The organism is Rhodococcoides fascians A44A, assembly GCF_000760735.1.
GTDB lineage: Bacteria > Actinomycetota > Actinomycetes > Mycobacteriales > Mycobacteriaceae > Rhodococcoides > Rhodococcoides fascians_E.
In genome coordinates this window covers 201258-258928 of the sequence record NZ_JMEX01000005.1, presented here as the reverse complement: position 1 = coordinate 258928, position 57671 = coordinate 201258, and the positions used below count along the sequence as shown (strand labels likewise).

Annotated in this window: 49 protein-coding genes (1 of these 49 only partly in view); 31 read left to right on the top strand and 18 right to left on the bottom strand. The window is 65.3% G+C overall.

Annotation, left to right across the window (positions count from 1 at the left end; genetic code table 11):
* From nirB to BH95_RS05005, 4 genes are all read right to left on the bottom strand, one after another.
* Window positions 1–805, bottom strand: the 5' portion of a protein-coding gene (gene nirB / locus BH95_RS05020) for a nitrite reductase large subunit NirB (protein WP_037181292.1). It extends 1691 nt beyond the left edge of the window; the window shows 805 of its 2496 coding nt (coding positions 1–805); the start codon lies at window positions 803–805; the stop codon falls past the left edge of the window.
* Window positions 805–1152 (bottom strand): hypothetical protein, encoded by a 348-nt coding sequence (locus BH95_RS05015; protein WP_019666282.1) that lies wholly within the window; start codon window positions 1150–1152, stop codon window positions 805–807. Before BH95_RS05015 ends, nirB begins: the two co-directional genes overlap by 1 nt.
* A gap of 90 nt (window positions 1153–1242) precedes the next feature.
* Window positions 1243–2379 carry an MFS transporter gene (locus BH95_RS05010; RefSeq protein ID WP_019666281.1) on the bottom strand — a complete coding sequence of 379 codons (1137 nt, stop codon included), beginning with the start codon at window positions 2377–2379 and terminating at the stop codon, window positions 1243–1245.
* Window positions 2376–3287 carry a PAC2 family protein gene (locus BH95_RS05005; protein ID WP_051104939.1) on the bottom strand — a complete coding sequence of 304 codons (912 nt, stop codon included), beginning with the start codon at window positions 3285–3287 and terminating at the stop codon, window positions 2376–2378. Before BH95_RS05005 ends, BH95_RS05010 begins: the two co-directional genes overlap by 4 nt.
* A 172-nt stretch (window positions 3288–3459) precedes the next feature.
* Here BH95_RS05005 and metH point away from each other — a divergent pair, with 172 nt between their 5' ends.
* From metH to hisG, 4 genes are read left to right on the top strand one after another with little or no spacing between them, the layout of a single operon-like run.
* Window positions 3460–7029: a methionine synthase gene (gene metH, locus BH95_RS05000; RefSeq protein ID WP_033189708.1), complete on the top strand. Its 3570-nt coding sequence runs from the start codon at window positions 3460–3462 to the stop codon at window positions 7027–7029.
* A complete protein-coding gene (locus BH95_RS04995) occupies window positions 7022–7714 on the top strand; it encodes an HAD family hydrolase (protein ID WP_019666278.1) in 693 nt (230 codons plus the stop codon). Before metH ends, BH95_RS04995 begins: the two co-directional genes overlap by 8 nt.
* Window positions 7711–7992 (top strand): phosphoribosyl-ATP diphosphatase, encoded by a 282-nt coding sequence (locus BH95_RS04990; RefSeq protein ID WP_094732747.1) that lies wholly within the window; start codon window positions 7711–7713, stop codon window positions 7990–7992. The genes BH95_RS04995 and BH95_RS04990 overlap by 4 nt, the downstream gene beginning before the upstream one ends.
* A 50-nt stretch (window positions 7993–8042) precedes the next feature.
* A complete protein-coding gene (gene hisG, locus BH95_RS04985; protein WP_020110075.1) occupies window positions 8043–8894 on the top strand; it encodes an ATP phosphoribosyltransferase in 852 nt (283 codons plus the stop codon).
* A 9-nt stretch (window positions 8895–8903) separates the two neighbouring features.
* Here hisG and BH95_RS04980 read toward each other — a convergent pair whose 3' ends face one another.
* Window positions 8904–9755 (bottom strand): thioesterase family protein, encoded by an 852-nt coding sequence (locus BH95_RS04980; RefSeq protein ID WP_099052197.1) that lies wholly within the window; start codon window positions 9753–9755, stop codon window positions 8904–8906.
* Entirely contained in the window at window positions 9734–10594 is an 861-nt protein-coding gene (locus tag BH95_RS04975) for a RecB family exonuclease (protein WP_019666274.1), read from the bottom strand. The genes BH95_RS04980 and BH95_RS04975 overlap by 22 nt, the downstream gene beginning before the upstream one ends.
* 260 nt (window positions 10595–10854) lie before the next feature.
* Here BH95_RS04975 and BH95_RS04970 point away from each other — a divergent pair, with 260 nt between their 5' ends.
* Complete coding sequence (locus tag BH95_RS04970; protein WP_026347982.1) at window positions 10855–11706, top strand: tRNA (adenine-N1)-methyltransferase; 852 nt, start codon at window positions 10855–10857, stop codon at window positions 11704–11706.
* 4 nt (window positions 11707–11710) lie between these two features.
* Here BH95_RS04970 and BH95_RS04965 read toward each other — a convergent pair whose 3' ends face one another.
* Window positions 11711–12211: a hypothetical protein gene (locus BH95_RS04965; protein WP_020110071.1), complete on the bottom strand. Its 501-nt coding sequence runs from the start codon at window positions 12209–12211 to the stop codon at window positions 11711–11713.
* 180 nt (window positions 12212–12391) lie between these two features.
* Between BH95_RS04965 and arc the strand changes: the two genes are divergently transcribed.
* The 5 genes from arc to prcA all read left to right on the top strand — a co-directional run bounded on the left by arc (window position 12392) and on the right by prcA (window position 17736).
* The gene (gene arc / locus BH95_RS04960) at window positions 12392–14164 is read left to right on the top strand and encodes a proteasome ATPase (protein ID WP_026347981.1); all 1773 of its coding nucleotides are present in this window, start codon (window positions 12392–12394) and stop codon (window positions 14162–14164) included.
* 96 nt (window positions 14165–14260) lie between these two features.
* Window positions 14261–15760, top strand: a complete 1500-nt coding sequence (dop, locus tag BH95_RS04955; protein WP_019666270.1) for a depupylase/deamidase Dop — start codon at window positions 14261–14263, stop codon at window positions 15758–15760.
* Window positions 15761–15857: 97 nt separating this feature from the next.
* Window positions 15858–16052 (top strand): ubiquitin-like protein Pup, encoded by a 195-nt coding sequence (locus BH95_RS04950; protein WP_019666269.1) that lies wholly within the window; start codon window positions 15858–15860, stop codon window positions 16050–16052.
* On the top strand, window positions 16049–16948 hold the full coding sequence (gene prcB, locus BH95_RS04945; protein ID WP_019666268.1) for a proteasome subunit beta: 900 nt from the start codon (window positions 16049–16051) through the stop codon (window positions 16946–16948). Before BH95_RS04950 ends, prcB begins: the two co-directional genes overlap by 4 nt.
* Window positions 16945–17736, top strand: a complete 792-nt coding sequence (gene prcA, locus BH95_RS04940; protein ID WP_037181289.1) for a proteasome subunit alpha — start codon at window positions 16945–16947, stop codon at window positions 17734–17736. Before prcB ends, prcA begins: the two co-directional genes overlap by 4 nt.
* A 153-nt stretch (window positions 17737–17889) precedes the next feature.
* Here the strand turns inward: prcA and BH95_RS04935 are convergent, their stop codons facing one another.
* Window positions 17890–19359 carry a bifunctional phosphatase PAP2/diacylglycerol kinase family protein gene (locus tag BH95_RS04935; protein ID WP_230595691.1) on the bottom strand — a complete coding sequence of 490 codons (1470 nt, stop codon included), beginning with the start codon at window positions 19357–19359 and terminating at the stop codon, window positions 17890–17892.
* A gap of 229 nt (window positions 19360–19588) precedes the next feature.
* On the opposite strand from BH95_RS04935, the gene pafA reads away from it, so the two are divergent.
* From pafA to BH95_RS04895, 7 genes are all read left to right on the top strand, one after another.
* The gene (gene pafA / locus BH95_RS04925) at window positions 19589–20947 is read left to right on the top strand and encodes a Pup--protein ligase (RefSeq protein WP_026347980.1); all 1359 of its coding nucleotides are present in this window, start codon (window positions 19589–19591) and stop codon (window positions 20945–20947) included.
* 54 nt (window positions 20948–21001) lie between these two features.
* The gene (locus tag BH95_RS04920) at window positions 21002–21991 is read left to right on the top strand and encodes a helix-turn-helix transcriptional regulator (RefSeq protein WP_033189713.1); all 990 of its coding nucleotides are present in this window, start codon (window positions 21002–21004) and stop codon (window positions 21989–21991) included.
* Window positions 21988–22983, top strand: a complete 996-nt coding sequence (locus BH95_RS04915) for a helix-turn-helix transcriptional regulator (protein ID WP_037181287.1) — start codon at window positions 21988–21990, stop codon at window positions 22981–22983. The genes BH95_RS04920 and BH95_RS04915 overlap by 4 nt, the downstream gene beginning before the upstream one ends.
* Window positions 22984–23057: 74 nt before the next feature.
* Complete coding sequence (tatA, locus tag BH95_RS04910; protein ID WP_020110066.1) at window positions 23058–23315, top strand: Sec-independent protein translocase subunit TatA; 258 nt, start codon at window positions 23058–23060, stop codon at window positions 23313–23315.
* A gap of 65 nt (window positions 23316–23380) precedes the next feature.
* Window positions 23381–24337 carry a twin-arginine translocase subunit TatC gene (tatC, locus tag BH95_RS04905; protein ID WP_019666260.1) on the top strand — a complete coding sequence of 319 codons (957 nt, stop codon included), beginning with the start codon at window positions 23381–23383 and terminating at the stop codon, window positions 24335–24337.
* 9 nt (window positions 24338–24346) lie between these two features.
* A complete protein-coding gene (locus BH95_RS04900) occupies window positions 24347–27076 on the top strand; it encodes a DEAD/DEAH box helicase (RefSeq protein WP_037181285.1) in 2730 nt (909 codons plus the stop codon).
* Between the two features lie 50 nt (window positions 27077–27126).
* On the top strand, window positions 27127–27999 hold the full coding sequence (locus BH95_RS04895) for a DUF4333 domain-containing protein (RefSeq protein WP_037181283.1): 873 nt from the start codon (window positions 27127–27129) through the stop codon (window positions 27997–27999).
* A 40-nt stretch (window positions 28000–28039) separates the two neighbouring features.
* Here BH95_RS04895 and BH95_RS04890 read toward each other — a convergent pair whose 3' ends face one another.
* Window positions 28040–29011 (bottom strand): 5'-3' exonuclease, encoded by a 972-nt coding sequence (locus tag BH95_RS04890; RefSeq protein WP_019666257.1) that lies wholly within the window; start codon window positions 29009–29011, stop codon window positions 28040–28042.
* 29 nt (window positions 29012–29040) lie between these two features.
* On the opposite strand from BH95_RS04890, the gene BH95_RS04885 reads away from it, so the two are divergent.
* The gene (locus BH95_RS04885) at window positions 29041–30186 is read left to right on the top strand and encodes a M24 family metallopeptidase (protein WP_020110063.1); all 1146 of its coding nucleotides are present in this window, start codon (window positions 29041–29043) and stop codon (window positions 30184–30186) included.
* Here BH95_RS04885 and BH95_RS04880 read toward each other — a convergent pair.
* Complete coding sequence (locus BH95_RS04880; protein ID WP_020110062.1) at window positions 30164–30580, bottom strand: PPOX class F420-dependent oxidoreductase; 417 nt, start codon at window positions 30578–30580, stop codon at window positions 30164–30166. The two genes, BH95_RS04885 and BH95_RS04880, sit on opposite strands and share 23 nt — an antisense overlap.
* Before the next feature lie 23 nt (window positions 30581–30603).
* Here BH95_RS04880 and BH95_RS04875 point away from each other — a divergent pair, with 23 nt between their 5' ends.
* Genes BH95_RS04875 through BH95_RS04865 form a run of 3 tightly spaced genes read left to right on the top strand, consistent with a single transcriptional unit; the run spans window position 30604 to window position 33331 of the window.
* Window positions 30604–31365: an SDR family NAD(P)-dependent oxidoreductase gene (locus BH95_RS04875; RefSeq protein ID WP_037142256.1), complete on the top strand. Its 762-nt coding sequence runs from the start codon at window positions 30604–30606 to the stop codon at window positions 31363–31365.
* Window positions 31362–32585 (top strand): precorrin-6y C5,15-methyltransferase (decarboxylating) subunit CbiE, encoded by a 1224-nt coding sequence (gene cbiE, locus BH95_RS04870; protein ID WP_176458835.1) that lies wholly within the window; start codon window positions 31362–31364, stop codon window positions 32583–32585. Before BH95_RS04875 ends, cbiE begins: the two co-directional genes overlap by 4 nt.
* Entirely contained in the window at window positions 32564–33331 is a 768-nt protein-coding gene (locus BH95_RS04865; protein WP_037181279.1) for a cobalt-precorrin-6A reductase, read from the top strand. Before cbiE ends, BH95_RS04865 begins: the two co-directional genes overlap by 22 nt.
* Here BH95_RS04865 and cobJ read toward each other — a convergent pair.
* Genes cobJ through BH95_RS04845 form a run of 4 tightly spaced genes read right to left on the bottom strand, consistent with a single transcriptional unit; the run spans window position 33322 to window position 38070 of the window.
* Window positions 33322–34836 (bottom strand): precorrin-3B C(17)-methyltransferase, encoded by a 1515-nt coding sequence (cobJ, locus tag BH95_RS04860; protein WP_037181277.1) that lies wholly within the window; start codon window positions 34834–34836, stop codon window positions 33322–33324. The two genes, BH95_RS04865 and cobJ, sit on opposite strands and share 10 nt — an antisense overlap.
* Window positions 34833–35459: a precorrin-8X methylmutase gene (locus BH95_RS04855; protein ID WP_037181274.1), complete on the bottom strand. Its 627-nt coding sequence runs from the start codon at window positions 35457–35459 to the stop codon at window positions 34833–34835. The genes cobJ and BH95_RS04855 overlap by 4 nt, the downstream gene beginning before the upstream one ends.
* 31 nt (window positions 35460–35490) lie before the next feature.
* The gene (gene cobG / locus BH95_RS04850; RefSeq protein WP_279615034.1) at window positions 35491–36663 is read right to left on the bottom strand and encodes a precorrin-3B synthase; all 1173 of its coding nucleotides are present in this window, start codon (window positions 36661–36663) and stop codon (window positions 35491–35493) included.
* A 9-nt stretch (window positions 36664–36672) separates the two neighbouring features.
* A complete protein-coding gene (locus tag BH95_RS04845; protein WP_037142245.1) occupies window positions 36673–38070 on the bottom strand; it encodes an alanine--tRNA ligase-related protein in 1398 nt (465 codons plus the stop codon).
* A gap of 192 nt (window positions 38071–38262) precedes the next feature.
* Here BH95_RS04845 and cobN point away from each other — a divergent pair, with 192 nt between their 5' ends.
* From cobN to BH95_RS04825, 4 genes are all read left to right on the top strand, one after another.
* Entirely contained in the window at window positions 38263–41937 is a 3675-nt protein-coding gene (gene cobN, locus BH95_RS04840; protein WP_037181271.1) for a cobaltochelatase subunit CobN, read from the top strand.
* A 16-nt stretch (window positions 41938–41953) separates the two neighbouring features.
* A complete protein-coding gene (locus tag BH95_RS04835; RefSeq protein WP_020110055.1) occupies window positions 41954–42331 on the top strand; it encodes a PPOX class F420-dependent oxidoreductase in 378 nt (125 codons plus the stop codon).
* Between the two features lie 82 nt (window positions 42332–42413).
* Window positions 42414–44039, top strand: coding sequence for an amidohydrolase (locus BH95_RS04830; protein ID WP_037181891.1), 1626 nt, complete (start codon window positions 42414–42416; stop codon window positions 44037–44039).
* Window positions 44040–44184: 145 nt separating this feature from the next.
* Window positions 44185–44610: a VOC family protein gene (locus BH95_RS04825; protein ID WP_019666244.1), complete on the top strand. Its 426-nt coding sequence runs from the start codon at window positions 44185–44187 to the stop codon at window positions 44608–44610.
* Between the two features lie 10 nt (window positions 44611–44620).
* Here BH95_RS04825 and BH95_RS04820 read toward each other — a convergent pair whose 3' ends face one another.
* Genes BH95_RS04820 through BH95_RS04810 form a run of 3 tightly spaced genes read right to left on the bottom strand, consistent with a single transcriptional unit; the run spans window position 44621 to window position 48290 of the window.
* Window positions 44621–45979 (bottom strand): metallopeptidase TldD-related protein, encoded by a 1359-nt coding sequence (locus BH95_RS04820; RefSeq protein ID WP_037181269.1) that lies wholly within the window; start codon window positions 45977–45979, stop codon window positions 44621–44623.
* Window positions 45976–47541, bottom strand: a complete 1566-nt coding sequence (locus tag BH95_RS04815; protein ID WP_052059970.1) for a TldD/PmbA family protein — start codon at window positions 47539–47541, stop codon at window positions 45976–45978. The genes BH95_RS04820 and BH95_RS04815 overlap by 4 nt, the downstream gene beginning before the upstream one ends.
* A complete protein-coding gene (locus tag BH95_RS04810) occupies window positions 47523–48290 on the bottom strand; it encodes a TSUP family transporter (RefSeq protein WP_020110051.1) in 768 nt (255 codons plus the stop codon). The genes BH95_RS04815 and BH95_RS04810 overlap by 19 nt, the downstream gene beginning before the upstream one ends.
* A 17-nt stretch (window positions 48291–48307) precedes the next feature.
* Here BH95_RS04810 and BH95_RS04805 point away from each other — a divergent pair, with 17 nt between their 5' ends.
* The 5 genes from BH95_RS04805 to lnt all read left to right on the top strand — a co-directional run bounded on the left by BH95_RS04805 (window position 48308) and on the right by lnt (window position 53932).
* Window positions 48308–49468 carry a sensor histidine kinase gene (locus BH95_RS04805; protein WP_037163216.1) on the top strand — a complete coding sequence of 387 codons (1161 nt, stop codon included), beginning with the start codon at window positions 48308–48310 and terminating at the stop codon, window positions 49466–49468.
* A gap of 15 nt (window positions 49469–49483) precedes the next feature.
* Window positions 49484–50143: a response regulator gene (locus tag BH95_RS04800; RefSeq protein ID WP_027498505.1), complete on the top strand. Its 660-nt coding sequence runs from the start codon at window positions 49484–49486 to the stop codon at window positions 50141–50143.
* 99 nt (window positions 50144–50242) lie between these two features.
* A complete protein-coding gene (locus tag BH95_RS04795) occupies window positions 50243–50728 on the top strand; it encodes an FxsA family protein (protein ID WP_179275334.1) in 486 nt (161 codons plus the stop codon).
* A gap of 17 nt (window positions 50729–50745) precedes the next feature.
* Window positions 50746–52341: an amidohydrolase gene (locus tag BH95_RS04790; protein ID WP_033189724.1), complete on the top strand. Its 1596-nt coding sequence runs from the start codon at window positions 50746–50748 to the stop codon at window positions 52339–52341.
* On the top strand, window positions 52331–53932 hold the full coding sequence (gene lnt / locus BH95_RS04785; RefSeq protein ID WP_037163219.1) for an apolipoprotein N-acyltransferase: 1602 nt from the start codon (window positions 52331–52333) through the stop codon (window positions 53930–53932). The genes BH95_RS04790 and lnt overlap by 11 nt, the downstream gene beginning before the upstream one ends.
* A 273-nt stretch (window positions 53933–54205) precedes the next feature.
* Here lnt and BH95_RS28700 read toward each other — a convergent pair whose 3' ends face one another.
* The gene (locus tag BH95_RS28700; protein ID WP_155291688.1) at window positions 54206–54394 is read right to left on the bottom strand and encodes a hypothetical protein; all 189 of its coding nucleotides are present in this window, start codon (window positions 54392–54394) and stop codon (window positions 54206–54208) included.
* Between the two features lie 107 nt (window positions 54395–54501).
* Between BH95_RS28700 and BH95_RS29410 the strand changes: the two genes are divergently transcribed.
* A partial coding sequence (locus tag BH95_RS29410) for an AMP-binding protein (protein ID WP_244164827.1) occupies window positions 54502–57671 on the top strand: 3170 nt, incomplete at its 3' end.

The window sequence follows — 57671 nt, the reverse complement described above, 5'->3', positions numbered from 1 at the left end:
CGCCCCCTCGTGCGAACTCGACATTCGGGCGGATTCCCGCGGTGACGACGATCATGTCCGCGGGCAGCGACGTGCCGTCGCCGAAACCGACACCGGCAACTGCGCCGGTCTCGGTGCGCAGAACGGAGGTCGTGCGTTTGGACGTGTGCACTCCCACGCCCAGCGATTCGATCTTGTTCCGCAGCAGCTTGCCGCCGCGTTCGTCGAGCTGCTGGTTCATGAGATGACCGGGGGAGTGCACGACGTCCACATCGAGGCCCTGCGTGCGTAGACCGTACGCTGCTTCGAGTCCCAGCAGGCCACCGCCGATGACCACTGCGCGCAGGTCGTCCTGCGACGCCGCCATCTGCAGCATCCCGTTGGTGTCCTCGATGGTCCGAAACCCGAACACGCCGCGGGCAAGTCGGCCGTCGGGTTCACGGAGTCCGTCCATGTTGGGGAAGAAGGTGTTGCTTCCCGTCGCGATGATCAAGATGTCGTAGGGCACGTCGCGACCGCTCTCGCATCGCACCGATTTCGCGAACCGATCGAGGGACACTGCTCGGTCGCCCGCGTACAGAGTCACGCCGTTCTCCCGGTACCAACTCATCGGGTTCAGGAGGAGATCCTCGTCGTCGACGCCGGTCTCCCCGGCAAGCACGTGCGAGAGCATGATGCGGTTGTAGTTGCCGTACGGTTCGTCGCCGATCATCGTGACGTCGAACCGATCGGCGCTCCGTTTCAGAATTTCCTCGACCGTTCTGGCGCCTGCCATTCCGTTGCCGACCACGAGCAGGCGGGTCCTGTTCGATTCGGACCCCGACATCAGATCAACACCAGACCGAAGTCGACGACGACCTCGCCCGTCGTTCCCTCGGGAGCTGCGACGACCAGCTCCAGGACCGAGTCCGGGTCGACGTCCTCGACCACACGCAACGGGATGTTGACCCCGCTCTTGGCTCCCATGGGGAACAGACGCATCGGCTGCCCGTCCCGGAGCAACGAAACCACCACGAGTTCGTCGCTGGAGTTTCCGCCCCTGAAGTACAGCGGCTGCGCGATCGATCCCGACGGTACGACGAAGGTGGTGGACGGGTCGACGTTCTCCGGCTTGTCGAGTCCGTGTCCGGTGAACGGGAAGACGCCCTGCAGAAACCGCGGTGTGCTTGCCATGCCACGACTGTCGCGCCGAACGGTGACGCGGTGGAGGCGTGCGGGTTACGGCAGGGTCAGAATGTGCTCACACGACGCCGTGCTCGGATGTCAGGGCGCGGAGGTTCGGGGCATGGCGAGGGGCGCGACCACGGCGAGAAGCACTGCGGGTACGAGGAATCCCGCCGACGGATGTGCGAGATACAACGGAGTGAGAGCGAGCGGCGCAACTGCCGCGCCGGAAAATCTGAACGCCTGCACCACCGACACTGCGCCGCCTCGGCTGGACCCGCCTGCCAGTACCGCGGCGTTGACGCCGACGAGAACGAACTGTGACGCGATTCCGGCGACCGCCCAGGCAGCTGCGACCGCCCACAGCACGGGCACGGTGCCCGCAACCGCCACGAGCGCCGCACCGGCGATGGCACCGATCAACACGGTCCGCTGTGCGCCGAGGCGATCGATGAGGCGTCCGACGCTGCGCGCGGTCAGGATGCCGGTGAGCCCGAACACGGTCAGGAGCAGTCCGCGTTGGGACGCCGTCAGTCCGAACTGATCTTCCGCGCGATACGCGAGGAGGAAGTTCACCCCGCCGAGTGCTCCCCATCCCAGGAGCGCCACCACGCCGACTCTCAGAACGTAGGGCCGCAGGGCGTCGCGCAGACGTTCGCGGGGAGGTGCTGTCTGTTCTGCAGTGGTGGTTCTCGGGAGGCCGACGACGCCGAGAACCGCGGACACACAGGCGAGAACGACGAACGCGTATCGCCAGTCGAACTCGGCCGAGAGACCCCCGACGAGCGGGGCGCTCGTCTGTCCGGCCGCCTGCAGGGCACCGAACGTTCCGAGCACCCTGCCCAGCCGCGCTCGTGGGGTGGCCTCGGCGAGAGTCACGAGCAACAGTGGGGTCGTGAACGCGTTGCCGCATCCCTGCACTGCGCGAGCAGCGAGCAACACCTCGAGGCTCGGTGCGAACACGCACACGATCGACGCGGCCGTGTACACCGCATAGGCGATGCGGACGGTGCGAAGACGTCCCCAGCGAGCGCCGAGCGTTCCGGACACCAGCATCACCGCGGCGAACGGAAGCAGGTACGCAGTCAGGGATGCCGACGCCGATCCTGTCGACACGCCGAGCGAGGCACCCATCTCGGGAAGCATCGAGGCCACGAGGGCGCCGCCGAACGGACCGAGAAATCCCCCGAAATAGAGCGCCGCAACACGCAGGCGCCCGGGGTCGGAACCGATCACAGCCCGAAGTTGCCCGGCCCTCGTCGACGCAGGTAGCGCTCGAACTCGGCAGCGATGGCGTCCCCGTCGATCTTGGAGATGGCCTCGGAGATGTCGACCTCGGCGTCGCCGCGCTCCTCCAGGGTGCGGACGTATTCGCTGATCTCCTCGTCTTCCTTCGTCATGTCGGTGACGGCTTCCTCCCATTCCTCGGCCTGAGTGGGGAGTTCGCCGAGCGGAACCTCGATGTCGAGAACGTCCTCGACACGCTGAAGCAGCGCAACGGTTGCCTTCGGATTCGGCGGTTGCGAGACGTAGTGGGGCACGGCCGCCCAGAACGAGACCGCCGGAACACCTGCTTTGACGCACTCGTCCTGCAACACGCCGGTAATGCCCGTCGGACCCTCGTAGCGTGTCTGTTCCAGGTTGAAGCGTTCCGCCGCTTCCACGCTGTACGCACTGCCCGTCACCGGAACAGGACGGGTGTGCGGGGTGTCCGCGAGCAAGGCACCCAGGATCACGACGGTGTCGACACCGAGTTGGTCGACGAACTCCAGCAGATCGTCGCAGAAACTTCTCCACCGCATGTTCGGTTCGATACCCCGAAGCAACACCACATCCCTGGCGCTTCCCGGCGGTGAGCACACCGACAATCTCGTCGACGGCCACTGAATCTCTCTGGTCACACCGTCCACCTGCCGAATGGTCGGCCTGTTGACCTGATAGTCGTAGTAGTCCTCCGAGTCGAGCTCGGCGAGAGGCGTCGCATCCCAGATCAACTCCAGATGCTCGACGGCTCCGCTCGCGGCGTCGCCTGCGTCGTTCCACCCCTCGAACGCGGCGACGAGTATCGGGTCGCGGAGGGTCGGGAGCGGAAGATCGTCGTCGTCGAGTTCGGAGGCCGTCGGCACCGGTGTTGCGTTCGACACAGCCGAGGACACCGCTTCCAGCAGTGCTTCGGCCGCACTGTCCGGATTGTCGTGTTCTGTATCGTCGTTGTCGGCGGGTTGGTTGCCGTCGAGGTTTCGGGGACTCACCACGACAGCCTACGACCAGGCTGCGCCGTGAGGGGCACAGCCACGCGCCCATTACTCTGTAGGGATGCCTGCGCTACACAGAACCAGCCTGCTCGATGCGATTCGCAGTCGCGTTGTCATCGGTGACGGGGCAATGGGCACGATGCTGCAGGATGCGAACCTGACGCTGGACGATTTCCTCGGACTCGAGGGCTGCAACGAAATCCTCAACGACACGCGCCCGGATGTCCTACGGGAGATACACCGCGCGTACTTCGATGCCGGTGCAGACGCGGTCGAGACCAACACGTTCGGGTGCAACCTCCCCAATCTCGCCGACTACGACATCTCGGATCGGATCCGCGAGTTGGCCGAGAAGGGAACGCGCCTCGCCCGCGAAACGGCCGACGAGATGGGACCCGGACGCGACGGGATGGAGCGGTTCGTCCTGGGATCGATGGGTCCGGGAACGAAGCTTCCGACGTTGGGGCATGCGCCGTTCGCAGTGTTGCGGGACGCGTACGTCGAGGCAGCGCTCGGCATGATCGACGGCGGCGCCGACGCCATCCTGGTCGAGACGTGCCAGGACCTGCTTCAGGTCAAAGCCGCGATCATCGGCAGTCAGCACGCGATGGACAAACTCGGCGTGCGTATTCCGATCATCACGCACGTGACCGTCGAGACGACCGGGGCGATGCTTCTCGGTAGCGAAATCGGTGCTGCGTTGACGGCGCTGGAGCCACTGGGGATCGACATGATCGGTCTGAACTGCGCGACGGGTCCTGCCGAGATGAGCGAGCATCTGCGCCACCTGTCGAAGCATTCGACGCTCCCGGTGTCGGTCATGCCGAATGCCGGTTTGCCGACGCTCGGTCCTCGCGGAGCCGAGTATCCGTTGACGGCGCCGGAACTCGCCGACGCGCTCGGTGGTTTCGTGTCCGAGTACGGCCTGTCTCTCGTCGGTGGGTGCTGCGGAACCACGCCGGAGCACATCCGTCAGGTCGCGGACCTCGTCCACGGTGTCGCGAAGGCCGACCGGGCGCCTGCACCCGAGCCCGGCGTGGCATCGCTCTACTCGGCTGTGCCGTTCGAGCAGGACGCCAGCATCCTGATGATCGGTGAGCGGACGAACTCCAACGGGTCCAAGGCATTTCGCGATGCGATGATCGCCGAGGACTACGAGAAGTGCCTCGACATCGCCAAGGATCAGACGCGCGACGGTGCACACATGCTCGACCTCAACGTCGACTACGTCGGACGCGACGGTGCGGCCGACATGTCCGCGCTCGCATCACGATTGGCGACGGCGTCGACACTTCCGATCATGCTGGACTCCACCGAACCTGCAGTTCTGGAGGCAGGTCTCGAACACCTCGGCGGCCGCAGCGCCGTCAACTCCGTCAACTACGAGGACGGCGACGGACCGGATTCGCGCTTCCAGAAGATCATGAAGCTCGTCAAGGAGCACGGCGCGGCAGTCGTCGCATTGACGATCGACGAGGAAGGTCAGGCCCGCACGGCCGAGTGGAAGGTGCGCGTCGCCGATCGGTTGATCGAGGACATCACCACCAACTGGGGCCTGTCCCACGAGGACATCATCGTCGACACGTTGACGTTCCCCATCTCCACCGGTCAGGAGGAGGTCCGGCGAGACGGCATCGAGACCATCGAGGCAATTCGGCAGCTCAAGGCCAAGTACCCCAAGGTGCACACCACACTCGGTCTGTCCAACATCTCGTTCGGTCTCAACCCGGCAGCGCGTCAGGTCCTGAATTCGGTGTTCCTGCACGAGTGCACCGAGGCCGGACTGGACACTGCGATCGTCCACGCGTCGAAGATCCTGCCGATGAACAAGATTCCGGACGAGCAACGCGAAACCGCGCTCGATCTCGTGTACGACCGCAGGTCCGAGGGGTACGACCCGCTGCAGAAGCTGATGCAGCTGTTCGAGGGGGTCTCGGCGGCGTCTGCGCGCGAGTCCCGGGCCGAGGAGCTGGCGCGGCTGCCACTGTTCGAGCGACTCGAGCGCCGCATCGTCGACGGTGAGAGAAACGGCCTCGACGTCGATCTCGATGCCGCGATGGGCGAGAAGCCACCGCTCGAGATCATCAACGAGACGCTGCTGTCCGGCATGAAGACCGTGGGTGAGCTGTTCGGATCGGGTCAGATGCAGTTGCCGTTCGTCCTCGCCTCCGCCGAGGTGATGAAAGCCGCTGTGGCATACCTGGAACCACACATGGAGGCCACCGACGACGACGGCAAGGGGCGCATCGTGCTCGGAACCGTCAAGGGCGACGTCCACGACATCGGCAAGAACCTGGTCGACATCATCCTGAGCAACAACGGATACGAGGTCGTCAATCTCGGTATCAAACAACCGATTGCCACCATTCTGGAAGCGGCGATCGACAAGCGCGCCGACGTCATCGGCATGTCCGGGTTGCTCGTGAAGTCCACGGTCGTCATGAAGGACAACCTGATCGAGCTCAACAACAAGGGTGTTGCCGAGCAGTTCCCGGTTCTGCTCGGTGGGGCCGCGTTGACGCGGTCCTACGTCGAGAACGATCTTCAGGACGTCTATCAGGGCGATGTCCACTACGCCCGCGACGCGTTCGAGGGTCTACGGCTGATGGACACCATCATGACCACCAAACGAGGCGGGGGACCGGCCCCGGACAGTCCGGAGGCGCTCGAAGCCAAGGCGAAGGCCGAGGAACGGAAGGCGCGTCACGAGCGCTCGCGCCGAATCGCCGAGCAGCGGAAGGCGGCCGAGGTTCCCGTCGTCGTTCCGGAACGGTCCGACGTGGCGATCGATGTCGAGACTCCTGTGCCGCCGTTCTGGGGCACCCGCATCGTCAAGGGCGTGTCGTTGTCGGAGTACTCGGGTCTGCTCGACGAGCGCGCGCTCTTCCTCGGGCAGTGGGGTCTGCGCGGCGCTCGCAAGGGTGAGGGAGCGACGTACGAGGATCTCGTCGAGTCGGAGGGCAAGCCGCGGCTGCGGTACTGGCTGGACCGCCTCAGTACGGACGGCATTCTCGCCCACGCGGCGCTGGTGTACGGCTACTTTCCTGCGGTGTCCGAGGGCGACGACGTGATCGTCCTCACCGAGCCGAATCCTGATGCGCCCGAACGCTTCCGATTCACCTTCCCGAGGCAGCAGCGGGACCGTTTCCTGTGCATCGCGGACTTCGTTCGGTCGCGAGAGCGTGCTCGCGACACCGGTCAGGTCGACGTGTTGCCGATGAACCTGGTGACGATGGGCCAGCCCATCGCGGACTTCGCCAACGAACTGTTCGCGGCGGATTCCTACCGCGACTACCTCGAGGTGCACGGTATCGGTGTGCAGCTGACCGAGGCGCTCGCCGAGTACTGGCATCGCCGCGTCCGCGAGGAGCTGAAACTCACGGGTGGTCGAAGCGTCGCCGAGGACGATCCCGAGGACGCGGAAGGCTTCTTCAAGCTCGAATATCGCGGCGCTCGTTACTCGTTCGGCTACGGTGCGTGCCCGGACCTCGAGGATCGCGTCAAGCTCGCGGCACTGCTCGAACCGGAACGTATCGGCGTGAAGCTGTCGGAAGAACTGCAGCTGCATCCCGAGCAATCCACCGACGCATTCGTTCTTCACCACCCGGAGGCCAAGTACTTCAATGTCTGACAACTCGTCTCTGCAGGGCGTCCTGTGGGACATGGACGGCACACTGCTCGACTCGGAGAAGATCTGGGACGTTGCAGTTGCGGAACTGTCCGTGACCCACGGGCGTGAGCTCACCCCCGAGGTTCGCGAGAGCACGCTCGGCAACTCCATGCGCGGCGCGCTGACCAAGGTCTTCGTGCACACCGGCACCGACGTCACCGAGGAATCGCTCGCCGCTGGACGCGACTGGCTGACCGCCCGTGTGTCCGAACTGTTCGCCGAAGGCATCCCGTGGCGTCCCGGCGCCAAGGACGCGCTGGCGCTCGCCCGCGACATCGGGCTGAGGACCGCACTGGTCACCAACACCGAACGCGGACTCGTCGAGAACGCGTTGGACACCATCGGGCGTGAGTACTTCGACTTCACCGTCAGTGGCGACGAAGTCGACGAAGGCAAGCCGCATCCGGCGCCCTATCTGAAGGGCGCTGCTCTGCTCGGCCTCGACCCGTCGCAGTGCCTCGCGGTCGAGGACTCTCCGACCGGGTCGCTGTCGGCTCACCGAGCAGGATGCTCCGTACTCCTCGTGCCGTCGGAGGTTGCTGTGGCGGCGTCTCCGGGCTACGTCGTACGCGAATCGCTCGTCGGTCTCACGGCCGACGACCTCCGCTCGGCATGGTGCGATGCACGGCGTCCCGCGTCGTCATGAAAGAATCTTTCATCGTGAAGACCTTCGATTCCCTGTTCGCCGAGCTGACCGACCGCGCTGCCACCCGCCCCGAGGGCTCCGGCACCGTCGCTGCGTTGGATGCAGGCGTGCATGCGCAGGGCAAGAAGATCATCGAAGAAGCGGGTGAGGTCTGGATCGCCGCCGAGCACGAAGGCGACGAAGCGCTCGCCGAGGAGATCTCGCAGCTGCTGTACTGGGTCCAGGTGCTGATGGTGGGTCGGGGCCTGACGCTCGACGATGTCTACCGACATCTGTGAACAGTGTGCACACGTTCACCGTCTGACTTTCCCGATCTAAGGACCTCGCAATGTTGCGTGTAGCAGTTCCCAACAAGGGCGCCCTCTCCGAGTCCGCAGCCGAAATTCTCAAGGAGGCCGGCTATCGTCGCCGCAGCGACTCGAAGGACCTGACCGTCCTCGACAACGCGAACGGCGTCGAATTCTTCTTTCTCCGTCCCAAGGACATCGCGATCTACGTCGGTTCGGGTCAACTCGACCTGGGCATCACCGGCCGCGACCTCGCACTCGATTCCGGGGCGCCGGTGGAGGAGTTGCTCGGTCTCGGCTTCGGTCGCTCCACCTTTCGGTACGCGGGACCTCAGGGCAAGGAGTGGTCGACGGCAGACCTGAACGGGCTGCGAATCGCCACGTCCTATCCGAACCTCGTCAAGGCCGACCTGGCGGCTCGAGGGTTGGAAGCAACGGTCATCCGTCTCGACGGTGCTGTGGAGATCTCCATCCAACTCGGTGTCGCCGACGCCATCGCCGATGTCGTGGAATCCGGCCGCTCACTACGTCAGAACAACCTGGTGGCATTCGGCGAGTCGCTGTGCGATTCCGAGGGAGTGCTCATCGAACGTGAGGGCAGCGATCGCTCCGACAGGACTCGCAAGCAGCTCATCGCTCGCGTCCAGGGCGTCGTGTTCGCGCAGCAGTATCTGATGCTGGACTACGACTGCCCCAAGGCCATTCTCGACGAGGCCGTCAAGATCACGCCCGGAATCGAGTCCCCGACGCTGTCGCCGATGGCCGACGAGAACTGGATCGCCGTGCGTGCCATGGTCTCTCGCAAGGTTCACAACACCGTCATGGACGATCTCGCCGACCTCGGCGCGAAAGCTATTCTCGCGTCGGACATTCGGTCCTGCCGGGCGTTCTGACCGGTTCGGTCAGGAACGGGGACGGACCAGCACGGTCTGGGCGATACGCCCGACCGGTCCGTGCTCGTCGTGGAGTACGCCGGCGGACATGGCCACTCCGTCCGGACCCACGGAGGTCTCGGCCGCGACACCTACCCACTCGCCGTCCGGGATCCGGAACACATGCACGGTGAGGTCCGTGTTCAGGAACGTCCAATGGTCGAGGTCCAGAGATGCACCGACCCCGTTGGCGATGTCGGCGATGGAGAACAGACGCTCGAGCGGGGTCATGGTTTCACCGAGGACCAGAGCGGTCTTCGGGCGCGCCCAGACGAGGCCCGGTCCGTCGGCGTCGATGCTTCCGAGTGCCTGGACCTCGATGTTGTCGAGGTACCCGGACTTCCACCGCCCTCCCCACGAATGCAACGACGCGTCCGTCAGCGGCGCGAGTTGCCGATCCGCGGCATGGGCAACGGCCGCGGTGTCTTCCGTCGTCATCCGCCACGCGGTTCCGCGAGCGACAGCACGGTCCACCCCGGTCGCAGTGGTTGCCCACAACTCGGCCGCGACGAGTTCGATGTTCTTGCCCGGACGCTCCACCCAGGACCTCACCACGATGTCCGCGATGGGAACCGGTCCGAGCAGTTCGACGACGACCCGCGTCACCCGAACGTCGGATCGGGCTTCCACACGTTCGAGAGCACGGAGCAGCAGTGCCGACGGCGGAGCGCCGTGCTGCATGGTCGGCGCCCAGAGGCTCGTCGTCCGCTCTGTACTCGAGAACTGCTCTGTACTCGAGAACCGTTCGGTACCCGGTTCCGCTCGTCCGAGCGGTACGAAGAAAGCGTCGGGAATGCCGGTCACGACCGCGCCTCCGGCCAACCCGGATACGCCGGGGGAGTGCCGCCGAACTCGGGACACAGCGCCTGGTGATCGCACCAACCGCAAAGCTTTCCACGTTTGGGCTGAAAATCGCCCGACTTGCCTGCGGCGACGATGGCTTTCCAGATCGCCGAGAGCATCCGCTCGAATCTGATCAACTCACCCTCGTCCGGGGTGTAGGTGAGTGATTGCTTGTCCGCCAGATACATCAGCTTCAGTTGTGCCGGAACGATTCCGCGTAGACGCATGACCACGAGCGCATAGAACTTCATCTGGAACAGCGCCTTCGCCTCGGTGAACTCCCGCGGGGCCTTACCTGTTTTGTAGTCCACGACGCGAACCATTCCGTTGGGCGCGACGTCGATTCGGTCGATGAAACCTCGAAGCGGAGTACCGTCCTCCAGGTCGATCTCGACCCGTTGCTCGCAGGACTCCGGATCGAATCGAGTGGGATCCTCCATCTCGTAATACCCGGCGACCAGGTCCCGAGCCTGGTCCAGCAGAGCGGTGCGCTCGTCACCGACGAGCGTGTCCGCGACTTCAGGAGATTCGGCGCACACCCGATCCCACGCGGCATCGACGAGACCGACAGCCGTCTCCGAATGTCTGCTCTCGCTGGGCATTCCGTAGAGCGCCTCCAGTGCGGCGTGCACCACCGTCCCCTTGACCTGCGCCTTCGTCGATTTCTCCGGTATCCGATCTATCGCACGGAAGCGGTACAGCAGCGGGCACTGCTTGTAGTCACCCGCGCGGGACGGAGAAAGGGCCGGTGCGCTCCGTCGGGTCGAGCTGGTGGAGCCGGTTCGGACGGGTGGTGCAGGCACATCGGTGATACTCACGCTCTGCAGACTAAGCCCGTGGACCGACAGATTCACGCAAGGCCGTAGTCTTAGGCGGCCGAGTGTCGGCCCGCCGGGCCCACCGGATCTGTTCTGCAAAGCGAAAGAGGTAGTCGGCTGTGTCTTCCGGGTTTTCGGAGTCTTCGGACGAAACCGTGTTCGGGACTGTTGAACCGTCGGCACAGGCTCCCGAGACGCAGTCGGAGACAGAGACGCAGTCGGAGACAGAGGCGCAGTCGGAGACGGACGACACCCAGGCGCTGTCCACGGGGCCGGCGCGCAGTGGTCCGTTCCGCGTCGGCGACCGCGTCCAGCTCACCGACGGCAAGGGCAGGCACTACACCGTCGTTCTCGACGCGGGCAAGGAGTTCCACACGCACCGCGGTGGAATCACCCACGACGCGCTCATCGGTGCGGACGAGGGAAGCGTCGTCACCTCGGTCAACGGCACCCCGTACCTGGCGCTGCGACCGCTGCTCACCGATTACGTCCTGTCGATGCCACGCGGCGCGCAGGTGATCTATCCGAAGGACGCCGCGCAGATAGTGCACGAGGGAGACGTGTTCCCCGGTGCACGAGTGCTCGAGGCGGGGGCCGGTTCCGGTGCGCTGACGTGCTCGCTGCTGCGCGCCGTCGGTTCGGAGGGCAAGGTCATCTCCTACGAGATCCGTCAGGACCACGCCGACTACGCGGTGAAGAACGTCGAGACCTTCTTCGGTGAGCGTCCGCCCAACTGGGAACTGACCGTCGCGGACATCGACCGTTTCGGGGCGGACCACCCCGGGGAGACGGTCGACCGGGTCGTTCTGGACATGCTCGCGCCATGGGATGCGCTCCCTGCCGTCGCCGAGGCGCTCGTGCCCGGGGGAGTACTGATCGTGTACGTCGCGACAGTCACGCAGTTGTCGAAGGTCGTCGAGACCCTCCGCGGGCAGGAATGCTGGACCGAGCCCAGATCGTGGGAGTCGATCGTGCGCGGGTGGCACGTCGTCGGCTTGGCGGTGCGCCCCGAACATCGGATGCAGGGGCACACCGCGTTTCTCGTCAGTGCACGCAAACTTGCGGCGGGCACAGTGACTCCGAAGCCTCAGCGTCGCTCCGGCAAGGGCTGACGAGCTAGACGCAGGGCGCCTGTCCCATGGCGAGCAACGCGCACGCGGACGCGTCGGAAACCTTCCACTTGCCGTCGATCAGAACCCAGGTGTTGGGCGAGGGTGCCGCTGTTCCTCGCGGCGTCGCGATGGCAACGTCCGCGGTGGCAGTTTCGCCCTCCACCGTCGGCTCGGACACGTCGAACGTGATCTCGCCGTAGTTCGCGAGCGCAGCCGTCATCTGTTCCAGGTTCGCGATCCGCGCCTGGCCGTTCTCGATCTCCGCGGCCTTGGTGGCGGCGTCGACATCGGGAGCGACGATGAGGGTCAACGAGTCGGTGAGTTCCGCCGTCGTCGGTGCAGCAACCGCGGCGTCGGCCGTCGTCGTTGCCGCTTCGGTGGTCGACGCAGCGGCGGATTCCGAACTGTGATCGGCGTGATCGGAATCATCGCTTCCACCGCAGCCGGTGACGAGCAGCGCGGTGGCAGCAGCAGCCGCGAACGCCGAGGTGATGCGCTTGTTCACTGGTGAAGCCCCATTTCGAGATAGCGTCGGACCGTATTGGTCAGGTGAGGCTAACATGGCCGATCCGCCCGTCCGGGGTGCAACCGATCGGTCACAAGTGCGCGGTGCTCGAACGTGTCCACACGCACATTCGTGAAACTGCCGGTAGCGTTGACTGATCTTCACTGGGAGGAGTCGCTCATGAGCTCAACAGACAATCCGGATTCGGCTGCGGCCCGGGCGGAACTCGAGGAGCTACGTGCCGAGGCGGCGTCGCTGAGGCGTCAGCTCGGTGGGCTCGGAGAATCGCCGGAGCGTGTCCGTGAACTGGAGTCCCGCATCGACTCGCTGTCGTTGCGCAACTCCAAATTGATGGACACGCTCAAGGAAGCTCGTCAGCAGTTGATCGCACTGCGCGAGGAAGTGGACCGGCTGGGTCAACCGCCCAGCGGCTACGGCATTCTCATGGCCGTCCACGAAGACGACACCGTCGACGTCTTCACGTCCGGTCGCAAGATGCGCCTCGCGTGCTCACCCAACGTCGAGTCCTCGTCGTTGGCTGCGGGTCAGACGGTACGGCTCAACGAGGCACTCACCATCGTCGAGGCCGGTTCCTTCGAACAGGTCGGCGAGATCAGCACGCTCCGTGAACTTCTCGGAGACGGTTCGCGGGCACTGGTCGTCGGCCATGCCGACGAGGAACGCGTGGTGTGGCTCGCCAAGCCGCTCGTCGACATGGCGAACGACGAGGGCATCGACGACCCGGACGAGCCGTCGCGCAAGCTGCGTCCCGGTGACTCGCTGCTCGTCGACACGAAGGCCGGCTACGCCTTCGAGCGGGTCCCCAAGGCCGAGGTCGAGGACTTGGTGCTCGAGGAAGTTCCGGACGTCGGCTACGAGGACATCGGCGGTCTCGGTCGCCAGATCGAGCAGATCCGAGACGCCGTCGAATTGCCGTTTCTGCACAAGGACCTCTTCCGCGAGTACTCGCTCAGGCCTCCGAAAGGTGTTCTGCTGTACGGGCCGCCCGGCTGCGGCAAGACTCTGATCGCCAAGGCCGTCGCCAACTCGCTCGCCAAGAAGATCGCCGAGGCGCGCGGCCAGGATGCCAAGGAAGCCAAGTCGTTCTTCCTCAACATCAAGGGCCCCGAGCTGCTCAACAAGTTCGTCGGCGAGACCGAACGGCACATTCGGTTGATCTTCCAGCGTGCGCGCGAGAAGGCCTCCGAGGGCACGCCGGTGATCGTGTTCTTCGACGAGATGGACTCGATCTTCCGTACGCGTGGTTCCGGTGTGTCCTCGGACGTCGAGACGACGGTCGTTCCGCAGCTTCTCGCCGAGATCGACGGTGTGGAAGGGCTGGAGAACGTCATCGTGATCGGTGCGTCCAATCGCGAGGACATGATCGATCCCGCGATCCTTCGCCCGGGGCGCCTCGACGTCAAGATCAAGATCGAACGTCCGGACGCCGAGTCTGCGCAGGACATCTTCTCCAAGTACCTGACGGATTCGTTGCCGGTCAACGCGGACGATCTCGCCGAGTTCGGCGGCGACCGGACCTCGTGCGTCCGCGCGATGATCGAACGTGTCGTGGACCGCATGTACGCCGAGAGCGAGGACAACAGGTTCCTCGAGGTCACCTACGCCAACGGGGACAAGGAAGTTCTGTACTTCAAGGACTTCAACTCGGGTGCAATGATCCAGAACATCGTCGACCGCTCCAAGAAGTACGCGATCAAATCGGTTCTGGAGTCCGGTAATCCGGGTTTGCGGGTCCAGCACCTCTTCGACTCCATCGTCGACGAGTTCGCGGAGAACGAGGACCTGCCCAACACGACCAATCCGGACGACTGGGCGCGAATCTCGGGCAAGAAGGGCGAGCGCATCGTCTACATCCGGACGCTGGTCACAGGCAAGAACGCCAGTGCGTCGCGGGCCATCGACACCGAGTCGAACACCGGCCAGTACCTGTAAGGATTCGAGGAGTTCGACGCTGCCCGCGACCGCTGTGACGGTCGCGGGCAGCGTCGGTTCCACGGACGGACGGCGCGATCACCTAGGCTCGGGGCCATGGAGCGCATCATCGGTATCGAGGTCGAGTACGGAATCTCGTCCCCGACCGAACCCACGGCCAACCCGATCCTCACCTCGACCCAGGCGGTGCTCGCGTACGCGGCGGCTGCGGGAGTTCCGCGGGCGAAGCGAACCCGGTGGGACTACGAGGTCGAGTCGCCGCTTCGTGATGCGCGCGGATTCGACCTGGGTCGTTTCAGTGGGCCCGCTCCCGTAATCGACGCCGACGAGGTCGGCGCCGCGAACATGATCCTCACCAACGGCGCCCGTCTGTACGTAGATCACGCGCATCCCGAGTACTCGGCTCCCGAGGTTCGAGACCCGCTCGACGCGGTGATCTGGGACAAGGCAGGCGAACGCGTGATGGAGGCCGCGGCGCGTCACGCGTCGAGTGTTCCCGGTGCACCGCGCTTGCAGTTGTACAAGAACAACGTGGACGGCAAGGGCGCGTCCTACGGCACCCACGAGAACTACCTCATGTCCCGCGCGACTCCGTTCTCGGCCGTCATCGCCGGGCTGTCACCGTTCTTCGCGTCCCGCCAGGTCATCACCGGATCCGGTCGCGTCGGCATCGGCCAGTCCGGTGACGAGTCCGGGTTCCAGTTGTCTCAACGAGCGGACTACATCGAGGTCGAGGTCGGTCTGGAGACGACGCTGAAGCGCGGGATCATCAACACCCGTGACGAGCCGCACGCGGACGCGGACAAGTACCGCAGGCTGCATTGCATCATCGGCGACGCCAACCTCGCGGAGATGGCCACGTATCTCAAGGTAGGTACCACGGCGCTGGTTCTCGACATCATCGAAGCAGGCGTCGATCTGTCCGACCTGCAGCTCGCTCGGCCGGTCACCGCGGTTCACCAGATCAGCCACGACCCGACGCTTCGTCAGACGGTCGCACTGACGGACGGGCGGGAGCTGACCGCCCTCGCGTTGCAGCGGATCTATCACCAGAGGGTGGCGAAGTTCGTTGCAGGCGAGGGCAAGAACGATCCTCGTGTCGCGGACATTCTGGACAAGTGGGCCATGGTTCTCGACCTTCTCGAACGCGATCCGATGGAGTGCGCGAACCTGCTGGACTGGCCGGCCAAACTGCGTCTGCTCGAAGGGTTCCGTCAGCGCGAAGGCCTCGGGTGGTCGGCGCCGCGACTGCATCTGGTCGACCTCCAGTACTCGGACGTTCGGTTGGACAAGGGGCTCTACAACCGGCTCGTCGCGCGCGGGTCGATGGAACGGCTGGTCACCGAACAGCAGGTGCTCGACGCCGTCTCCACTCCGCCGTCCGACACGCGCGCGTACTTCCGAGGCGAGGTGTTGCGTAAGTTCGGCGCCGATATCGCGGCTGCGAGTTGGGATTCGGTGATCTTCGATCTCGGCGGCGACTCGCTGGTGCGTATTCCGACGTTGGAACCGCTGCGTGGAAGCAAATCTCATGTCGGCGAACTGCTGGAAAGCGTGAACACCGCGGCGGAACTGGTGGACCAACTCACGTCCTGAGTCGATTGCCGTCGCGTCTTGACGCCCCATGACGCTCTGTGATCGGTAGGGTGAAGGTCCGAGCAGGTACTGCGATGACGTAAGGAGGTCGACGACTATGGCTCAGGAGCAGACACGACGCTCTGGCGGTGGTGACGGCGACGACGAGGTTCCCGGCGAGGCCGGTGGCGGTCAGGAACGACGCGAGAAGTTGGCCGAAGAGACCGACGACCTCCTCGACGAGATCGACGACGTGCTCGAGGAAAACGCCGAGGACTTCGTCCGCGCCTACGTTCAGAAGGGCGGCCAGTGACGGTGGATCGCAGCGCGAACCCCTCGGCGGCCGATTTTCTGCCGGCGTTCGGCTCGCATCACTCCTCGTTCACCGACCATCTGCGTGATCACGCCCCGCACCTCCTCCCCGAGAGCCGGATGCAGTTTTCCGGCGGTCTGGACGAGCGGGGCCTCACGAGCGACCGCGGAGGAAACCCGGTGCACTCGGACCTGGCACCGCACGGCACGACGATCGTGGCGGTGACGTACGCCGGTGGCGTGCTCATCGCCGGTGATCGCCGTGCCACGCAGGGCAATCTGATTGCCAACAGAGACATGCAGAAGGTGTTCGTCACGGATGAGTTCTCGGCGGCCGGCATCGCCGGAACGGCGGGTATCGCCATCGAACTCGTTCGTCTGTTCGCGGTCGAACTCGAGCATTACGAGAAGATCGAGGGCGTGCCGCTGACGTTCAACGGCAAGGCGAACAAGCTGTCGTCGATGGTGCGGAGCAACCTCGGTGCGGCAATGCAGGGTCTGGCCGCGGTGCCGTTGCTCGTCGGTTTCGACGTGGACATCGCAGATCCCGATCGCGCCGGTCGCATCGTGTCCTACGACGTCGTCGGCGGACGTTACGAAGAACGGTCGGGGTATCACGCGGTCGGGTCGGGTTCGCTGTTCGCGAAGTCGGCACTCAAGAAGCTCTACGCCCCCGGGCTGAGCGAGGACGACGCGTTGCGGGCGGCCGTGGAGTCGCTGTTCGACGCGGCGGACGACGACTCCGCGACGGGTGGACCTGACGTGACCCGCGGGATCTACCCGACCGCGGTGACCATCACCAGTGTCGGCGCCGACGAAGTGGCCGAGGATCGCATCTCGGCCGCAGCTCGCGCCGTCATCGCCGACCGCACGATCGAAGGGGGGACTGCGTCATGACCATGCCGTACTACGCGTCGGCCGAGCAGATCATGCGCGATCGCTCCGAGCTCGCGCGCAAGGGTATCGCCCGCGGTAGAAGCGTCATCGTGCTGTCCTTCGCGGACGGGGTGCTGTTCGTGGCGGAGAACCGGTCGTCGGCGCTGCACAAGGTGAGCGAACTCTACGACCGCCTCGGGTTCGCCGCGGTGGGGAAGTACAACGAGTTCGAGAACCTGCGCAAGGCAGGCATCCTCCACGCGGACACCAAGGGTTACACCTACGACAGGCGCGACGTGACGGGTCGATCTCTGGCGAAGACGTACGCTCAGGCGCTCGGAACCATCTTCACCGAACAGCTCAAGCCGTACGAGGTGGAGATCTGCGTCGCCGAGGTGTCCCATTCCGACGAACCGGTCGCCAGCCAGCTCTACCGGATCACCTACGACGGATCGATCGTCGACGAGCAGGACTTCGTCGTCATGGGTGGCACCACCGAGCCGATCGTCACCGCCCTCAAGGAGTCCTACCGCACCGGGCTCGACTTGGCCTCGGCTGTGAAGATCTCGGTTGCCGCACTCGAGGCGGGCGCAGCACCGGCTGCGTCGCCGGCGGGACAGGGCGGCACGGAGCCGGAGAAGAAGGTGCTCGAGGTCAGCGCTCTCGAGGTCGCCGTGCTGGATCAGGGACGGCCCCGGCGGGCGTTCAGGCGCATCGCCGGAGCTGCGCTGCAGGACATGCTTCCTCGGCGCGACGCCGCCGACCAGGAACCCACGCCCGGGCAGCCGAGAGTGGAGCCCGCGGAATGACCTGAGTAGTGCCGGGAGTGGAGCCCGCGGAATGACCTGAGTAGAGCCGGGAGTGGAGCCAGCGGAATGACCTGGGTAATCCCGGGAGTGGAGCCCGAGGAATGACCTGAGTAGCGCCCTGCCTTCATCTTCGGGAGCCTGCGGCCTCGTGTTCTATCGATCTCGGTAGAGCGCGAGGCCGTTCTCGTCGACGCCGAATTCGAATGTGCGACCGTCTGCGGTGACTTCGCCGTCGGTGGCGAGCGCGACTTCGGGGCCTTCGACGGCGACCTTCAGCGAGTGAACCGACGAGTGGACGTAGGTCGACGACGATCCGAGCGTTCCGGTGAGTGCCGCCAGAACGAGCCGGGTACGAGACAGGAACGGAGTCGACGGCAGATACCTCAGGTCCAGCGTGCCGGAACCTATCGAGGGCCTGGACATCGGAACCCGGTCCGTGGGCGCGTACTGGCCGTTCCCGACGAACAGCATCCACACTGCCTGCCGACGGCCGTCCAACTCGATCTGCATCGGCTGGGCGCGGCCGAGTACTCGTACCATCGCGACGGCAGCAGCAGGCCATTTACCGATGCGGTCCTGCAGCTTCTCCCGCAGCCGCACGGAGTCCGGGTATCCGCCGAACGTCGCAGTGTTGACGAACGAGATCCGATCCCGGCCGTCGACGACGACGTGGGCGAGATCGACACGATCGGCGGTTCCGTTCTCGATGCTGCGTGCGGTGGCGGCGACATCGGCGACCCCGGCGTCGTGAGCGAAATGGTTGAGAGTTCCTCCCGGGAACACCGCGAGTGGGAGGTCGTGCCGCACGGCGGATTCCGCGACGCTGACGATTGTCCCGTCCCCGCCGCACACGCCGAGTGCCGTGGGCGACGTCGCGGCGATACGCTCCTCGAGTTGCGTGGTGAAGTCCCCGTCGGTGTCGGGCCGGAACAGGTCGGCGTCCGGCAACAAGCGTCGGATGTCGTCCTCTATCGTGTCGTCGGAACCGGATCCGGGGTTGATCATGATCAGCATGTTCTTGCCGCGCGGAAGCTGCGGCGCCGCAACGGATCTGCCGAGCTCGGCAGGTTCTTCCGTGCGTACGGCCCACCACCGCCGCGTCGACAACGCAATTCCGGCACCGAGAGCGGCACCGGCGACCACATCCGTCGGCCAGTGAACTCCGGTGTGCACCCGTGAATAGCACACCGCCGCGGCCACCGGCGCCAAAGCAGCTGCAGCGAGCGGAGATTCGAGCGCCACGCCGGTGACGAACGCAGCCGCCGACGCCGAATGGCCGGAAGGGAAAGAAGACGACACAGGCGGTGACAACACTCGACGGACGAAAGGGGTCCGCTCGAAACCAGGACGGCTACGGGGAAACGCAGGCTTGAGGACGCCGTTCGCCAATGCACTCGCTGCCGCCACGGCCAACAACCCGCGTACCGCGCCGCGACGAGTCGGACCCCGCTTGCTCGCCAACACTCCCGACGCGGCGATCCACAAGCCACTGTGGTTCGCCGCAGTGCTGAGGTTTCGGAGAATCGGATCGGCGACGGATGCACGACTGGCTGCGGTTCGGTCGAACAATCTGACATCCCAGGCGTGGATGCGATCGGGCAAGGAGGGGGATGTCTCGGTCACCACCCCAGCCTAGAGCCGGTCGTTCCTGCCGGCTCCACTCCCGGCTCACTGGGTCGTTCCTGCCGGCTCCACTCCCGCCCTGCCAGGTCGTTCCTGCCGGCTCCACTCCTGCCTTTCTGGGTCGTTCCTGCCGGCTCCACTCCTGCCAGACAGCCCGCGGAAACCGACACAATTTCACCGTGCGTCGTTCGGACGCTCCATCGGCGCGTCTGCGTTGTACTGTCGAAGTGTGCAGCGACGAATCATGGGCATCGAGACCGAGTTCGGTGTCACCTGTACCTTTCACGGGCACAGGCGGCTGAGCCCGGACGAGGTGGCCCGCTACCTCTTCCGCCGGGTCGTGTCGTGGGGCCGTAGCTCCAACGTGTTCCTCCGTAACGGTGCGCGCCTGTACCTCGATGTCGGGTCGCATCCCGAGTACGCGACGGCCGAGTGCGACAGTCTGCTGCAGTTGGTCACTCACGACAGGGCCGGTGAACGAGTCCTCGAGGACCTGCTGATCGACGCCGAGCAGCGGCTTGCCGAGGAAGGTATCGGCGGGGACATCTATCTGTTCAAGAACAACACCGACTCGGCCGGCAATTCCTACGGCTGCCACGAGAACTACCTGGTCCAGCGAGCGGGAGAGTTCTCGCGGATTTCGGATGTGCTGCTGCCGTTCCTCGTCACTCGCCAGCTCATCTGCGGCGCCGGGAAGATTCTGCAGACGCCCAAAGCCGCCACCTTCTGCCTGTCGCAGCGCGCCGAACACATCTGGGAAGGTGTGTCGTCGGCGACCACCCGGTCACGTCCCATCATCAACACGCGCGACGAACCGCATGCGGACGCCGAGAAGTACCGCCGGTTGCACGTCATCGTCGGTGATTCCAACATGGCCGAGACAACCACGATGCTCAAGGTCGGTACGGCCGCTCTCGTGCTCGAGATGATCGAGGCCGGGGTCTCCTTCAGGGACTTCGCGCTGGACAACCCCATCCGCGCGATCCGCGAGGTCAGTCACGATCTGACCGGTCGACGGCCGGTTCGCCTCGCCGGCGGACGGCAGGCCAGTGCACTCGAGATTCAGCGTGAGTACTACGCCAGGGCGGTCGAACATCTGAAGACGCGCGAGCCCAACACTCAGATCGAGCAGGTCGTGGACCTGTGGGGTAGGACTCTGGACGCGGTCGAAGCCCAGGATTTCGCCAAGGTGGACACCGAGATCGACTGGGTCATCAAGCGAAAGTTGTTCCAGCGCTACCAGGATCGGTACTCGATGGAGTTGTCCGACCCGAAGATCGCGCAGCTCGATCTGGCCTATCACGACATCAAACGGGGTCGCGGGGTGTTCGACCTGCTCCAGCGCAAGGGTCTTGCGAAGAGGTTGACCGAGGACGAGCAGATCGACGAGGCTGTCGATCTGCCTCCCCAGACGACACGCGCAAAGCTCCGCGGGGAATTCATCACCGCCGCGCAGGATGCGGGCCGCGATTTCACGGTCGACTGGGTTCACTTGAAGCTCAACGACCAGGCTCAACGCACCGTTCTGTGCAAGGACCCGTTCCGCTCCGTCGACGAGCGAGTGGAGCGGTTGATCGCGTCGATGTAGTGGTCGCAGGCGCGCGATGCGACCGAAGCGACTCGGACGGTTAGGGTTCTTGGGGTGGCGATCACCAAAGTCGAACGATTGATGAATCTCGTCATCTGTCTGTTGTCGACACGTCAGTTCGTGACGGCCGAACGGATCAGGGACAGCGTCGCGGGTTACGGAGACTCGGGCAGCGACGAAGCCTTCAGTCGGATGTTCGAGCGTGACAAGAACGAACTCCGTGACCTCGGCGTACCCCTCGAGACCGGGATCTCTGCCGGGACGTTCGGCGTCGAAGGCTATCGAATCAACCGTGATGCCTACGAGCTCCCGGAGATAGATCTCTCGCGCGAGGAAGCGGCTGCGGTCGCGGTCGCGGTGCAGTTGTGGGAATCTCCGGAATTGACCTCCGCGGCGCAGAGCGCGTTGGTCAAGCTGCGCGCCGCCGGAATCCAGGTCGATCAGGAAGACTCGGCGGCGTCGGTGACGGCGGTTCCGGCTCGTACCCGCGGATCTGAACCTGCCCTCGGCGCTCTGCTCGCGGCAATCGACGCGGGCCGGTCGGTGAAGTTCCAGCACCGCAGCTCGGCTACGGATCCGTACACGACCCGCACCGTCGAACCGTGGGGTGTGGTCACGTTTCGGGGCCGGTGGTATCTGGTCGGACACGACGTCGATCGCAACGACACCAGGACGTTCAGGTTGTCGCGTATCGGCGACGACGTCACGACGTTCGGTCGGGCGGGAAGTATCCGCAAACCCGACGACGTGGACGTTCAGTCCATTGTCGCGCGCGTGGCCGGAACCGCCGAGGTCAACGGAACTGCGACGGTGTGGGTAGCCGAGGGTGGAGCGGTGGAGCTCCGCCGGATGGGGACGGCAGTGGAGGATCGCATGATCGGTGGACGTCCCGGGTCGGTGATCCGGATTCCCGTCCGTTCGTGGGAGTGGGTCGCCCGGTCGATCGCCGGACACGGGTCCGACGCGGTGGTGCTCGAACCCGCCGAGCTTCGATCGGATGTCATCGCGACCCTTCGTTCGGTTGTTCCGGCGGTCGGGCGATGAGCGCGAGACTGTCGGTCCGGCTGGCGCGGCTGCTGAACATGGTTCCGTTCTTCCTCGCCAATCCAGGCCTGAGCGCCGAGGAAGCTGCGCGCGAGCTCGGGGTGTCCACGTCGACGCTGATGACCGATCTGAACCAGCTCTGGATGTGCGGGCTGCCCGGTTACGGGCCGGGTGATCTGATCGATCTGTCGTTCTCCGAGGAGAGCATCGAAGTCACGTTCTCGGCGGGTATCGACCGCCCTCTGCGACTGACGTCCACCGAGGCGACGGCGTTGCTCGTGGCGTTGCGGTCGCTCACGTCGATGCCGGGCATGGTCGACCCGAGCGCGGCCCAGAGCGCCATCGCCAAGATCGAGCAGGCCGCCGGTTCGGCGAGCGCGAACGTTCCGGGAAACGTCAGCGCCGAACCCGCGGACGACCGTCCCGAGAGCCCGATCGCGACCGCTGTCCGCTCCGCTCTGCGCAGCAAGCACGCTCTGGAACTGACGTATTACTCCGCGTCGCGTGACGCCGTGTCCGAGCGCGTCGCGGATCCGATCCGAACGGTGTCGATCGACGATCACAGTTACCTGCAGGCGTGGTGCCGCAGCGCGGAAGGTGTGCGTCTGTTCCGGTTGGACCGCATCGATCGGGCCGTGGAACTCGAGGTGCCGTCGACACCGCCGGAGGGAGCGAACGAGGACGACAGCTTCGAGATATTCAACGACGACGCGTCCCTGCCTCAGGCGCGACTGCGCGTACTGCCGAGTCACGCGTGGATTCTGGACTATTACCCGATGACTCTGGTGGACACCGAGGACGACGGATCGCTCGTGGTGACGATGAGATTTGCGACACCCGCGTGGATGACGCGTCTTACGCTGGGGTTCGGCGAAGGCGTGCAGGTCCTGGGTCCGCCGGAACTTCGGCGTAGCGTCGAGAACAGGGCCGCCGAGGCGTTGGCGGCGTACGACGACGTCATGTCGGGAAAGTCCGGTGTGAACGCACCGTAAACGTACGGCGACGAGGGAGTCCACGTGGCGAAACGTCGGGTAGGCTCGAGTCATCTGATCTTGGGAGGTAGAACATGGGAGCCATGAGCCCGTGGCACTGGGCCATCGTTGCTTTGGTGGTCGTCATTCTGTTCGGTTCGAAGAAGCTGCCCGACGCAGCACGCGGTCTCGGTCGCTCGCTCCGGATCTTCAAGAGTGAAGTCAAGGAAATGCAGAACGACGGCAAGTCCGATACGCCGGCAACACCAGCGCCGAATCGGATCGACTCGCAGGCCAGCGATATTCACGCCACAGGCAGCGTGACGTCGCAGCCGGACTCCAAGTCCGCCTGACGCGACATCGTGGTAAACCGGGGTGCTGACCAGCACCCCGGTTCACTGCTGAGCGAAGACAGAGTATGCGAATTCCGTTCGATCCGAGGCGCAGCAAGCGCCGTTTGAATCCCGACGGCACCATGTCGTTGGTCGATCATCTCTACGAGTTGCGCACGCGACTCATGTGGTCGCTTCTCGCCATGGCAGTCACCACGGCCTTCGGCTTCTTCTGGTACTCCCACACGATTCTCGGTATCGAGAGTCTCGGCGATCTTCTTCGCGGCCCGTACTGCTCGCTCGATCCGAGTCTTCGAGCGGACCTCAGCGGCAACACGAGCGGTGTCGACGAGTGTCGGTTGCTCGCGACCGGTCCGTTCGACCAGTTCCTGTTGCGGTTCAAAGTCGCATTCACGGCGGGCGTCGTGCTCGCTTGCCCCGTCTGGCTGTATCAGATCTGGGCGTTCGTCACGCCTGGCCTCTACAAGCAGGAGCGTCGCTACGCGGTCTCGTTCGTGACCTCCGCTGCCATCCTGTTCGTCGGCGGAGCCGTGCTGGCGTACTTCATCGTCTCCAAGGGCCTGCACTTCTTGCTGTCCATCGGTGACAACGTGCAGATAACGGCGCTGAGCGGCGCCCAGTACTTCGGCTTCGTCATCAATCTGCTGATCATCTTCGGCGTGAGCTTCGAAATCCCGTTGCTCGTCGTGGCCTTGAATTTCGTCGGTGTACTCACGTACGAGCGCCTCAAGGCGTGGCGACGCGGACTCATCATGGGTCTGTTCGTGTTCGCGGCGATCGCGACACCCGGCCAGGATCCGTTCTCGATGCTTGCCCTGGCTCTTGCACTCACGCTGCTGTTCGAGATGGCGGTGCAAGTAGCGCGCATTCACGACAAGCGTAAATTGCGGAAGAGAAAAGATGATTGGGGTGATGTATCCGATGACGAAGCATCGTCGATCGAGTCCGCTGGTCCGCTTGCATCCCCGATTTCGGTCACTCCTCCGAAGCAACCCGAGCGGGATTTCACCGACACGATCTGACGTGATCGTGTGACGGTGTCGACGTCCGAACTGCAGCGATTCGCGGGGCACCTCGATTTTCCGTTGGATCGTTTCCAGGTGGACGCGTGCACCGCGCTGGAATCCGGGCACGGGGTCCTGGTCTGTGCTCCGACGGGCGCGGGCAAGACGATCATCGGCGAGTTCGCCGTCCACCTTGCGCTTGCCGCGGGTCGAAAGTGCTTCTACACCACACCGATCAAGGCGCTGAGCAACCAGAAGTTCGCCGAACTCACTGCCCGCTACGGACGTGACACGGTCGGTCTGCTCACGGGCGACTCCAGTGTGAACGCCGATGCCCCCATCGTGGTGATGACCACCGAGGTCCTGCGGAACATGCTGTACGCGTCGTCGGATGCGTTGCGTGGACTCTCGCACGTCGTGATGGACGAAGTTCATTACCTCGCCGACCGTTTTCGTGGCGCAGTGTGGGAGGAAGTGATCCTGCACCTGTCGCAGGATGTACGGCTGGTCAGTCTGTCCGCGACCGTCAGCAACGCCGAGGAGTTCGGCGCGTGGATGGAGACCGTCCGCGGCGACACCACCGTGGTGGTCGACGAGAACAGGCCGGTTCCGCTGTCTCAGCACATCATGGTGGGAAGGCGGCTGTTCGATCTGTTCGACAGCCGGGCCCAGAGCGGAGAAGGATCGGCACGGCACGTCGTCGACAAGGACCTCGTTCGCTACGTGAAACAGCGTCAATCGCTCGACCACGTCGATCGATGGCAACCACCGCACGGCAGGGGACGAGGCCGTGGCCGCGCCGGCGGTTCCAGCATGGCCAATCGTCCGCTCCCGCGTCCGGAGGTCATCTCCAAGCTCGACGAGGAAGGACTTCTGCCTGCGATCACGTTCATCTTCAGCCGGGCCGGATGCGACGGTGCGTTGACGCAGTGCCTTCGGTCCCGGTTGGTGTTGACCACGCCTGAGCAGGCCGAGGAGATTCGCTACATCGTCGACAAACACACCGCCGAGCTGCCGAGGGAGGATCTCGAGGTTCTCGGATACTGGGAGTGGCGTGAAGCCCTCGAGCGCGGCCTCGCGGCCCATCACGCGGGCATGCTGCCGGTGTTCCGCCACACGGTGGAGGAACTGTTCGTCAAGGGCCTGGTTCGCGCCGTGTTCGCGACCGAGACCCTTGCCCTCGGCATCAACATGCCTGCGCGCACCGTGGTTCTCGAGAAACTGGTCAAGTACAACGGTGAATCTCACGCGGAGTTGACCCCGGGGGAGTACACCCAGCTCACCGGCCGTGCCGGTCGACGCGGAATCGACGTGGAAGGACACGCTGTCGTGCTGTGGCAGCCGGGAACCGAGCCGACGGAGGTCGCCGGTCTCGCATCCACCCGTACGTTCCCGCTGCGCAGTTCGTTCCGCCCGGGATACAACATGTCGATCAATCTGATCGAGCAGTTCGGTGCCGCCGAATCGCGGACGCTGCTGGAACGGTCGTTCGCACAGTTCCAGGCAGATCGATCGGTCGTCGGTCTGGTCCGTGGGATCGACCGCAACGGCAAGACCCTCGCAGGACTGTTGGAACGGCTCGGCGGCGTCGACGGCGAGTATTTCGAGTACGCGAAACTGCGGGAGCGACTCACCGAGCGTGAGCGGCTGCTCGAGCGTCAGGGCAGGCAGGACCGGCGAGATCAGGCGGTCGAGTCACTGCTCGAGCTCAAACGAGGCGACGTCGTCTCGGTTCCGAGCGGTAAGCGCGCCGGATTGGCCGTGGTGTTGGAATCCGACGACGACCGGGTCGATCCCCGACCGCTGGTGTTGACCGAAGATGCGTGGGCCGGACGATTGTCGGCGGCGGACTTCCCGTCAGCCGCGTACGCACTCGGTCGTATGCGGCTGCCGAAGTTCATCGACCACCGCACTGCTCGCACGCGGCGCGACCTGTCGGCGGCATTGCGGTCGACGGGCATCTCGGCTCCGTCGGATCGGCGTCGGCGCAAGTCGACGGCAGCAGACGACAGTGAACTCGCCACGCTCCGTAGAAGTCTTCGATCGCATCCGGTTCACTCGCGCTCGGACCGGGACGAGCTCGGCCGCGTCGGTGAGCGCTACAACAAGCTGGCTCGTGACACCGAATCGATGCGTCAGAAAGTCTCCGCAACAACCAATTCGCTCGCGCGAACCTTCGACCGCATTCTGGCTCTCCTCGCGGAGCGCGACTACATCACCTCCGGTGCGGCGCCCACGGTGACCGAACACGGGGCGCGGCTCGGCCGTATCTACTCCGAGTCGGACCTGCTGGTGTCCGAGTGTCTGAGACAGGGTCTCTGGACCGGGCTCGCGCCGGCCGAACTGGCTGCGGTGGTGTCGGCCGTGGTGTTCGAGTCCCGTCAGGAGGTCGGCGACACCGTTCCTCAGGGCCCGACCGGGCCGATCCGTCATGCGCTGGGCGAGACGGTCCGCGTGTGGGGCGAGTTGCGGTCCGACGAGATTCGGCACAAGCTGCCGCAGACCCGCGAACCGGACATGGGATTCGTGAAGGCGGTCTACCGCTGGGCAAGCAATCACACGCTCGCCGACGCGTTGATGGCTGCGGGCGATCGCGGAAAAGCACTGTCGGGCGGCGACTTCGTTCGGTGGTGTCGACAGGTGATCGACCTGCTGGATCAGGTCCGGCTGGCGTCGCCGGATCCCGCGTTGTCGAAGGCGGCGGCGCGGGCGATCGCGGCGTTGCGCCGAGGAGTCGTAGCAGTCGACGCTGCGTAACCGTGTCCGATATGGTTGCTGCCGGTCAATCGAATTCACGTGGAGGCGAGATGAGCGGCCCGTACGGTCCGAACAACCCCGATGATCAGTGGTCGCGCGATCAAGGAAAGCCGGAGAGTGCCACCCCGGACACCGAGCAGTGGGGCCCGTCCCAGGACGGCGGAGCCACGTCGGCGTACCCAACTCAGGCTTATCCGGACGCGTCGGGCTCGAATCAACAGGGTTCGCAGGGACAGTATCCGCAGCAGGCGTACGGGCAGTACGGATACCCGCAGGGGCAGTACCCGGGCCAGCCGTACGCCCAGCAGCCGGGGCAGCAGCCAGGGTATCCCGGTCAGCCCGCTCAGCCGGGCCAGTATCCAGGCCAGACCAACACCCAGTACCCAGGCCAGCAGTACGGCCAGCCGGGGCAGTCCGGTCCGCAGCCGGGGCAGTATCCAGGCCAGCCGTACGGTCAGCCGAATGCCCAATATCCGGGCCAACCGTACGGTCAGCAGCCTGGCCAGCTGCCCGGTCAGTATCCGGGACAGCCGCAGTGGGGGCAGGGGCAATACCCCGGTCAGCCGCAGGGACCGGGCAATCAGTGGAATTCTGCCCAGCAGACACCCGGCGGTACCAAGTCGAAAACGCCGTACTTCGTGATCGGTGGTCTGGTGGCAGCCATCGTCGTGATCGGTGGAGCCGCGTTGGCATTCGGAGGTTCCAAGAATCTCGATCCCGCAGCTGCCGAATCCGGTGTCGAGGACATCGTGACCGGTACCTACGGTGCATCGTCCGTCAGCAACGTCTCGTGCCCCGACGGCAAGAAGATCGAGAAGGGAGCATCGTTCGAATGCTCTCTTCAGGTGGACGGTTTCGAGCGCACGGTGACCTTGACGTTCACCGATGACGACGGCACATACGAGGTCTCCCGCCCGCGTTGACGTCGAACGTCCGTCACGACCCGTGGGCCGGCCGCCGCATTCAGGACCCGTGGACCGACAGGGCTGCGGTGAGTCGGCCCACGGCGTTCTCGATTCCCAGTCGAGCGGCGAGTTCGGCCAGCTTGTCCGCGTCGGCGGGGACGGCCGGTATGACGTCGGACCTGGAGAGCACCACATCGGCGTCGCGGACGACACGGACCACCGGTAGCGCCGCATCGAGGTAGTCGGCAGCCGCGGCGAGTTTGGCCCGCACGCCCTGCGCCATGTCCGACGACGGGTCGAGAGCAGCGTCGCGCAGCGCAGCCACCGAGCCGTACCGGAGCATGAGCGTGGACGCAGTTTTCTCGCCGACACCTTTGACTCCGGGCAGACCGTCCGAGCTGTCCCCGCGCAGCAGAGCAAGCTCGGCGTAGGCGTCGCCTGCTCGATCCGCGGGCACTCCGTACTTCTCGGCCACCTCGGCGGGACCGAACAGTTCGGCTTTCGCCAGACCACGTCCCACGTAGAGGACTTTCACCTGATTGGGTTCGTCGGCTGCGACCTGAAGTAGATCCCGGTCTCCGCTGACGACCACGACAGGGTCGGTGCGCTCGCGCGCGGCGAGGGTACCCAGGACATCGTCCGCCTCCAGGCCCTCAGCGCCTGCAGTCGCAATGCCTGCTGCAGCGAGCACCTCCATGATCAGATCCACCTGGGGCGACAGGCTGTCCGGCACTTCCTCGCTCTCCGGTGTGCCCGGTGCAGCCTCGGCGACGCGATGAGCTTTGTACGACGGCACGAGGTCGACGCGGAACTGCGGTCGCCAATTCAGATCGAGGCAGACCGCGAGGCGACTCGGCTCGGTGCGGGCCATCAGCGCCGACACCATGTCGACGAATCCACGCACGGCGTTCACCGGTGTGCCGTCGGGTGCTGTAATCGATTCGGGCAGGGCGTAGTAAGCGCGAAACCACAGGCTGGCTCCGTCGAGAAGGAGCAGCGGCGACGATCCAGGGGCGGTCATGTGGATCATCTTGCCAAAACGTCGATAGCCTGTAGATCATGAGTTCCACTTCCGCACAGTCCCCAGCCAGATTCCCGTCGGAGACCTACGCGTCGCGACTTGCACGTGCCGCCGAATTCGCCTCCGAGGCCGGACTCGACGCACTGCTGATCTCGCCGGGGCCGGACCTTCGGTACCTGCTCGGCTCACAGGCGAGTTCGTTCGAGCGTCTGCTCTGCCTCGTCGTGCCGTCGAGTGGTGCTAAGCCGACGGTGGTGGTTCCGAGGATGGAGCTCGCCGCACTGAAGGACTCGGCCGTGGCCGACCTCGGGCTCGAACTCGCCGATTGGGTGGACGGTACGAGTCCGTACGACATCATCGCGGCGGCACTGCCCGAGGGCGCCACCACCGCAGTCGACGACGCGATGCCGGCGCTGCACTTCGTGCCCGTCGCCAACCGGCTCGGTGTCGTACCGGTTCTGGCCACGGACGTTCTGCGTCGACTCCGGATGGTCAAGGACGAGGCGGAGATCGACGCATTACGTCGAGCAGGCCAGGCCATCGACCGAGTCCATGCACGGATGGGGGATTTCCTGAAGGTCGGCCGCACCGAAGCCGACATCGCGGAGGATATCGCCGCCGCCATCCTGGAGGAGGGCCACACCGAAGCGGCCTTCATCATCGTCGGGTCCGGTCCGCACGGCGCCGATCCGCATCACGAGGTGTCCGATCGCGTGATCGAGGCAGGCGACGTCGTGGTCATCGACATCGGCGGGCCCGTGGCGCCGGGATACAACTCCGACTCGACTCGCACCTACGTCCTCGGCGATCCCCCCGCGGACGTCGCGGCGCAGTACGCCGTACTCGAGCGAGCACAACAGGCCGCCGTGGATCGGGTGCGTCCCGGTGTCTCGGCCGAGTCCGTCGATGCCGCAGCCCGGGAAGTCCTGACCGCGGAGGGCCTGGGCGAGGCGTTCCTGCACCGCACCGGTCACGGAATCGGCTTGTCCGTGCACGAGGAGCCCTACATCGTGTCCGGCAACGACATCGAACTCACCGAGGGAATGGCGTTCAGCGTCGAACCGGGAATCTACTTCCGCGGACAGTGGGGAGCCCGGATCGAGGACATCGTGATCGTCACCGCCGACGGGTGCGAGTCGGTCAACCTCCGCCCGCACGGACTCACGGTGCTGCCGGTGTCGTGAGCAGCGACCGCGACCCGAGCACACGTCGAACCGAAATTCGAATGACCACGCGTTCGGGATTCTCCCGGGGAACCCGGTACCGCACCGCGTAGCGGTTCTCGGCGTCGACCACGTCGTCGCGGTCGGTCAACACCTCCGAGGTGCCCTCCAGTGTCAACCACCGAGGGCCGTCGATCTGACTGACGGCCGCGTATCCGCCGCGGGAGGCGTTCAGTGCTTTCTGCGTCGCGCGTCCGGTGATGACTCGGGCGAACCCGCCGTCGGGATCCCAGGTGAATCCGACGGCGACCACGTGCGGAGTGCCGTCACTGCGCAAGGTGGTCAGCGTTGCGAGATGGCGTTCGGTGAGGAACTCCACGGCGTCGGGTGTCAAGGATGCGGGGGTGGTGACCATGATGCACACGGTAATCGGCCACAATGACCGTCGTGACGACCACTGCACCCGAAGGCACGGTTCTCGTTCTCGGCGGACGTAGCGAGATCGGACTCGAGCTCGCTACGCGTCTGGCGTCCGGCCGGACCGTCGTGCTTGCCGCACGCCGGAGCAACGACCTGACCGAACAGGTGGACGCGGTCGTGGCCGCAGGTGCGACCACCGTGGCGACGGTCGAGTTCGACGCCGACGACCTCGCGTCGCACGGCGCCGTGCTCGAGTCGGTCGTTGCCGAGCACGGGCCCCTGTCCACCGTCGTGTTGGCGTTCGGCATCCTCGGCGATCAAGCACGTGCCGAGAAGGATGCTGCTCATGCAGCGGCGATTCTGCACACCGACTTCGTTGCACAGGCCGCCGTGTTGACCCGGATCGCCACTGTCCTGCGCGCTCAGGGCACCGGCCGGATCGTCGTGTTCTCCTCCGTCGCGGGAGTGCGTGTGCGCAAGGCGAACTACGTGTACGGATCGGCCAAAGCCGGTCTCGACGGATTCGCGACGGGCTTGTCCGACGCTCTTCGAGGGTCGGGTGTCAGCCTGCTGCTCGTTCGCCCCGGTTTCGTCGTCGGTTCGATGACGAAGGGTATGACTCCCGCCCCGTTCTCGAGCACACCCGCACAGGTCGCCGACGCGGTGGCCGCGGCTCTGGGTGCCGGGAAGTCGAGGGTGTGGATTCCCGGCATCCTCGCGCCGATCTACTTCGCCGTCCGATTCGTTCCACAGTGGTTGTGGCGGAAGGCCCCTCGATGACCTCGCCGCAGGCGCAGCCCATCTCCGTCGTCGGAATCGGGGCCGACGGGTGGGCCGGACTCTCCGAGTCGGCACGGGTGATCGTCACGGAGGCCGATGTCGTGTTCGGATCGAGGCGCCAGCTCGACTCGACTCCGGTTCCGCCCGAGAAGGCGCGCCGGTGGCCGACTCCGCTCGTCCCGAGTCTGCGTACCTCGTTCGCGGAGTGGCACGGCCGAAGAATCTGCGTGCTCGCGAGCGGCGACCCGATGTTCCACGGAATCGGGGTGACGCTCGCCCGCGAATTCGGGGCCGCGAGATTGCATGTCGTTCCCGCTCCGTCCTCGGTGTCGCTCGCCTGCGCCAGGCTCGGTTGGGCGGTGCACGAGGTGGTCACCGTCAATCTCGTCAACACGGCGCCGAGCACTCTCGTCGCGGCGCTGGCGGACCGTGCACGCATCGTCGTCCTGTCGCGCGATCAGGACACGCCGGCAGCCGTGGCCGAAAAGCTGTGTGAGGCCGGCTATCCTGCGTCGTCGATGACCGTACTCGAGCAACTGGGTGGGCCGTCCGAGCACTCGGTGGCGGGTGAGGCCGGCTCGTGGAACCACTCGGCCGGAGATCCGCTGAACGTCGTCGCGATCGACTGCGTCGCCGACGACCGGTCGGGCCGGCTCACCCGAGTTCCGGGTCTGCCCGACGACGCCTACTCCGGCGACGGCCAGCTGACCAAAGCCGAGGTCCGAGCCTTGACCGTGAGTGCACTCGCGCCCGCGCCCGGTGAGCTGCTGTGGGACGTCGGGGGCGGCTCGGGTTCCATCTCCATCGAGTGGATGCGGACGCACCCGCGTTGTCGAGCAACGACTTTCGAATCCATTGACGCCAGACGAGCGCAGATCGACGCCAACGCGTCGGCGTTGGGAGTGCCGAGCCTTCGAGTACTCGGACGTGCACCTGCTGCGTTCGAAGAGGTACCCGACGACGTACCCGACGCCGTGTTCATCGGTGGCGGCCTGACGAGCGACGCCATGGTCGACGTCTGTTGGGAGCGACTTCGCGTGGGCGGGCGACTGGTTGCCAATGCGGTCACCGCCGAGTCGGAATCGCTGGTTCTTCACTGTGTTTCGAAGTTCGGCGGCTCCCTGCGCAGATTCCAGATCTACCGGGCCGAGGCGCTGGGATCGTTCACCGGCTGGAGGCCCCACATGCCCGTCACGCAATGGACAGCCGTCAAACGGTGAAGATCCTTCTGCTGGGCGGAACTTCGGAGGCTCGTTCGCTCGCCGCTGAGGTCCACGGCGATCCGTGCCTCGACGTCGTCTCGTCCTTGGCGGGACGTGTGCACGAGCCACAGCTGCCGGTCGGTTCGGCTCGGGTCGGAGGTTTCGGAGGTCCGGCAGGTTTGACGCAGTGGCTCGAACACGAGTGCGTCGACGTCGTCGTGGACGCGACGCACCCGTTCGCGACGTCGATGTCGTCCAACGCGCGCGAGGCCTCGCGCGCCACCGGTACACCGCTCGTCCGGCTCGTGCGCCCTGCCTGGACGCCGTCGGCGGACGACCGGTGGATTCGTGTCGGATCGGTCTCGGAGGCTGCCGAGGCAGTCGAACGCTTCTCCCGTCGGTCGTTTCTGACCATCGGGCGACAGAACGTCGATGCGTTCGCGTGGATCGAGCGCACCTGGTTCCTCGTCCGGAGCATCGATCCGCCCACCGGCGCACTACCGCCGCATCACGAGGTGCTGCTCGCGCGCGGCCCCTTCGCGGAGGCCGACGAAATCGAGCTGATGAGGGCGCATCGCATCGACACGATGGTGACGAAGAACAGCGGTGGAGCGATGACGGACGCAAAGTTGGCCGCAGCCCGTCGCCTGGGTGTCCCCGTCGTGATGATCGACCGACCTCGGGAAGCGGGGGCGGATTTCACTGCGGACTCCGTCGGAGCCGTCGTGGAGTGGCTTCGAGGCCACCACGTACGTCAGGGGTAACGACGAGAGGTGAACACCTGCCGGCCCGCGCCGGTCTCGACGACGTGCGTCTGCGAGGAGCCGACGATGAGCAGGCATCTCATGTCGACCTCGCTCGGGTCGAGGTCGACCAGTTCGACGACGCGAACCGACTCTTCGTCGCTGCCTACCGCACGCCCGATGACGACGGGAGTCTGCGGGCTGCGGTGTTCCAACAGCAGGTCTCGCATCTTCTCGACCTGCCACGTCCTGGACTTCGACGCCGGGTTGTAGATGGCGATGACCATGTCGGCGGCCGCTGCAGCAGTGATCCTGTTCGCGACCACGTCCCACGGTTTGAGGCGGTCGGACAGCGAGATGACCGCATAGTCGTGTCCGAGCGGCGCGCCCACCCGGCTCGCGACTGCATTCGCCGCTGTCATGCCGGGGACCACCCGTACCGGAACATCGGCCCACTGCGGTTCGGCCGCTACTTCGATCACCGCCGACGCCATGGCGAACACCCCGGGGTCACCGGACGAGACGACCACCACGCGCTTGCCTCGCTTGGCGAGATCGAGCGCGAACGCGGCACGCTCGGACTCCACTTTGTTGTCACTCGCGTGCCGAATCTGACCGGGTCCGAGCCTTACTCGGTTCAAGTACGTGACGTATCCGACGAGGTCGGTGGCGCGGGCGAGTTCTCGACGCACCTCCTCGGTCGTCCAGCAGTCTGCGCCCGGACCGAGTCCGACCACGGTTACCTCACCGACTGCACCGACCTCGACCTTCCCGTCCGCGGGTGTGGGGAACACGGCGTTGTTGGCCGGGCTCGGCACGACGACCATCGAGAAGTAGGGAACTGCCGACGGGTCGACGTCCGCGGCGTTCGAGACGCGTTGGCCCTCCGTGCTCGCGCGTTCGACGTATCTTGCTTCGTCCAACCTGCCCGCGTCCGTCAGCGCCTGCACGACAGTGGGGAAGGTGCGGCCGAGCTTCATGATCGCTGCGGCGTCGGTGGCCGCCAACCGCCGCGTCAATTCGTCCACGGGCAAGGTTCCGGGTAGAACCGTGAACACCTCGTCACGTTCGACGAGGGGAGTCTTGAGCGCTGCAGATGCCGCACTGACCGACGTCACGCCGGGTATCACCTCGACGTCGAAACGGCCGACGAGTCGTTTGTGCATGTGCATGTAGGAGCTGTAGAACAGCGGATCGCCTTCGGCGAGCAACGCGACGTCGCGACCGGCAGCGAGGTGGGCTGCCAATCGAGCCGCGGCCTCCTCGTAGAACTCGTCGATCGCACCCTGATATCCGCCCGGATGATCGGTGGTCTCCGTCGTGACCGGATACACCAGGTGCTCCTCGATCTGACCGTCACGCATGTAGGGTGCCGCGACGCCTCGTGAAATGCTTCGGCCGTGACGCGCGCTGTGGAACGCGATCACGTCGGCCGCCTCGATGACGCGGGCGGCCTTGACGGTGACGAGTTCCGAGTCGCCCGGGCCGATTCCGACACCCCACAGCTTGCCTGCAGCGACGCTCATTCTTCCTCGCTCGCAATGGCATTGACCGCTGCAGCGGTGATCGCACTTCCTCCACGGCGGCCACGGACGACGAGATACTCCACACCCAGTCCGGATGCGATGAGGTCCTCTTTCGATTCGGCTGCGCCGATGAAACCGACCGGGCCTCCGACGATGGCGGCGGGCGCGGGGGCACCGGCGGCGAGCATCTCCATCAGATGGAACAGTGCGGTCGGGGCGTTGCCGATCGCGACGACGGCGCCGTCGAGTCGGTCTCCCCACAACTCCAGTGCCGCTGCGGTCCTGGTGGTCCCCAGCTTGTCCGCGAGGTCGCGAACCCGCGGGTCGGACAGCGTGCAGAGGACCTCGTTGTCCGCGGGCAACCTCCGACGGGTGACACCCGCGGCGACCATGTTGGCATCGCACAGAATCGGGGCGCCGGACTTCAACGCTGCGCGCGCATCGCGGACGACGTTCGGCGTGGCGCCGATGACCTCGGTCAGATCGACCTCGCCGCTCGCGTGGATCATCCGCACGACGACCTGCGCGATGTCCGCGGAGAACGCCGACAGATCCGCCTCGGCCCTGATGGTTGCAAAGGACTGTCGGTAGATCTCCGCACCGTCGCGGATGTAGTCGTGCATGGCGTTCACGATAGGTCAGGCCGGTGAGCGGTCAGGACACCCGGTATCCGGTCGGTCCGGCGACGACGTTCAGTACATCTCCCTTCGGCGCCCCGCACCGACGGTCGCATCCGGACCAGTGCTGTCGGCGTCCGCGTAGGACCGTGCCTGCGCCGATCGCGTCGGTGAGATCTGCGCGTACGTCGGCGTTCGACTTCTCGCACCCGGGGGAGCCGGTGCAGGCACTGGCGTCGATCCAGGGTGAGTTCTCGTCGAAGATCAGACCCATGGGTGCGAGAACACGCACCACGGTGTCGGCCATGTCCTCGTCCAGATCGCACACCACCACGCTGCGCCACGGGGTGAGCACCAACGGTCTGTCGATCGCCGCCAGGAACTCCGCGAGTCGGCCGTCCAACAGACCGAGGGCGAGCGCTCCGCCGAGAGCTACCCGGCCGTCGTTCTGCGGTAGCCAGCCGACCGGGGGAGTCGACGACGTCCCCACCTCGAGGCGGCTCTCCGTGGTCGGAGTCGAGCCGAGGGCCGCAAGCACTCGTTCGGGTCCGTCGTAGAGCTCGCTCAGCCGCCATTCGGAGGTTCGCAGGTCCACGAACGCCTGAGCGGACGCCAGCAGTACGTCGACGACATCGCCTTCGGCAATGCGAACACCCGTGTCCCGGCCCGCGAGAACCAGCGCGTACCGGGCCCTCTCGTCCGCTGGATCGCCGGAAAGGTGATGTTCGGGGTATACGGCCGCTGCCGCGAAATCCGGGCGCGCCGTGAGAACGTCGCCTCGGCCGTCGTCCAGCGCGAACAGTGTGCGGCCCGGAAGTTCGGCCAATGCCGGCCGCGCACACAGGGCGGCGTCGAGTCGGCCGATCGAGTCGCGTACGTCTGCGATTCCCCCGACTCGACCGGTCAGTGGCGATGCGAGGATGTTGCGCACTCGTTCATGCGTCGGTGACGGCAACAGACCTGCGTCGGACAGCCGACGTGCAAGCTCGTCTCCGTCGGACACAGCGCGAAATTGAACATTGCCCCTAGACGTCAACTCCATCGAACCGTTGCCCAGCTCGGTCGCAGCGCCGGAGAGAACGAGCATCTGCGCCGGAGTGACCACTCCGCCCGGTAGACGCACGCGAGCCAACGAGCCGTCGGCAGCCTGGTGCATGGACAGGGCGCCCGGGCACTTGTCCGGGACGGCTCGGGGATCGGTCGAACTCACTTCTTCAGGCTACAAGTGCATCTTGTTGGCGGCGCGGGAGCGTTCGCGCTGCTCGCGCATCTTCGCGTCGAACTCCGTACGCCATCGGGCACTGACGGTGAGTCCACGGGTTCTGGCTTCCTCGACGCTGAGCTCGACCGGAAACCCGTAGGTGTCGTAGAGGACGAACAGTTCCTCCCCGGTGATGGGTCCGTCGGCCATTCTGGCCAGCTCTCGCAGCCCCCGCCGCAAAGTCTGCCGAAAGACCCTCTCCTCCTTGACGAGGACGGCGACGACTTCGTCGTGCAGCCGGTCCACCTCGGGATACGCACTGCGGTACAACCCGGCGATCGTCGGGACCACGTCCTGCACGAAGTTCTGCTCCACGCCGAGGTCGAACGCGAATCGAACGGCGCGCCGAATCAACCGGCGCATCACGTACCCCTGTTCCTTGTTGCCGGGTCGCACTCCGTCCACCGCGAGAAACACCGCACCGCGCAGGTGATCGGCCACCACCCGCATGGCCGCGGTGTGCGAGGCGTACGTCGCACCGGTCAGAGCTTCCAACTGTTCGACTATCGGCCACAGCAGCGAGCTGCGGAACACGTCGGGACTGTCGATCGCCGCGGCCGCTATGCGTTCGAGTCCGCCTCCGTAATCGACGTTGCGCCGCGGCAGCGTGCCGAATCCGTCTGCGGTGCGCACGTACTGCATGAACACCGAGTTGCCGAGTTCGATGTAGCGCCCGCAATCGCAGTTCTGGTGGCAGAACTCGCCGTACGCCGTGTCGTGAGGAACGTCGGGATAGAGGTAGAACACCTCGGAATCCGGACCGCCGGGTTCCCCGACCGGCATCGCATCGGCCGAGCCCGCGCGGCACCACCAGTTCTTCGCGCCGTAGAACGCGATCCTGGCCCCGTTGCTACCGACTCGGCCGCCGTGTTCCTCCGTACCGAGATCGACACGGTCCGCGTCGATGCCCGCTGTGGCGAACATCGACGCCCACACGTCGGCGCTCTCGGTGTCCTTCGGTATCGAATACCGCTCGTCGCCGGCAAAACACGACACGAAGATCCGGGCGGGATCGAGACCGACGACACCGGTGAGGAACTCCCAGAACCACGGAATCTGCTGATCCTTGAAGTAGTCGCCCAGACTCCAGTTTCCGAGCATCTCGAAGAACGTCGTGTGCCGGTTGTCGCCGACCTCCTCGATGTCCTGTACGCGAACGCACGGCTGACTGTCGGTCAGACGCGTCCCCTCGGGGTGTTCGGCACCCAGTAGATAGGGGAGTAGCTGCTGCATACCGCTGCCGTTGAACAGGGTCGTCGGATCGCCCACGGGCACCAGCGACGCTCGTTCGATCGGCCGATGGCCACGGTCGGCGAAGAACTGCAGGTACGCGCTGCGTATGTCCCGAGCATCCATCCGTCGATGCTACGAGCGAACGGGTGGACACGGCAGCGGATTCACTTGGGTAGCATTCCCCACCAGAAGGCTTCGGCCGAGAGGAAATCCGGTGCAAGTCCGGTGCGGTCGCGCCACTGTCACAGCCAGACCCTCTCCGAAGCCGCCACGTAGAACGACCAGGGGCGCGAAAACCCCAGGAGGGTGTTACCCGTGATCTTGCTGCTGTCCACCTCGGATACCGATCTGCTGTCCGCGCGCGCCAGCGGTGCCGACTATCGGTGGGGCAACCCCTCGCGGCTCCTCGCCGCCGACGTCCCGTCCCTGGCCGACGGCGCCGATCTGATCGTGCTCCGCATCCTCGGATCGAAGAGATCGTGGGAAGAAGGCGTGGACGCAGTCCTCGCGACCGGACTCCCCGTCGTCGTTCTCGGCGGAGAACAGGCACCCGACGCCGAACTCATGGAACTGTCCACCGTTCCCGGCAACGTCGCCGCGCAGGCCCACAACTACCTCGCCGAAGGCGGGCCGGACAACCTCGCCCAGCTCTTCGCATTCCTCTCCGACACCGTGCTGCTGACCGGACACGGATTCGCGGCGCCGATGCACACCCCCACCTGGGGCACCCTCGACCGGCAATCCACCCACGACACAAATTCAGGTCCTGTCTCTACTGGTCACTCCGCAGGCTCCGCTCCTGTCTCGTCCGGTCACTCCGCAGGCTCCGCTCCTGTCGTTGCGATTCTGTACTACCGCGCCCAGCATCTCGCCGGGAACACGGCGTACATCGAAGCTCTGAGCGCTGCCGTCGAAGCCAAGGGTGCCCGCGCGCTTCCCATCTTCTGCGCGTCGTTGCGCACCGCCGAACCCGCGCTGCTCGACACTCTGAAGTCCGCCGACGCGATGATCGTGACCGTGTTGGCGGCCGGGGGCACCAAACCCGCAGGTGCGTCGGCAGGCGGAGACGACGAGGCGTGGGACGTCGCCGAACTCGCCGCCCTCGACGTTCCCATTCTGCAAGGACTGTGTCTGACGAGCAGTCGCGCGACGTGGGAGGAGAACGACGACGGCCTTTCGCCGCTCGACGTCGCCACCCAGGTGGCCGTTCCCGAGTTCGACGGCCGACTCATCACCGTTCCGTTCTCGTTCAAGGAGATCGACGACGACGGACTCACCACGTACGTTCCCGATCACGAACGAGCGGCGCGCGTCGCGGGTATCGCCGTACGTCACGCACGGCTTCGGCACATTCCGGCGGCGGACCGGCGGATCGCGCTGATGTTCTCGGCGTACCCGACCAAGCACGCCCGGATCGGCAATGCCGTCGGCCTCGACACTCCGGCCAGTGCGATCGCCTTGATGTCCGAGATGCGCACCGCAGGTTACGATCTGGGTCCACTGGACGGTCCCGACGCCATTCCGGGTCTCGCAGCGCGTGACGGTGACGCTCTGATCCACGCGCTGATCGCGCGCGGCGGTCAGGATCCGGACTGGCTCACCTCCGAGCAGCTCGAGGGCAACCCCATCCGTATCTCGGCCGCGCAGTACCGGAACTGGTTCGAGGAACTACCCGAGGATCTCACGTCGGCAGTCGAGGAACATTGGGGTCCCGCTCCGGGCGATATGTACGTGGACCGGTCGGTCGATCCCGAAGGCGAGATCGTCATCGCCGCAATGCAGTTCGGCAACGTCGTCATCATGGTTCAGCCGCCGCGTGGATTCGGCGAGAAGCCGGTCGCGATCTACCACGACCCGGATCTGCCTCCGAGCCACCACTATCTGGCGGCGTATCGCTGGATTCAGGCGTCCGCGGAGAACGGCGGTTTCGGAGCCGACGCGATGGTGCACCTCGGCAAGCACGGCAACCTCGAATGGCTGCCGGGTAAGACTCTCGGCATGTCCGCCTCGTGTGGAACCGACGCAGCTCTCGGTGACCTGCCGCTCATCTATCCGTTCCTCGTCAACGATCCGGGTGAGGGCACCCAGGCGAAGCGGCGCGCACACGCGACTCTCGTCGACCATCTGATTCCTCCGATGGCGCGCGCGGAGAGCTACGGCGACATCTCACGTCTCGAGCAACTGCTCGACGAGCACGCGAACATCTCGGCGCTCGATCCAGCGAAGCTGCCTGCTATCCGCCAGCAGATCTGGACGCTCATGACGGCTGCTCAGATGCACCACGATCTGGGGCTCGAGGAACGGCCCGACGAAGAAGTGTTCGACGACATGCTTCTGCACGTCGATGGTTGGCTGTGCGAGATCAAGGACGTACAGATCCGTGACGGTCTCCACGTGCTCGGGTCCGAACCCGTCGGCGACGCCGAGGTCGAGCTCGTTCTGGCGATGCTCCGGGCTCGTCAGATGTGGGGCGGCGAGCAGTCGGTTCCCGGCTTGCGCGAGGCTCTCGGGCTCAGTGAGGACGGCGACGAGGAGCGCGTCCGAGTCGACGAGGTCGAGTCGATCGCTCACGGTCTGGTTTCGGCGATGCAGCTCACGCAGTGGGATCCGTCCCGAGCCGAGGAAGTCGCCGGGGACCACGGCCCCACCGTTGCCGAGATTCTGAAGTTCGCCGCGGCCGAGGTGGTCCCGCGTCTGCGCGGTACCTCGCGCGAGATCGAGCAGGTTCTGCACGCCCTCGACGGTGGATTCATCCCTGCGGGCCCCAGCGGTTCGCCGTTGCGCGGCTTGATCAACGTGCTCCCCACCGGGCGCAACTTCTATTCGGTCGACCCCAAGGCCGTGCCGTCGAAGCTGGCCTGGGAAACCGGGCAGGCGATGGCGGAGTCGCTGCTGGCTCGGTACCGGAAGGATCACGGCGAGTGGCCGAAATCGGTCGGGTTGTCGGTGTGGGGCACGTCGGCGATGCGCACGTCGGGAGACGATGTGGCCGAGGTCTTCGCGCTCCTCGGTGTGTCGCCGGTGTGGGACGAAGCGTCGCGCCGTGTCACCACGCTTGCGGTCATCGACCTCGAAGAACTCGGTAGGCCGCGCATCGACGTGACCGTTCGCATCAGTGGGTTCTTCCGTGACGCCTTCCCACACGTTCTGGCGTTGCTCGACGACGCGGTTCGTCTGGTAGCTGCGTTGGACGAGCCGGCGGAGCAGAACTACGTGCGTGCGCACGCGCAGGCGGACCTCGCCGAGCACGGTGACGAACGTCGTTCCACGACGCGCATTTTCGGTTCGAAGCCGGGCACCTACGGTGCGGGTCTGCTTCAGCTGATCGACAGCAAGACGTGGCGGAGCGACGAGGATCTGGCCCAGGTCTACACGACCTGGGGTGGGTTCGCGTACGGACGCGGACTCGACGGCGTTCCTGCGTCGGACGACATGCGCACGGCGTACAAACGAATTGCCGTGGCTGCCAAGAACACCGACACGCGTGAGCACGACATCGCCGATTCCGACGACTACTTCCAGTACCACGGCGGCATGGTCGCCACCGTCCGCGCTCTGACGGGGAAGTCGCCCGAGGCATACATCGGCGACAGCACGCGACCGGAGTCGGTGCGGACCCGCACGTTGTCGGAGGAGACCGCACGCGTGTTCCGTGCACGCGTCGTCAACCCGCGGTGGCTGGAGGCGATGCGTCGGCACGGATACAAGGGCGCATTCGAAATGGCGGCGACCGTCGATTATCTGTTCGGGTACGACGCCACCACCGACGTCGTCGCGGACTGGATGTACGAGAAGCTGGCCGAGACGTACGTGTTGGACGAGCAGAATCAGAAGTTCATGCAGCAGTCCAACCCGTGGGCGCTGCACGGCATCGCCGAAAGGCTGCTCGAGGCCGTGGAACGCAAGATGTGGGCGGAACCGGACCAGCACATCCTCGATGGGTTGCGCCAGGTCTACCTGGAAACGGAAGGCGACCTCGAGGGCGAATAGCCGTATCCTGGTCGGCATGGCCACGTTCCAGGAGATCGCCGACGGCAAGTACGTTTCGCTCACCACGTTCAAGAAGGACGGCACGCCCGTCGCGACGCCGCTGTGGGGGGCGCGCGACGGCGACCGGCTGCTGGTGTGGACGACGACGGACTCGTGGAAGGTCAAGCGGATCAAGCGAAACGCGAAGGTGACGGTTGCGCCGTGCACTGCGCGTGGCAAGGTCGAAGGCGCGGCGGTGGACGGCGTCGCCGAGATCCTCGATGCGGCAGGTACCGAGCAGGCACGTGCGGCGATCGCGTCGAAGTACGGCATCCTCGGATGGCTGACGGTGAAGGGCAGTTCACTGCGTCGTGGCAAATCGGGGACGGTCGGCATTTCCGTCGTCCCATCATGATCGGGTGAGATCCGGCGGTCACGGCGCGTAGTCGCTTCGAATGTGACGGTGATTGCCCGCGCCGGGCGCCATACTGGCGCTCATGTCGGACTTCGGTGACGCAGACCTGGTACTTCTCGGCCGCATTCTGACGGTCGATCCATTCTTTCCCACCGCCGAAGCCGTCGGTGTGAGAGGCGGCCGAATCGTGGCCGTCGGCTCTCGGGCCGAAACAGAACCTCTCGTCGGGCCCGCCACCCGGGTGATCGACGTCGGCGACGGATGCGTGCTGCCGGGGCTCGTCGAGGCCCACGGTCATCCGCTCATGGAAGCGTTGGTGCTCTCGGATCGGATGGTCGACATCCGCCCGGTGACGATGACCGATCCGACGCAAATCCTGGACGCGATACGGAGCGAAGTCGCCAGACGCGGTGACGACGGAGCGTTCCTCAGCGGCTGGGATGCACTGTTGCAGCACGGACTTCCCGATCCGACACTGGACTGGCTGGACTCGATCGCGCCGGCAACACCCCTGGTCGTTCTGCACAATTCCGGGCATCTCGCGTTCTTCAATTCGGCAGCAGCACGGAGCCTGGGTCTGGATCGAGACACCCCCGACCCCAAAGGCGCGGCGTACGGCCGAGACGTCGACGGCGAGCTGGACGGGACCGCGCGGGAAACCGGAGCGGTGTTTCCGCTCGTCGCGGGTGCGATGACCGCAGGGGGTTATCCGGCCATGCTTGCCGCTGAATGTGCACGGCTGAACCGTGCCGGCCTGACGACGTGTTCCGAGATGGCGTACGACCCGAAATTCGGGCCGCTGGTGGCCGGGTTCGAGGAGTCCGGAGCGTTGACCGTCCGGCTCCGGACCTACGAGATGTCGAGTCCGGCGATGACGGCGAGCACCGATCCCGGGGCTGGGGACGACATGATCAGGCACACCGGAATCAAGATCTGGGTGGACGGCTCGCCGTGGATCGGCAACATAGATCTGTCGTTCCCGTACCTGGACACCGACGCGACCCGCAGCATCGGCGTCGAACCCGGGTCCTGCGGACACGCCAACTACACCCACGAACAACTGACCGAGATCGTCGACGCCTACTTCCCGCGCGGCTGGCCGATCGCGTGTCACGTGATGGGAGACAACGGGATCGACACGATTCTCGATGTCTACGACAGTGTGCTTCGCCGTCATCCTCGTTCCGATCACCGGCTTCGGCTCGAACACGTCGGCGCGATCCGGCAGGATCAGTTGAGGCGTGCTGTGGCTCTCGGTGTCACGTGCAGTCTGTTCGTCGATCAGATCCACTACTGGGGAGACGTCCTGGTGGACGGACTGTTCGGTCCCGAGCACGGTAGCCGTTGGATGCCTGCCGGGTCTGCCGTCGCAGCAGGCATGAGGATTTCGCTGCACAACGACCCGCCGGTCACACCCGAGGAACCGCTGCGCAACATCGCCGTGGCGGTGACCAGAACGACGCCCAGCGGATCGGTGTCCGCCCCGGAAGAGTGCCTGACGGTCGATCAGGCCATCCGCGCGCAGACCATCGATGCCGCCTGGCAGTTGTTCTCCGACGACGTCATCGGATCGATCGAGGTCGGCAAGTACGCGGACTTCGTCGTTCTGTCCGCCGACCCCCGTGACGTCCCACCGGAGACCATCGCGGACCTGGACGTTCTCGCGACCTATCTGGGCGGAGTTCAGGTGTACGACGGGTCCGCGTGACGCGGTGTCACCTGATCCCGTTCGGTCTGATTCCGATATGCGCAAGTGGGTACATGTACGTCGGCGGCCTGCGGACGACAGGCAGGGCGGTGTCGGATAGAGGACCAACAACGGGTGGCAGAGACCACCAGAGCGGAGAAGCACCGTGCCGATTGCAGCTACGGATTTCCATCATGTCCGGCTCACGGTCAGCGACATCGACGTGTCGCGAAAGTTCTACGACGACGTGTTCGGTTTCGATGTGGCGTTCGAGTACGACCCGAATGCCGACGAGGAGACCAAGAAATCCCTGTGGTTTCTGTTCGGTGGAGTCATCTACCAGTTCCCCGGCGGATTGTTCGGTCTCCGTCCGGTCGCACCGGACGACGACAACTTCGACGCGGACCGTGCGGGGCTCGATCACCTGAGTTTCGGCGTGGACAGTCGGCAGGCGCTGCAGGATGCGGTGGACACTCTCGACCGATTGGGTATCGCGCACGAGGGAATCAAGAGCGGAGGCCCCGGCCTCGCGATCCTCGAGTTCCGCGACCCCGACAACATCGCACTCGAGGTGTCGGGACCGGCCGAGTAGGTGTCGACGACTACTGGGCCGCGCTGACCGAGGACATGTGAAAGTCCGGAATGCGCAACGGCGGCATCGCTGTTCGCGTGAACCAGTCCTTCCATTCCCGAGGTAGTGTCGGCGAACTGATGCCCGCTTGGCTTGCTCGTCGGAGCAGGTCGAGCGGGCTTTCGTTGAAACGGAAGTTGTTCGTCGATCCGACGACCTCGCCGTCCTCGACCAGGTAGACGCCGTCTCGTGTCAAGCCGGTCAGCAGCAGCGTCGCGGGATCGACCTCGCGGATGTACCACAGCGTGGTCAGAAGCAGACCACGTTCGGTCCCGGCAATCATGTCCTCGATGGACGTGTCGCCACCGGTGAGGATCAGGTTGTCCCCGGGCGCGGTCACGGGAGTCGCGTACTCCTCGGCTGCGAAGCGGGGATAGGAGAGGGCATTGATCACGCCGTCGGCGATCCAGTCGACGCGTGAGGTCGGCAGCCCGTTGTCGAACAGTGACACCGAGTCGTTGGACGATCCCGTCGCCAGAAACGGCGAGTACTCGAGGCCGGGTGCCGTGGGATCGGAGAACAATGTCAGGTCGAGAGTGCCGAGTTTCTCTCCGATGCGAGTTCCACCGGCGCGCGACAATGCGGTGCGTCCTTCCTGGGCGCCCCGACCCTCCATCGTCCACACGAGATAGATCATCAGATCGGCGACTGCCGACGGAGGCAGTATCGTCTCGTACCGTCCTGCCGGGAGGTCGACGCGTGTGTCGGCCCAGTCCAGGCGCGTGGACAGATCGGCCAGCAGTGAGTCCACCGCGACGTCGTCGAACCGCGTGGTCCCGGTGCCGACCCACGCGCTGGCGTCACCGCGTTTGCCGTTGATCTCCACCGATCCTGTCGGTTGGGTGTATCGCTTGCGGATCCCGGTCGAACTTCCCAGCCACACCGTCTCCACCTGGTGGTGTGCGAATCCGTAGAGCTGGTCGGTGCCGTCGAACCCCGACGACAGGCCACCGGTGAGCGAACCGAACACGTCGATGTTCGTTCGCTGCGACGGTGCCTCCCAGCCGTCCGGCACGCTGGTGCCCGTCAGAAGCGGCATCGCATCCTCGGCGACACCGGCCGCGCGCGCTGCTCGTTCCGCTGCGGCGACGACGCCCGCGATGTCCGCTGGATCCACCGACGTGGAGGACACGGTCGCGGCGCGTGCCCCTGCGTCGGTGCGGACGATCGACATCACCGTCCAGCGTCGAAGCGTCGAGATGCCGTTGGTGGTCATCGAGTTGCCGGCCCAGCGGAGCGAGGCCTCGCTGGAATCGGTGACGATCACGATCGTCTCGTCGACCGTCGCCGCGGACAGTGCACGTTCGATCACCTCATGTCCGGCGATCATCGGCCTGCCTCCGATCGAGTGTTGAGCACGTTGACACCGCGGAACAGTGCAGCCGGGCATCCGTGGCTGACCGCCGCGACCTGCCCGGGTTGTGCCTTGCCGCAGTTGAACGCACCACCGAGCCGCCTCGTGGACTTGCCGCCGACGAGGTCCATCGAACCCCAGAAATCGGTTGTCGTCGCCTGATACGCGACGTCGCGAACCTGGCCGTCGAGCCGGCCGTTCCTGATCCTGAAGAAGCGTTGGCCGGTGAACTGGAAGTTGTACCGCTGCATGTCGATGGACCAGGACTTGTCGCCGACGATGTAGATGCCGTCCTCGACTTCGGCTACGAGATCGTCGACTGTGCGATCGGTGTCGGGGTCCGGTCGAAGCGACACGTTGGCCATGCGTTGGATCGGTACGTGGTGCGGCGAGTCGGCGTACGAGCAGCCGTTGGAACGAGGCAGGCCGAGTCTGGGGGCGAACACGCGGTCGAGCTGGTAGCCGACCAGTACGCCGTCCTTGACCAGGTCCCACTGCTGCGCGGCGACACCGTCGTCGTCGTATCCGATGCTCGCGAGTCCGTGCTGTTCGGTGCGATCCGCAGTGACGTGCATGTGGTCACTGCCGTACTTCAGCGTCCCCAACTTGTCCGGCGTGGCGAACGACGTGCCCGCGTAGGCGGCCTCGTATCCGATGGCACGATCGTATTCGGTTGCATGGCCGATCGATTCGTGGATGGTGAGCCACAGGTTGGTCGGGTCGATGACCAGGTCCAGATTGCCGGGGGTGACCGTCGGAGACTTCACCTTCTCCGACAACCAGTAAGGAATCCGCTCCAGTTCGTCGGACCAGTCCCAGGTGCTGCCGGCGCCGAGATACTCCCATCCGCGACTGGTGGGAGGTGCCAACGTGCGCATCGTCTCGAACGCGCCTGCCTCGTGGTCGACCGTGGTGGCCTCGAACTGTGGGTGCAGGCGAATCCGCTGCTGGGTGATGGAGCTGCCGGCGAGATCGGCGTAGAACGCCTGCTCCTTGACCTGCAGGACGGACGCAGTGACGTGATCGATGCCCTCGGCGGTGCGGAGGGAATCCGAGTAGGCGGCGAGAAGCTCTACTTTCTCCGTCGTCGGGACCGAGAACGGATCGACGGTGTAGGGGGACACCCACGTCGCGTCGCGGTACACGGGTTCGTCGGCCAGTTCGACGGATTCGCGGTTGAGCGATCGCAGTGCCCGGGCGACTGCAACAGCGGACTGCGCTGCCTTCGACGCAGACGCTTCCGACAGTTCGGATTCGGACGCGAACCCCCACGTTCCGTCGACGACCACACGGACCGCGAGACCGATCTCCGAACTGTCCACCGCCGACTGAACGATGCTGTCGCGCATGTTCAGTGACTGGGTGACCAATCGGTGGACTCGGAAGTCCGCGTGGGATGCCCCGGCTCGCTTCGCCGCGTCCAGTGCGGCACCGGCCAGTGCTTTCAGAGGGAGTTCGAGAAAATCCGCATCGACGGTGCGTGTGTGCGTGTGCGGAGGCAGGGTCACAGGGATGGAGATTAGCCGAACTGTTGCCATCCCAGGCGGACAACCATGCCGATCACGACCACCAACAGCACGATTCGGACGAACCCCGATCCCCTCGACAGTGCGGTCCTCGACCCGAGCAGCGCGCCGATCACATTGCACACGGCCATCGCAGCACCCAATTGCCACAGCACGTGGCCAGTGATCGCGAAGAAGGCCAAAGCGCCTACGTTGGAACCGAGGTTCAGCACTTTCGCCATCGCCGCACTGCGGACGAACTCGGTACCGAGCAGGGTGGCGAACGCGATGATGAAGAACGTGCCGGTGCCCGGTCCGAGGATTCCGTCGTAGAAGCCGAATGCACCCGCCGCCAGGAAGACCACCACGAGAAACTTGCGTCGACTCGGTGGATTGTGGGCTGCCACAGTGCCGATCGTCGGCCGCGCCGTCACCAGGATGGCGACTCCCACGAGGACGACCATGATGATCGGAATGAACAGGTCGCGGTCGATGAGAGAGACTGCGGCCGCACCGCATGCCGACGTGACGGCTGCGGCAAGGCCTGCAGGCGCCATCACTCGCCATTCGATCTTTATCTTGCGAGCGAAGGTGACGACGGCTGCGCACGTTCCGAACACCGCGGTCATCTTGTTCGTCGCCAAAGCGGCTTGTGCGGACAATCCAGGGGCCACGACGAGCAGTGCCGGAAGCAGGATGAGGCCGCCGCCTCCGACGACGGCATCGACCCACCCGGCGCTGAACGCGGCAACCATGAGCAATCCCCAGTCGGCAGCCGTCATACGGCAAACTCAATCACATGCGCAGATTCAGCCTGTGGCTCAGGGGCAAGCCCTTCGTCGCGGATTCTCTCCTGGCCTGCGCGTTGTTCCTGACCGACGCCATAGTGTTCATCGGCTCGGCCACGGATGTGCTGTGGCCGTTGTTCGCACTGGTCGCCGTGGCTGTGTCGGCTCCGGTCGCGTGGCGCAGGCGACACCCGCGAACAGTGTCCGGAGCGGTACTGATCGTGTCCATCCTGAGTGTTCTCACCGGACATGCGCTGGGGGACACTACCAGTCTGCATCCGTCGCTGCTCGCGCTTCCGATCATGCTGTACACGCTGGTGGCGTACGTCGGTCGGCGCGAGGGTGCGATCTACCTCGTGGCCGTGGCCGTCGACGGGATGGTGTCGTTGGTCTTCCTCGATCAGGATCCGTTCACGTCGATTCTGTTCACGGTGCTGATGTACGCGCTGGCCTGGCTGGCGGCGGAGTTCCTCGGCGCACGTCGTGCCTACGACGAGGCGGTCGAGGCACGGCTCGCCGTCGCGGAGTACGACCGTGATCGGCGGGCGGAGGATGCGGTGGCGATGGAGCGCACCCGCATCGCACGAGAGCTGCACGACGTGATCGCCCACGGAGTGAGCGTGATGGTCGTCCAGGCGGACGGTGCGTCCTACGCGATCCGGAAGGATCCCGAACGTGCCGAGCAGGCTGTGGCGAACATTTCCGCAACGGGACGCGCGGCTCTCGCCGAACTACGGCGCACGGTTGCGCTTCTGCGCACCAACCCGCACGCGGACGACATGCCGATGTACGGCACCGCCGGCCTCGCGAAGGTGGTGGACATGATGTCGAGGGCCGGATTGAACGTGGAGCTGGAGCAGACCGGCAATCTCGACGACATCAGTCCGGCGATCAGCCTGGGTGTCCACCGGCTGGTCCAGGAATCGCTGACGAACGTGCTTCGGCACGGTGGACACGCCCCGAAAGCGTCGGTGTCGGTGATCCGTCGCGACGAGGACGTGCTCGTCGAGATTCTCAACAGCGGTGTCGGTGCCCCGCCCATCGCCGTCGAAGGGACGGGAAACGGCTTGCTGGGTATGCGGGAGCGGGTCGCAGTTCTGCAGGGAACGTTGGACGCGGGCAGGATGTCGGACGGTCGGTGGCGAGTACGAGCAGAGCTACCGCTCGAGTGAAGATAGGTTGTGCAGGTGCCGATCTCCGTTCTCATCGTCGACGACCAGGAACTCATGCGTATGGGACTGACGATGGTGCTCGACGCGCAGGAGGACATCGACGTCGTCGGTGAGGCCGCCGACGGCAAAGCGGCGTTGGAGGCGGTGGCCGACCTGCAGCCCGACGTCGTTCTGATGGACGTACGGATGCCCGGCATCGACGGCGTGGAGGCGACCGAGCAGATCACGTCCTCGGCGTCGCACTCGCGGGTGCTGGTGATGACGACCTTCGATCTGGACGAGCATGTGCTTGGCGCGATCCGCGCCGGTGCGAGCGGGTTCCTCCTCAAGGACACTCCACCGGACGATCTGGTGTCCGCCATCCGCAGCATCGCCGGGGGAGATGCCGTCGTCTCGCCCAAGGTCACCAAGCGATTGCTGACGAGAATGGTCGCGGACGAGGCCACCCCGTTGCGTGATCCAGCGATGCTCGACGCTTTGACCGATCGCGAACGCGAAGTCCTCGAGCTGCTGGCGACGGGATTGTCGAACGCCGAGATCGCGCAACGGCTCGGTTTGTCCGAGGCGACGGTCAAAACCCACGTCGGTCGCATGTTCACGAAGCTCGGTCTACGTGACCGAGTGCAGGCTGTGGTGCTCGCCTACGAGACCGGACTCGTTCGTCCTGGGTCGTAGGGCGCCTCGGTTCCTGATAAAAAACGAAGACCTCTCGGGGGTCGGGAGTATTCCAGACCACTTCGTTCGTTGTCGCTACAGGCAACGAAAGGAACGACGGTGTTTGCTCTCTTTCTTCTTTACGTGATCGTCGAGGTAGCTGCCCTGGTCGCAGTAGGAAGCGCCATCGGTGTGCTGTGGACCGTGCTGCTGTTGCTGGCGGGGTCGGCTGTCGGCTTGATCCTGGTCCGCTCTCAGGGACGCCGGGTGATGGACGGCTTGCGCGCCGCCGGACGTGGTGAGCGTGCGCCCGGTGTCGCAGTCGCGGACGGTGTGCTGTTCGCCATAGGCGCGGTGGCGATGTTCGTGCCCGGCTTGGTGACGTCGCTCTTCGGCATCCTGCTCCTGCTGCCGTTCACGAGGTGGGCGTTGCGTCCGTTGGTCCTGCTCGCCGCAGCGCGGTGGATGCCCACTGTCGCCGCGACCACGGCGCGGATGCGGCCGACGGTCATCGACGGCGAGGTCGTCCCGGATTCGACGGGCCCGCGGCTGTCCGGGGCCATCATCGAAGCTCAGCCTCAGGATTTCCAGAAGCCCACTCGCTGAGGGCAGACTGGTCTGTCGTGAGTACCCAACTGCTCCTCGGTGGACGGATCTACAGCCCGACGGCACCCGACGCAACGGCGATGGCCGTCACCGACGGTGTCGTGACATGGACCGGCGAGGATCGCACAGGCAGAGCCCTGCATCCGGGCGCCGAGGAAATCGATCTCGCAGGCGCATTCGTCGCGCCTGCGTTCGTCGATTCGCACGTGCACACGACGGCACTCGGGTTGTCCGTCGTCGGACTGGATCTGACGGGAGCTGCGACTCGGGCCGACTGCCTGGACCGAATCCGGCGGCACGTCGAGCAGACATCCGACGATGTGGTGTGGGGACAAGGTTGGGACGATTCGACGTGGGGCGATGGCGGGGCGCTGACCACTGCCGATCTGGACGCGATTGCGCCCGGCCGAAACGTGTACCTGTCGCGGATCGACGCACATTCGGCCGCCTGCTCGTCGCCCCTTCGGATTGCCAGCGGAATCACGAGCTCCCAGTTGGGGTTCGACCCGCAGGAGCCGGTCACGGCCGACGCCCATCACGCGGTCCGGTCCACTGCTCGGGCATTGATCGGCCCGCGGCTGCGCACGCGGGCCCGGCTCGCGGCACTGGATCTGTTTGCAGCCCAGGGTATTTGCGCGGTTCACGAGTGCGCGGGCCCGGACATCTCGGGCTCCACCGACTTCGCCGAGTTGTCGGCGACGCAGCACGGTGTCGAGGTCCGCGGCTATTGGGGCGAACTGGCCACCAGCGCTGAGCACGCCCGCGAGCTGCTCTCGTCGACGGGTGCGGCCGCGCTGGGCGGGGACCTGTTCGTCGATGGATCCATCGGCTCCCACACGGCGTGGCTGACCGAGCCGTACGCCGACCATGACGGCACCGGCATCGCCTTCCAGGACGTCGAGTCCATCGCCGCTCATCTGTCCGCGTGTACCGAAGCCGGCATCCAGGCGGGATTTCATGCAATCGGGGACGGTGCCGTCGGCGCTGTCACCGCGGCGCTGCTCCGGACCGCCGAGGTGTTCGGCGGTCCGGCGGTAGCTGCGCTCGGGCACCGGATAGAGCACCTGGAGATGGTGTCGGACGCGCAGGCGGACGTTCTTGCGTCTCTCGGGGTGATCGCCAGCATGCAACCGGCCTTCGACGGGTTGTGGGGTGGTGACGACGCCCTCTACGCATCCAGACTCGGCGTGGAGCGGGCGCGGGAGCTGAACCCGTTCGCCTCGCTCGCATCGAGAGGTGTGTCCCTTGCATTCGGATCGGACGCCCCGGTGACGACGGTCGATCCATGGGGCGTTCTGCGATACGCAGTCGGACACCGCACTCCAGGAAGCGCGGTGTCACCTCGGGCGGCGTTCTCGGCTGCCACCAGAGGTGCGTGGCGAGCGGGCGGTGTGCGCGACGGTCTGGCAGGTACGCTGCTTCCCGGTGCCCCCGCGAGCTACGCAGTCTGGGATGCCGACGAGCTGGTCGTGCGCGCACCCGCCGATTCGGTTGCACGGTGGTCTACCGATCCGAGGGCCGGAGTACCCCCGCTGCCCGCCCTCGATCCGCAGTCTCCGAGCCCTCGTTGCCTGCGCACGGTGCACCGCGGACGAGTGATCCATGAAGCGTGATCCGCGCGCGTTCCTGCGCGTCGGTGTTTCCACCGTCCTCGCTGCTGTCGCCGGTCTCTTGCTGTTCGCGAGCTTCCCGCCTCGGCACCTGTGGTTCCTCGCCCCGGTCGGTGTCGCGATCCTCGTCGGGGTCGTGTCGGGTATCGGGTCTTCGAACCGCCCGTCGAAGAAAGCAGGCTTCGGGTACGGATTCGTGGCGGGCCTCGGCTTCTTCGTCCCGCTGCTTCCCTGGATCGGCGTGTACGTCGGGCCGTTGCCCTGGTTGGCCCTGGCGGCCGCCGAGTCCGTGTTCATCGGTGTCTTCGGCGTCCTTGCAGCCGTCCTCGGGAGGTCTCGGTGGTGGCCACTGTCGATTGCCCTGGCATGGAGTCTCGTCGAGTGGGCGCGGTCGTCGTTTCCGTTCGGCGGCTTTCCGTGGGGCAGACTCGCATTCGGCCAGCCGGACGGGTTTCTACTGCCGTTGGCGAGTGTCGGAGGAGCGCCGCTGCTGAGTTTCGGTGTGGCGTTGACAGGATGCGGAATCGCAGCGCTCGTGGCGTGCATCCTCGGGCCACGTTCGCGTGGCCGATGGGCAACAGCCACCGCTACCACCGTGGTCGCGTCCGTTGCCGCGCTCGCACTGTTGCCGACCCTCGCGCCCGCGCAGGCGTCCGGGGACGAACCATCCATCACCGTGGCGGCCGTGCAGGGGAGTGTTCCTCGGTTGGGCCTCGACTTCAACGCGCAACGACGTGCGGTGTTGGACAACCACGTCCGCGAGACGCTGCGCCTGGCCGACGACGTGGCGGCGGGCCGAGTGGCCGAACCGGACATCGTCGTGTGGCCGGAAAATGCGTCGGACATAGACCCGTTGCGAAACGCGGACGCGGCGGCACTGATCACCGAGGCGTCGGAGGCCGTCGGTGCTCCGATTCTGGTCGGTTCCGTTCTGGTCAACGACGACAGGACCACCACCAATTCGGTGATCGCCTGGAACGGTGCCGACGGTCCGGGTGAACGACACGACAAGAAGATCATTCAACCCTTCGGTGAGTACTTGCCCTACCGAAGTTTTTTCCGGTTGTTCTCCGAGTATGCCGATCGTGCCGGGTATTTCGTGCCAGGCACGGGCAACGGTGTCGTCCACGCCACGGGCGTGGCAGTCGGAATCGCAACCTGTTACGAGGTGGCGTTCGACCGAGCGTTGACCGAGTCCGTTCGATCGGGTGCCGAGTTCATCGCGATCCCCACGAACAACGCGACCTTCGGGGACACCGAGATGACGTACCAGCAGTTGGCCATGTCCCGTGTTCGCGCGGTCGAGCACGGCCGCGACGTCGTTGTCGCCGCAACGAGCGGAATCAGCGCGACGGTGTCGCCGCGGGGCGACGTCGAGCAGGCGAGCGATCTGTTCGTGCCGGAGGTTCTCGTTCAACGTGTCGCTCTTCGGACCGATACGACGATTGCCACCGCAGTGGGTCCGTGGCCGGAGTATCTGCTGTGTGTGCTGGCCGGGGCGTTCGTGATCGGCACCGCAGTGATCGGCAGAAGAACAAACTCGAAGTCCGAAAAAGCGCAGGAAAAGGGTTTCGAATCCGATATTCGAGCGTGAGCGGTTCTCGGGAATGTCGAGCTGTCATTCGGACGGAGGATTCCTGGTCGGCCTGTTCGAGAGCGCGATTCGTGTAACGAATCGTGACGTAGGCTCGATTCTTCAATAGTGATCCGCTACAAAACCGGCGGGTTCTTATTGTATGTTTGTAGACCGCTGTGGTCCCTGGATCGCAACTGATCGTTGGCGCGCAATTTCCCGCAATTGCGCGGTCGGTGACGTGTACGTACGGGAGGGGTCGTCGATGATGTGTGCGCTGCTCGGTTATCGAATTCAACCAATTTCTCCGAATGAATCCCCAAGTCCATCGAATGTATCGAAAACCGGCATCGAGCCTTTTTCGGCATTCTTTTCGAACCCAATCCCGACCGCAGCGCGCAACGAACCAACTGTGAACGGTCGGGTAGGCGGATAGCCGTACCGATAGACCTGTACTCGACCAAGGCCCAGTTGCTGAACCACGCTCGGAACGGAAATGACTGTTGACTGCACGTACCTCGGCAACTGTCCCTGACAATTCTTCGCTGCGTTCGTCGTCTCTTGCGACGTCGACTCGGAAAGGTGTCTGAATGCGCGCCGCGGTCTCAGGCGAGTCCCATGGATCACTTCCTCCCGAGGGAGGTGCATCGGAGCCGTTCCCGTTGTCGTCGGCTCAGCGTGGAATGTGGTTCGCGCAGCAGTTGGCGCCGTCGGTTCCTGTCTGTATCGCGCAGTACGTGGACTTGCGGGGCGACCTCGACCTGGAGTTGTTGAGGAAGTCGACGCGTCAAGCCGGCCATGAGTTCCAGTCCGCCTTCATCCGTCTGTTCGAGGTCGACGGCGAACCGATGCAGGTGATCGATCACAGCATCGACGACTCGGTCGACTACCTCGATCTGCGGTCCGAGGACGACCCCATGGCCGCGGCGAAGACGTGGATCGATCGCAACTACACCGCTCCGGTCGACGTGACCACCGATCGCCTGGTGGACGTCTGGATTCTTCACGTCGAGGACGACCGGTACCTCTGGTACAGCAAGATCCACCACGTTGCGCTCGACGGCTACGGAGCCATGACGATGGTGAATCGGACGGCGGAGCTCTACACCGCGGAGCAGGAAGGCACACAGCCGCCACCGGCCAAAGCCGCCGAACTGCAGAAGCTGTACCAGCTGGACCAGGAGTACCGCTCCTCCGGTCGATTCGAATCGGACCGCGACTACTGGGTCGAACACGTCGGCCACGCGCGTGGTGGTGCTTCCCTCGCGAACACACCCGGCGCGACCGTCGCGGCAAGCACACTGTCGAGCGAAGCGTTGCGCACCGAGATCGTCGATGCGCTCGAAGCATCGGACGCGACCAAGGGCGCGACGTCCGCGGCCGTCGTCATCGCCGCGTTCGCGTGCTACCTCGCCAGGGTCACCGGGCGCGACGAGGTGCTGATCAACATTCCAGTGTCGGCAAGAACCACCGCGTTGCTCCGTCGTTCGGGTGGCATGCTCGTCAACGTCGCTCCGCTGTCGATCCGTGTGGATCCCGACGGCACCGTGGGCGACCTCGTACAGCAGGTGCAGCTGGAACTCATGGGTGCGTTGCGTCACCAGAGGTTCAGCCTCGAAGACATTCGGCGCGAACTCGCGACGCGCGGCCGGGACGCCGACCTCACGGGTCCGATGGTCAACGTGATGCTGTTCCACCAGCAGATCCAACTCGGTTCCATTGCAGGCGAATTCAACATCGTCACTTCCGGTCCGGTCGAGGACCTGCTGGTCAACATCTACCAGAGTGGTAGCCCTGCACGAACGTTCGTGGACTTCCGCGGAAACCCGAATCGCTACGTCGACGAGGACCTCGTCCGTCACCACCGCACGTTCGTCGAGGTCGTCGACGCGTTCGTCGAAGCGAGCCCGCACGACGCGGTCGATACCGTTCATCGCCCGAGTGCGGACGTGGGAAGGATTCGGCGCGCCGAGCGTTCCGAACTCGACTACTGGACCTCGGTGCTCTCCGACGCGCCCAGCCCCGTCGGTTTCGCCGGGTTCGACAGCGCAGGATCCAAGGGGGAACGGACGGGCGCTCCGACTCCGAGGACAGCCTCCGCGTCGATCGACGCCGCCACCCACCGCGGACTGTTGTCGGCGGCCAACCACCAGAACGCCAGCGTGCTGGTGTCCGTCCACTCAGCATTGGCCGTGCTGCTGTCACGACTCGCCGACGAAACCGACATCTCGATCGGCGTGCGTACGCGATCGACCGACGGCAACGTCGTCGTCCTCCGGTCGTCGGTCGACGCAGCGGAGTCGTTCTCCGATCTCGGTGCTCGGCTGCGTGACATCGATTCGGCTGCACTGGCTCACGCGGGCGCATCGCTGGAGTCGGTCGGTGCGACGGTCAACTCGGCGGGGTCCACGAAAGCGGACTTGATCCGCGTGCTTCTGTCGTTCGGAGTCGAGGACCTGGGCGAAGATCTCGATGTGGTCGACGTCGTGGTCACCGTGCACGAGACGTTCGATGCGCTCGGCGTTCCCGCCGGTATGTCGATTCGGTTCGTCCATGACTCGGAAGCGGACGACGGCCGAGCGCAGGCGCATCTCGACAGGCTCGTGACGTTGCTGCGCAGCGCGGCCACCGATCCGGCCCGTCCGGTCGGCGACGTCGATGTTCTGACGTCCGCCGAGCGGGCTGCCCTGGTCCCGGTTCGCGGTGCGTCGTCGGTGGGCGGACAGTTGTTGCCGGAGATCTTCGCCTCCGCGGTGAAGGCTGCGGGGGTGAGTGCCGAGGCATTGGTGGTTGCGGGTTCGGGTGCACCGGTGACCTACGGAGAGCTGGATTCTCGGTCGACTGCAGTGGCCGAGCTGTTGGTCGCACGCGGCGTCGGTGTCGGTTCGTTCGTGGCAGTCGGATTGCGGCGCTCGGTGGAGTACGTGATTGCCGTGTGGGCAGTGGCCAAGGCCGGCGGTGCGTTCGTACCGGTCGACCCGTCGTACCCGGCGGATCGCCTTGCGCACATGTTGTCGGATTCCGTTGTCGCGGTAGGGGTGTCGACGTCGGAGTACATCGACGTACTGGCCGAGTCCGGGCCCTCGGTGGACTGGGTCTCGCTCGACGAATCGAACCTTGTCGCTGCCGAGACTGTGTCGAGTCCTGAAACACCGAGGCCTGAAACACCGAGGCCTGAAACACCGAAGCCTGCTACACCGAGGCCGGTGCCGTCGCTGGACGATGCGGCGTATCTGATCTACACCTCGGGATCGACAGGTGTGCCGAAGGGCGTGGTGGTCACGCACCGCGGACTCGGCGACTTCGTGGAGGAGGAGCGGTCTCGCTTCCGGGTCACCACCGACTCGCGTGTGCTCGCGTTCGCGTCGACGAGCTTCGATGCGTCGGTGCTCGAAGTGCTGCTGGCCTTCGGCGGCGCCGGCACACTAGTGATCGCGCCGACGGATGTGTACGGCGGTTCCGAGTTGGCTGCAGTGTTGTCGGGCGAGTCGGTGACCCATGCGTTCGTGACGCCTGCTGCGTTGGCGTCGGTGGATCCGTCGGGTCTGGATGATCTGAAGGTCGTGGTGACCGGTGGTGATGCAGCGAGTGCGGAGCTGGTCGAGCGGTGGGGTGCAGGGCGGTCGCTGTTCAATGCGTACGGTCCGACCGAGGCCACGGTGTTCTCGTCGGTCAGCGAGCCACTGACGGTCGATCGTGGTGTCGACATCGGCGCTCCCATCTCGGGTTCGGAACAGCTCGTCCTGGACTCGCGCCTGCA

Excerpts from the sequence above, each read along its gene's own strand:
- BH95_RS05015 (WP_019666282.1), bottom strand. The coding sequence starts at position 1,152 with ATGGCAAGCACACCGCGGTTTCTGCAGGGCGTCTTCCCGTTCACCGGA.
- metH (WP_033189708.1), top strand. The coding sequence starts at position 3,460 with ATGCCTGCGCTACACAGAACCAGCCTGCTCGATGCGATTCGCAGTCGC.
- BH95_RS04995 (WP_019666278.1), top strand. The coding sequence starts at position 7,022 with ATGTCTGACAACTCGTCTCTGCAGGGCGTCCTGTGGGACATGGACGGC.
- BH95_RS04990 (WP_094732747.1), top strand. The coding sequence starts at position 7,711 with ATGAAAGAATCTTTCATCGTGAAGACCTTCGATTCCCTGTTCGCCGAG.
- hisG (WP_020110075.1), top strand. The coding sequence starts at position 8,043 with ATGTTGCGTGTAGCAGTTCCCAACAAGGGCGCCCTCTCCGAGTCCGCA.
- arc (WP_026347981.1), top strand. The coding sequence starts at position 12,392 with ATGAGCTCAACAGACAATCCGGATTCGGCTGCGGCCCGGGCGGAACTC.
- dop (WP_019666270.1), top strand. The coding sequence starts at position 14,261 with ATGGAGCGCATCATCGGTATCGAGGTCGAGTACGGAATCTCGTCCCCG.
- BH95_RS04950 (WP_019666269.1), top strand. The coding sequence starts at position 15,858 with ATGGCTCAGGAGCAGACACGACGCTCTGGCGGTGGTGACGGCGACGAC.
- prcA (WP_037181289.1), top strand. The coding sequence starts at position 16,945 with ATGACCATGCCGTACTACGCGTCGGCCGAGCAGATCATGCGCGATCGC.
- BH95_RS04915 (WP_037181287.1), top strand. The coding sequence starts at position 21,988 with ATGAGCGCGAGACTGTCGGTCCGGCTGGCGCGGCTGCTGAACATGGTT.
- tatA (WP_020110066.1), top strand. The coding sequence starts at position 23,058 with ATGGGAGCCATGAGCCCGTGGCACTGGGCCATCGTTGCTTTGGTGGTC.
- tatC (WP_019666260.1), top strand. The coding sequence starts at position 23,381 with ATGCGAATTCCGTTCGATCCGAGGCGCAGCAAGCGCCGTTTGAATCCC.
- BH95_RS04895 (WP_037181283.1), top strand. The coding sequence starts at position 27,127 with ATGAGCGGCCCGTACGGTCCGAACAACCCCGATGATCAGTGGTCGCGC.
- BH95_RS04890 (WP_019666257.1), bottom strand. The coding sequence starts at position 29,011 with ATGATCCACATGACCGCCCCTGGATCGTCGCCGCTGCTCCTTCTCGAC.
- BH95_RS04885 (WP_020110063.1), top strand. The coding sequence starts at position 29,041 with ATGAGTTCCACTTCCGCACAGTCCCCAGCCAGATTCCCGTCGGAGACC.
- BH95_RS04880 (WP_020110062.1), bottom strand. The coding sequence starts at position 30,580 with ATGGTCACCACCCCCGCATCCTTGACACCCGACGCCGTGGAGTTCCTC.
- BH95_RS04875 (WP_037142256.1), top strand. The coding sequence starts at position 30,604 with ATGACCGTCGTGACGACCACTGCACCCGAAGGCACGGTTCTCGTTCTC.
- cbiE (WP_176458835.1), top strand. The coding sequence starts at position 31,362 with ATGACCTCGCCGCAGGCGCAGCCCATCTCCGTCGTCGGAATCGGGGCC.
- BH95_RS04865 (WP_037181279.1), top strand. The coding sequence starts at position 32,564 with ATGGACAGCCGTCAAACGGTGAAGATCCTTCTGCTGGGCGGAACTTCG.
- cobJ (WP_037181277.1), bottom strand. The coding sequence starts at position 34,836 with ATGAGCGTCGCTGCAGGCAAGCTGTGGGGTGTCGGAATCGGCCCGGGC.
- BH95_RS04855 (WP_037181274.1), bottom strand. The coding sequence starts at position 35,459 with ATGCACGACTACATCCGCGACGGTGCGGAGATCTACCGACAGTCCTTT.
- BH95_RS04845 (WP_037142245.1), bottom strand. The coding sequence starts at position 38,070 with ATGGATGCTCGGGACATACGCAGCGCGTACCTGCAGTTCTTCGCCGAC.
- BH95_RS04835 (WP_020110055.1), top strand. The coding sequence starts at position 41,954 with ATGGCCACGTTCCAGGAGATCGCCGACGGCAAGTACGTTTCGCTCACC.
- BH95_RS04830 (WP_037181891.1), top strand. The coding sequence starts at position 42,414 with ATGTCGGACTTCGGTGACGCAGACCTGGTACTTCTCGGCCGCATTCTG.
- BH95_RS04820 (WP_037181269.1), bottom strand. The coding sequence starts at position 45,979 with ATGATCGCCGGACATGAGGTGATCGAACGTGCACTGTCCGCGGCGACG.
- BH95_RS04815 (WP_052059970.1), bottom strand. The coding sequence starts at position 47,541 with ATGGCAACAGTTCGGCTAATCTCCATCCCTGTGACCCTGCCTCCGCAC.
- BH95_RS04810 (WP_020110051.1), bottom strand. The coding sequence starts at position 48,290 with ATGACGGCTGCCGACTGGGGATTGCTCATGGTTGCCGCGTTCAGCGCC.
- BH95_RS04805 (WP_037163216.1), top strand. The coding sequence starts at position 48,308 with ATGCGCAGATTCAGCCTGTGGCTCAGGGGCAAGCCCTTCGTCGCGGAT.
- lnt (WP_037163219.1), top strand. The coding sequence starts at position 52,331 with ATGAAGCGTGATCCGCGCGCGTTCCTGCGCGTCGGTGTTTCCACCGTC.